Source organism: Pseudomonas sp. GM33 (assembly GCF_000282295.1).
Classification (GTDB): domain Bacteria; phylum Pseudomonadota; class Gammaproteobacteria; order Pseudomonadales; family Pseudomonadaceae; genus Aquipseudomonas; species Aquipseudomonas laurylsulfatiphila.
Window position 1 is genome coordinate 1 of record NZ_AKJO01000152.1, and the last position, 55,834, is coordinate 55,834.

54 protein-coding genes and 1 other RNA gene (1 of these 55 cut by a window edge) are annotated in these 55,834 nt (G+C 61.0%); 36 read left to right on the forward strand and 19 right to left on the reverse strand.

The annotated features are described in order from the left end of the window. Positions 1–122 precede the first annotated feature (122 nt). On the reverse strand, positions 123–407 hold the full coding sequence (locus PMI26_RS04775) for a hypothetical protein (RefSeq protein ID WP_007978820.1): 285 nt from the start codon (positions 405–407) through the stop codon (positions 123–125). A 124-nt stretch (positions 408–531) separates the two neighbouring features. Here PMI26_RS04775 and PMI26_RS04770 point away from each other — a divergent pair, with 124 nt between their 5' ends. Then, positions 532–1,191, forward strand: a complete 660-nt coding sequence (locus PMI26_RS04770; RefSeq protein WP_007978823.1) for a glutathione S-transferase family protein — start codon at positions 532–534, stop codon at positions 1,189–1,191. 122 nt (positions 1,192–1,313) lie between these two features. Here the strand turns inward: PMI26_RS04770 and argH are convergent, their stop codons facing one another. Beyond that, a complete protein-coding gene (gene argH, locus PMI26_RS04765) occupies positions 1,314–2,708 on the reverse strand; it encodes an argininosuccinate lyase (protein ID WP_007978825.1) in 1,395 nt (464 codons plus the stop codon). A 524-nt stretch (positions 2,709–3,232) separates the two neighbouring features. Here argH and PMI26_RS04760 point away from each other — a divergent pair. The 7 genes from PMI26_RS04760 to PMI26_RS04730 all read left to right on the forward strand — a co-directional run bounded on the left by PMI26_RS04760 (position 3,233) and on the right by PMI26_RS04730 (position 9,689). Continuing rightward, entirely contained in the window at positions 3,233–3,979 is a 747-nt protein-coding gene (locus PMI26_RS04760) for a LytR/AlgR family response regulator transcription factor (RefSeq protein WP_007978827.1), read from the forward strand. 138 nt (positions 3,980–4,117) lie between these two features. Next, positions 4,118–5,059 (forward strand): hydroxymethylbilane synthase, encoded by a 942-nt coding sequence (gene hemC / locus PMI26_RS04755; protein WP_007978829.1) that lies wholly within the window; start codon positions 4,118–4,120, stop codon positions 5,057–5,059. Beyond that, positions 5,056–5,823, forward strand: coding sequence for a uroporphyrinogen-III synthase (locus PMI26_RS04750; protein WP_007978830.1), 768 nt, complete (start codon positions 5,056–5,058; stop codon positions 5,821–5,823). Before hemC ends, PMI26_RS04750 begins: the two co-directional genes overlap by 4 nt. 16 nt (positions 5,824–5,839) lie before the next feature. Continuing rightward, on the forward strand, positions 5,840–7,003 hold the full coding sequence (locus PMI26_RS04745; RefSeq protein WP_007978832.1) for a uroporphyrinogen-III C-methyltransferase: 1,164 nt from the start codon (positions 5,840–5,842) through the stop codon (positions 7,001–7,003). Continuing rightward, entirely contained in the window at positions 7,000–8,238 is a 1,239-nt protein-coding gene (locus tag PMI26_RS04740) for a heme biosynthesis protein HemY (RefSeq protein ID WP_007978834.1), read from the forward strand. Before PMI26_RS04745 ends, PMI26_RS04740 begins: the two co-directional genes overlap by 4 nt. A gap of 262 nt (positions 8,239–8,500) precedes the next feature. Continuing rightward, positions 8,501–9,052 carry a disulfide bond formation protein B gene (locus PMI26_RS04735; protein ID WP_007978836.1) on the forward strand — a complete coding sequence of 184 codons (552 nt, stop codon included), beginning with the start codon at positions 8,501–8,503 and terminating at the stop codon, positions 9,050–9,052. Positions 9,053–9,230: 178 nt separating this feature from the next. Beyond that, positions 9,231–9,689 (forward strand): Rsd/AlgQ family anti-sigma factor, encoded by a 459-nt coding sequence (locus PMI26_RS04730; RefSeq protein WP_007978838.1) that lies wholly within the window; start codon positions 9,231–9,233, stop codon positions 9,687–9,689. Between the two features lie 60 nt (positions 9,690–9,749). On the opposite strand, the gene PMI26_RS04725 is transcribed toward PMI26_RS04730, so the two are convergent. After that, positions 9,750–10,415 carry an FKBP-type peptidyl-prolyl cis-trans isomerase gene (locus PMI26_RS04725; protein WP_007978841.1) on the reverse strand — a complete coding sequence of 222 codons (666 nt, stop codon included), beginning with the start codon at positions 10,413–10,415 and terminating at the stop codon, positions 9,750–9,752. Between the two features lie 192 nt (positions 10,416–10,607). On the opposite strand from PMI26_RS04725, the gene PMI26_RS30940 reads away from it, so the two are divergent. Beyond that, entirely contained in the window at positions 10,608–11,759 is a 1,152-nt protein-coding gene (locus PMI26_RS30940; RefSeq protein WP_007978843.1) for an AlgP family protein, read from the forward strand. Here the strand turns inward: PMI26_RS30940 and PMI26_RS04715 are convergent. Further along, positions 11,756–12,220, reverse strand: a complete 465-nt coding sequence (locus PMI26_RS04715; RefSeq protein ID WP_007978845.1) for a TIGR02444 family protein — start codon at positions 12,218–12,220, stop codon at positions 11,756–11,758. The genes PMI26_RS30940 and PMI26_RS04715 overlap by 4 nt on opposite strands. Before the next feature lie 50 nt (positions 12,221–12,270). Between PMI26_RS04715 and PMI26_RS04710 the strand changes: the two genes are divergently transcribed. From PMI26_RS04710 to PMI26_RS04690, 5 genes are all read left to right on the forward strand, one after another. Continuing rightward, a complete protein-coding gene (locus tag PMI26_RS04710; RefSeq protein WP_007978847.1) occupies positions 12,271–14,181 on the forward strand; it encodes an ATP-binding cassette domain-containing protein in 1,911 nt (636 codons plus the stop codon). Further along, complete coding sequence (locus PMI26_RS04705) at positions 14,181–14,762, forward strand: mechanosensitive ion channel family protein (protein WP_007978849.1); 582 nt, start codon at positions 14,181–14,183, stop codon at positions 14,760–14,762. The genes PMI26_RS04710 and PMI26_RS04705 overlap by 1 nt, the downstream gene beginning before the upstream one ends. Before the next feature lie 226 nt (positions 14,763–14,988). Further along, positions 14,989–15,621 carry a homoserine/homoserine lactone efflux protein gene (rhtB, locus tag PMI26_RS04700; protein WP_007978852.1) on the forward strand — a complete coding sequence of 211 codons (633 nt, stop codon included), beginning with the start codon at positions 14,989–14,991 and terminating at the stop codon, positions 15,619–15,621. A gap of 158 nt (positions 15,622–15,779) precedes the next feature. Beyond that, positions 15,780–17,678, forward strand: coding sequence for an FTR1 family protein (locus tag PMI26_RS04695; RefSeq protein ID WP_007978853.1), 1,899 nt, complete (start codon positions 15,780–15,782; stop codon positions 17,676–17,678). A 110-nt stretch (positions 17,679–17,788) separates the two neighbouring features. Next, positions 17,789–18,244: a YaiI/YqxD family protein gene (locus PMI26_RS04690; protein ID WP_007978855.1), complete on the forward strand. Its 456-nt coding sequence runs from the start codon at positions 17,789–17,791 to the stop codon at positions 18,242–18,244. Positions 18,245–18,363: 119 nt separating this feature from the next. Here the strand turns inward: PMI26_RS04690 and elbB are convergent, their stop codons facing one another. Beyond that, entirely contained in the window at positions 18,364–19,032 is a 669-nt protein-coding gene (gene elbB / locus PMI26_RS04685) for an isoprenoid biosynthesis glyoxalase ElbB (protein ID WP_007978857.1), read from the reverse strand. Positions 19,033–19,147: 115 nt separating this feature from the next. On the opposite strand from elbB, the gene PMI26_RS04680 reads away from it, so the two are divergent. Further along, a complete protein-coding gene (locus PMI26_RS04680; protein ID WP_007978859.1) occupies positions 19,148–20,383 on the forward strand; it encodes a sterol desaturase family protein in 1,236 nt (411 codons plus the stop codon). Here PMI26_RS04680 and PMI26_RS04675 read toward each other — a convergent pair. Further along, positions 20,364–20,996: a DedA family protein gene (locus tag PMI26_RS04675; protein WP_007978862.1), complete on the reverse strand. Its 633-nt coding sequence runs from the start codon at positions 20,994–20,996 to the stop codon at positions 20,364–20,366. The genes PMI26_RS04680 and PMI26_RS04675 overlap by 20 nt on opposite strands. 207 nt (positions 20,997–21,203) lie before the next feature. On the opposite strand from PMI26_RS04675, the gene hemB reads away from it, so the two are divergent. Beyond that, on the forward strand, positions 21,204–22,217 hold the full coding sequence (hemB, locus tag PMI26_RS04670; RefSeq protein ID WP_007978864.1) for a porphobilinogen synthase: 1,014 nt from the start codon (positions 21,204–21,206) through the stop codon (positions 22,215–22,217). A gap of 18 nt (positions 22,218–22,235) precedes the next feature. Further along, a complete protein-coding gene (ppk1, locus tag PMI26_RS04665) occupies positions 22,236–24,458 on the forward strand; it encodes a polyphosphate kinase 1 (RefSeq protein ID WP_007978866.1) in 2,223 nt (740 codons plus the stop codon). Positions 24,459–24,623: 165 nt separating this feature from the next. On the opposite strand, the gene ppx is transcribed toward ppk1, so the two are convergent. The 5 genes from ppx to PMI26_RS04640 form a co-directional block, all read right to left on the reverse strand. Next, entirely contained in the window at positions 24,624–26,126 is a 1,503-nt protein-coding gene (gene ppx / locus PMI26_RS04660) for an exopolyphosphatase (protein ID WP_007978868.1), read from the reverse strand. A gap of 201 nt (positions 26,127–26,327) precedes the next feature. Then, positions 26,328–27,065, reverse strand: coding sequence for an amino acid ABC transporter ATP-binding protein (locus PMI26_RS04655; RefSeq protein ID WP_007978870.1), 738 nt, complete (start codon positions 27,063–27,065; stop codon positions 26,328–26,330). Then, positions 27,052–27,702, reverse strand: coding sequence for an amino acid ABC transporter permease (locus PMI26_RS04650; protein ID WP_007978872.1), 651 nt, complete (start codon positions 27,700–27,702; stop codon positions 27,052–27,054). The genes PMI26_RS04655 and PMI26_RS04650 overlap by 14 nt, the downstream gene beginning before the upstream one ends. Further along, positions 27,699–28,367 carry an amino acid ABC transporter permease gene (locus tag PMI26_RS04645; RefSeq protein WP_007978873.1) on the reverse strand — a complete coding sequence of 223 codons (669 nt, stop codon included), beginning with the start codon at positions 28,365–28,367 and terminating at the stop codon, positions 27,699–27,701. Before PMI26_RS04645 ends, PMI26_RS04650 begins: the two co-directional genes overlap by 4 nt. Before the next feature lie 22 nt (positions 28,368–28,389). After that, complete coding sequence (locus PMI26_RS04640) at positions 28,390–29,175, reverse strand: transporter substrate-binding domain-containing protein (RefSeq protein WP_007978876.1); 786 nt, start codon at positions 29,173–29,175, stop codon at positions 28,390–28,392. Positions 29,176–29,431: 256 nt separating this feature from the next. On the opposite strand from PMI26_RS04640, the gene PMI26_RS04635 reads away from it, so the two are divergent. The 7 genes from PMI26_RS04635 to PMI26_RS04605 all read left to right on the forward strand — a co-directional run bounded on the left by PMI26_RS04635 (position 29,432) and on the right by PMI26_RS04605 (position 37,794). After that, a complete protein-coding gene (locus PMI26_RS04635) occupies positions 29,432–30,139 on the forward strand; it encodes a FadR/GntR family transcriptional regulator (RefSeq protein ID WP_007978878.1) in 708 nt (235 codons plus the stop codon). A gap of 122 nt (positions 30,140–30,261) precedes the next feature. After that, positions 30,262–30,591 (forward strand): thioredoxin TrxA, encoded by a 330-nt coding sequence (gene trxA, locus PMI26_RS04630; RefSeq protein ID WP_003206727.1) that lies wholly within the window; start codon positions 30,262–30,264, stop codon positions 30,589–30,591. Between the two features lie 246 nt (positions 30,592–30,837). Beyond that, positions 30,838–32,097 carry a transcription termination factor Rho gene (gene rho, locus PMI26_RS04625; RefSeq protein WP_003206716.1) on the forward strand — a complete coding sequence of 420 codons (1,260 nt, stop codon included), beginning with the start codon at positions 30,838–30,840 and terminating at the stop codon, positions 32,095–32,097. Positions 32,098–32,293: 196 nt separating this feature from the next. Continuing rightward, positions 32,294–34,291, forward strand: coding sequence for an acyltransferase family protein (locus PMI26_RS04620; RefSeq protein WP_033048278.1), 1,998 nt, complete (start codon positions 32,294–32,296; stop codon positions 34,289–34,291). A 69-nt stretch (positions 34,292–34,360) separates the two neighbouring features. Continuing rightward, positions 34,361–35,827, forward strand: coding sequence for a 4-hydroxy-3-polyprenylbenzoate decarboxylase (gene ubiD / locus PMI26_RS04615; RefSeq protein ID WP_003229330.1), 1,467 nt, complete (start codon positions 34,361–34,363; stop codon positions 35,825–35,827). After that, the gene (locus PMI26_RS04610) at positions 35,827–36,795 is read left to right on the forward strand and encodes a CDP-6-deoxy-delta-3,4-glucoseen reductase (protein WP_007978884.1); all 969 of its coding nucleotides are present in this window, start codon (positions 35,827–35,829) and stop codon (positions 36,793–36,795) included. Before ubiD ends, PMI26_RS04610 begins: the two co-directional genes overlap by 1 nt. 330 nt (positions 36,796–37,125) lie before the next feature. Then, positions 37,126–37,794, forward strand: coding sequence for a gamma-glutamylcyclotransferase (locus PMI26_RS04605; RefSeq protein WP_007978886.1), 669 nt, complete (start codon positions 37,126–37,128; stop codon positions 37,792–37,794). Here PMI26_RS04605 and glpT read toward each other — a convergent pair. Beyond that, positions 37,770–39,119, reverse strand: a complete 1,350-nt coding sequence (gene glpT / locus PMI26_RS04600; RefSeq protein ID WP_007978887.1) for a glycerol-3-phosphate transporter — start codon at positions 39,117–39,119, stop codon at positions 37,770–37,772. The genes PMI26_RS04605 and glpT overlap by 25 nt on opposite strands. 327 nt (positions 39,120–39,446) lie before the next feature. On the opposite strand from glpT, the gene PMI26_RS04595 reads away from it, so the two are divergent. Further along, positions 39,447–40,064 carry an energy transducer TonB gene (locus PMI26_RS04595; RefSeq protein WP_007978890.1) on the forward strand — a complete coding sequence of 206 codons (618 nt, stop codon included), beginning with the start codon at positions 39,447–39,449 and terminating at the stop codon, positions 40,062–40,064. A 47-nt stretch (positions 40,065–40,111) separates the two neighbouring features. On the opposite strand, the gene PMI26_RS04590 is transcribed toward PMI26_RS04595, so the two are convergent. Next, positions 40,112–41,089, reverse strand: a complete 978-nt coding sequence (locus PMI26_RS04590; RefSeq protein ID WP_007978892.1) for an NADPH:quinone oxidoreductase family protein — start codon at positions 41,087–41,089, stop codon at positions 40,112–40,114. Positions 41,090–41,239: 150 nt separating this feature from the next. Between PMI26_RS04590 and PMI26_RS04585 the strand changes: the two genes are divergently transcribed. After that, the gene (locus tag PMI26_RS04585) at positions 41,240–41,647 is read left to right on the forward strand and encodes a flagellar basal body-associated protein FliL (protein ID WP_007978894.1); all 408 of its coding nucleotides are present in this window, start codon (positions 41,240–41,242) and stop codon (positions 41,645–41,647) included. A 141-nt stretch (positions 41,648–41,788) separates the two neighbouring features. Here PMI26_RS04585 and PMI26_RS04580 read toward each other — a convergent pair whose 3' ends face one another. Beyond that, positions 41,789–42,241, reverse strand: coding sequence for an EVE domain-containing protein (locus PMI26_RS04580; RefSeq protein WP_007978896.1), 453 nt, complete (start codon positions 42,239–42,241; stop codon positions 41,789–41,791). A gap of 195 nt (positions 42,242–42,436) precedes the next feature. Between PMI26_RS04580 and PMI26_RS31675 the strand changes: the two genes are divergently transcribed. Then, a complete protein-coding gene (locus PMI26_RS31675; RefSeq protein WP_007978897.1) occupies positions 42,437–42,592 on the forward strand; it encodes a hypothetical protein in 156 nt (51 codons plus the stop codon). A gap of 35 nt (positions 42,593–42,627) precedes the next feature. On the opposite strand, the gene PMI26_RS04575 is transcribed toward PMI26_RS31675, so the two are convergent. The 4 genes from PMI26_RS04575 to PMI26_RS0129845 all read right to left on the reverse strand — a co-directional run bounded on the left by PMI26_RS04575 (position 42,628) and on the right by PMI26_RS0129845 (position 44,052). Then, positions 42,628–43,233, reverse strand: coding sequence for a 5-formyltetrahydrofolate cyclo-ligase (locus tag PMI26_RS04575; RefSeq protein WP_007978899.1), 606 nt, complete (start codon positions 43,231–43,233; stop codon positions 42,628–42,630). Between the two features lie 86 nt (positions 43,234–43,319). After that, positions 43,320–43,498: non-coding RNA, 6S RNA (ssrS, locus tag PMI26_RS30950), on the reverse strand. 30 nt (positions 43,499–43,528) lie between these two features. Continuing rightward, a complete protein-coding gene (locus PMI26_RS04570; RefSeq protein ID WP_007978902.1) occupies positions 43,529–43,846 on the reverse strand; it encodes a cell division protein ZapA in 318 nt (105 codons plus the stop codon). Further along, the gene (locus PMI26_RS0129845) at positions 43,843–44,052 is read right to left on the reverse strand and encodes a TIGR02449 family protein (protein WP_007982902.1); all 210 of its coding nucleotides are present in this window, start codon (positions 44,050–44,052) and stop codon (positions 43,843–43,845) included. The genes PMI26_RS04570 and PMI26_RS0129845 overlap by 4 nt, the downstream gene beginning before the upstream one ends. Before the next feature lie 193 nt (positions 44,053–44,245). Here PMI26_RS0129845 and PMI26_RS04565 point away from each other — a divergent pair, with 193 nt between their 5' ends. The 8 genes from PMI26_RS04565 to gcvH all read left to right on the forward strand — a co-directional run bounded on the left by PMI26_RS04565 (position 44,246) and on the right by gcvH (position 53,377). After that, entirely contained in the window at positions 44,246–44,803 is a 558-nt protein-coding gene (locus tag PMI26_RS04565; protein ID WP_007978907.1) for a YecA/YgfB family protein, read from the forward strand. 27 nt (positions 44,804–44,830) lie between these two features. Beyond that, positions 44,831–46,165: a Xaa-Pro aminopeptidase gene (gene pepP, locus PMI26_RS04560; RefSeq protein ID WP_007978909.1), complete on the forward strand. Its 1,335-nt coding sequence runs from the start codon at positions 44,831–44,833 to the stop codon at positions 46,163–46,165. Beyond that, positions 46,162–47,349: a 2-octaprenyl-6-methoxyphenyl hydroxylase gene (gene ubiH / locus PMI26_RS04555; protein WP_007978911.1), complete on the forward strand. Its 1,188-nt coding sequence runs from the start codon at positions 46,162–46,164 to the stop codon at positions 47,347–47,349. The genes pepP and ubiH overlap by 4 nt, the downstream gene beginning before the upstream one ends. Before the next feature lie 91 nt (positions 47,350–47,440). Further along, positions 47,441–48,658, forward strand: coding sequence for a 2-octaprenyl-3-methyl-6-methoxy-1,4-benzoquinol hydroxylase (locus PMI26_RS04550; protein ID WP_162831824.1), 1,218 nt, complete (start codon positions 47,441–47,443; stop codon positions 48,656–48,658). Between the two features lie 221 nt (positions 48,659–48,879). Further along, positions 48,880–49,884 (forward strand): extracellular solute-binding protein, encoded by a 1,005-nt coding sequence (locus PMI26_RS04545; protein WP_007978915.1) that lies wholly within the window; start codon positions 48,880–48,882, stop codon positions 49,882–49,884. A 204-nt stretch (positions 49,885–50,088) separates the two neighbouring features. Beyond that, a complete protein-coding gene (locus PMI26_RS04540) occupies positions 50,089–51,705 on the forward strand; it encodes an ABC transporter permease (protein ID WP_007978916.1) in 1,617 nt (538 codons plus the stop codon). A 156-nt stretch (positions 51,706–51,861) separates the two neighbouring features. Beyond that, positions 51,862–52,944: a glycine cleavage system aminomethyltransferase GcvT gene (gcvT, locus tag PMI26_RS04535; RefSeq protein ID WP_007978917.1), complete on the forward strand. Its 1,083-nt coding sequence runs from the start codon at positions 51,862–51,864 to the stop codon at positions 52,942–52,944. 49 nt (positions 52,945–52,993) lie between these two features. Continuing rightward, positions 52,994–53,377 (forward strand): glycine cleavage system protein GcvH, encoded by a 384-nt coding sequence (gene gcvH / locus PMI26_RS04530; protein ID WP_007978918.1) that lies wholly within the window; start codon positions 52,994–52,996, stop codon positions 53,375–53,377. A 104-nt stretch (positions 53,378–53,481) separates the two neighbouring features. On the opposite strand, the gene PMI26_RS04525 is transcribed toward gcvH, so the two are convergent. After that, positions 53,482–54,621 (reverse strand): DegT/DnrJ/EryC1/StrS family aminotransferase, encoded by a 1,140-nt coding sequence (locus PMI26_RS04525; protein ID WP_007978919.1) that lies wholly within the window; start codon positions 54,619–54,621, stop codon positions 53,482–53,484. Positions 54,622–54,775: 154 nt separating this feature from the next. Here PMI26_RS04525 and gcvP point away from each other — a divergent pair, with 154 nt between their 5' ends. Further along, positions 54,776–55,834, forward strand: the 5' end (the start) of a protein-coding gene (gene gcvP / locus PMI26_RS04520) for an aminomethyl-transferring glycine dehydrogenase (protein ID WP_007978920.1). Its footprint extends 1,815 nt past the window's final position; 1,059 of the gene's 2,874 nt are visible here — the first part of the coding sequence; it begins with the start codon at positions 54,776–54,778; the stop codon falls past the right edge of the window.

A 55,834-nucleotide genomic window follows, 5' to 3' on the forward strand; every position in this document is an offset into this window, starting at 1 on the left:
CCGCAGGCTGCGATCTTTTGACTTTGTTGTTTAAGAGCAAGATCAAAAGATCGCAGCCTGCGGCAGCTCCCACATGGATCGCATTCCAGGTAGGAGCTGCCGCAGGCTGCGATCTTTTGATCTTACTGCTTTTGCGGCGGCAACTCGGGCAATGCGCGCAGCGCGGCTTCGTACCATTCGGTATTGAACGCGCGGTCTTCTTCGAGGATCGCGTCGATTTCTACCGCCAAAACGTGGGCCATCAGGTTGAGAATCTCTTCCCGCTCGTAGCCCACCAGTGTCAGCTTGTTGAAGGTCGCCTTGGCCGCTGGCGGGTTGTCACTTTCGATCTGATTTTCGATAGCTTCGATCAAGGTGTTTTCGGCGAACTCTTCTTCGTCGTCTTCGATATCGATTGGCTCGCTCATGGCAGGCTCCTCAGGGAAAGGCGGCCAGTTTACCCGTATTCATTGGCGTGATGCTGCTGGCAAGAAACTCTCGAGCGTTCTATAAACAGGCACTGCCCACCCCGCACGGCCTGGAGGCTTTGTGATGATCAAGCTTTATGGATTCTCCGTCAGTAACTACTACAACATGGTCAAACTGGCGCTGCTGGAAAAAGGACTGCCTTTCGAAGAAGTGCCGTTTTACGGTGGAACCACCCCCGAAGCACTGGCCATCAGCCCGCGAGGAAAGGTCCCGGTGCTGCACGTAGAACAGGGCTTCATCAATGAAACCAGCATAATCCTCGAGTACCTCGAGCAAAATCACAACGGCACGCCGCTGCTGCCGAGCGACCCATTTGAGCGCGCGCAGGTGCTGGCACTGGCCAGGGAAATCGAGCTGTATATCGAACTGCCTGCGCGAGCCTGCTACGCCGAAGCGTTTTTCGGCATGACCCTTCCGGATGCGATCAAGGAAAAAACCAAGGCCGAACTGTTGCTGGGGGTGGCTGCGCTGGGCCGGCACGGCAAATTCAGCCCTTACGTGGCTGGCGACAGCTTGAGCGTGGCGGATCTGTACTTCCTGTACAGCGTGCCGCTGGCGTGTGGCGTGGCGCACAAGTTGTTCGGCATTGATTTGTTGGCTGAAATGCCGAAGGCCAAGGCGTTGCTGGAGCGGTTGGGGGACAACCCGAACGTGCAGCGCGTGGCGGCGGATCGGGAAGCGGCGATGCCGGCGTTTATGGCGATGATTGCTGCCAAAAAGTAGTTCTGTGGCGTTCTGAAGTCAGTCATCGCGGGCAAGCCCGCTCCCACAGGATTCGTGTCGTGCCGCAGACTCGCGAACGACACACAACCCAGTGGGAGCGGGCTTGCCCGCGAAGCTTTTATCTAGCGGCTGGCCAGAAGTGCCTGACCGCGAGCGACAGCAGCCTTCACCTGCGCCGGCGCGGTGCCCCCGATGTGGTTACGGGCATTGACCGAGCCTTCGAGGGTCAGCACGGCGAACACGTCCTGATCGATCTGGTCGCTGAACTTGCGCAGTTCTTCCAGGCTCATTTCCGCCAGGTCCTTGCCGCTGTCCACGCCGTACTTGACGGCATGACCGACGATTTCGTGGCAATCACGGAATGGCAGGCCGCGACGCACCAGGTAGTCGGCCAGGTCGGTGGCGGTGGAGAAGCCGCGCAGGGCCGCTTCGCGCATCATCGCGTGCTTGGGCTTGATCGCCGGCACCATGTCGGCAAAGGCTCGCAACGAGTCGCGCAGGGTGTCGGCGGCGTCGAACAGCGGTTCCTTGTCTTCCTGGTTGTCCTTGTTGTAGGCCAGGGGCTGGCCTTTCATCAGGGTCAGCAGGCCCATCAGCGCGCCGAATACGCGACCGGTCTTGCCGCGCACCAGCTCCGGCACGTCAGGGTTTTTCTTTTGCGGCATGATCGAGCTGCCGGTGCAGAAGCGGTCGGGCAGGTCGATGAACTGGAATTGTGCGCTGGTCCACAGCACCAGCTCCTCGGAGAAGCGCGACAGGTGCATCATCGCGATGCTGGCGGCCGAGCAGAATTCGATGGCGAAATCGCGATCGGAGACGTTATCCAGCGAATTGCCGCCAACCGCGTCGAAACCCAGCAGTTGGGCGGTGTACTCACGATCGATCGGGTAGGTGGTGCCGGCCAGTGCCGCGCTGCCCAGCGGCATGCGGTTGGTACGCTTGCGGCAGTCGACCAGGCGCTCGTAGTCGCGGCTGAGCATCTCGAACCAGGCCAGCATGTGGTGCCCGAAGGTCACTGGCTGGGCGGTCTGCAGGTGGGTGAACCCCGGCATGATGCTGGCGGCTTCGCGCTCGGCCTGCTCCAGCAAGCCTTTTTGCAGGCGAGTGATTTCGGCCAGGATCAGGTCGATTTCGTCACGCAACCACAGGCGGATATCGGTGGCGACCTGATCGTTACGGCTGCGGCCGGTGTGCAGTTTTTTACCGGTCACGCCGATGCGGTCGGTCAGGCGCGCCTCGATGTTCATGTGAACGTCTTCAAGGTCGATGCGCCAGTCGAACTGGCCGGCCTCGATTTCACCCTGGATGGTCTTCAGGCCATCGATGATGCTGTCGCGCTCGGCATCGGTCAGCACGCCGACCTTGGCCAGCATGGTGGCGTGGGCGATCGAACCCATGATGTCGTGGCGATACAGGCGCTGGTCGAAGGTGACGGAGGCGGTGAAGCGGGCGACGAAGGCGTCGACGGGTTCACTGAAGCGGCCGCCCCAGGACTGATTGGTCTTGTCAGTGCTCATGAATTCGCTCGTATCGGCTTGAAGAAAGAAGGCGTGGAACGCTGGCGCGGATAATAACAGGGTTGCCAACCCTGTCGCTGACACTGGTCGCTACGTTTTTTGGTGTAGGAGCGAGCTTGCTCGCGATGGGCGTTAACGATGGCGCGTACTTCCTGGATAAACGCGTCGACGCCAGGTTCATTGCGAGCAAGCTCGCTCCTGCATTAGCGCAACGATATTTTTCAATTGAGCAATAACGTCCCGGCAACCGTCTACAGTTGGACAGTAGGATCAGCGCACTTCTCGGTGCAGCCGCTGACCTATAAGAAGAGGGGGGTGTTCATATTGCATATCAGCAAACCCTGTGGCGATGTGTCGCCAATGCGGGCCTGGGCCGCCAATCGCCCGGCAGATGAAAATTTAGCCGCCGGACCAGCGGCACTTTTTGACGCTCGGGCTAGTCTTAGCGTGGATCGCGGTGACGGACGTCACTTCACCTGTCTACGCTATCCTTGTGCGAGACTCACGCAGGAATCCAGCGCAATATGAATGTCCTGATCGTTGATGACGAACCCTTGGCCCGCGAGCGCCTGTGCCGAATGGTTGGCGAACTCGAGGGATACAGTGTCCTGGAGCCTAGTGCCACGAATGGCGAAGAGGCGTTGGCACTGATCGACAGCCACAAGCCGGATATCGTGCTGCTTGATATCCGCATGCCCGGCCTCGATGGCCTGCAAGTGGCTGCACGGTTATGCGAACGCGAAACTCCGCCCGCCGTGGTGTTCTGCGCCGGGCCCGATGAATTTGCCGTGGAAGCCTTACAGGCCAGCGCCGTAGGCTATCTGGTGAAACCTGTGAGAACTGAACAGTTACATGACGCATTAAAGAGAGCCGAGCGCCCAAATCGTGCCCAGCTCGCCGCCCTGACCCGTCCTGCTGCCGAAAGCGGCAGCGGACCGCGCAGCCATATCAGCGCCCGAACCCGTAAAGGAATCGAGCTGATTCCGCTGGATCAGGTGGTGTACTTCATTGCCGACCACAAATACGTAACCTTGCGTCACGAAAACGGTGAAGTACTGCTCGATGAGCCACTCAAGGCCCTCGAGGACGAATTCGGTGACCGTTTCGTGCGTATCCATCGCAACGCACTGGTCGCCCGTGAGCGTATCGAGCGACTGCAACGCACACCCCTGGGGCATTTCCAGCTGTTCCTCAAAGGCCTCAATGGTGATGCGCTGATCGTCAGCCGGCGCCATGTGGCTGGCGTGCGCAAGATGATGCAACAGCTCTAAACAGCTGTGCGCAGGCGAATTTCACACCCGATTGCCGGACATCCGGGGCCAGGGAGGCCGAGTAGTATCTGATACAAGTCAAAGTGGATTTGGCTGAGCTGTTATTATCCGCCGTATCTATTCAGTACGGATTGATCCATGTCCTCTCGCGAAATCCGCATCGCCACCCGCAAAAGCGCACTCGCCCTGTGGCAGGCCGAATACGTCAAAGCCCGCCTTGAAGCAGCTCACCCGGGTCTGCTGGTGACTCTCGTCCCCATGGTCAGCCGTGGTGACAAGCTGCTTGACTCACCGCTGTCGAAAATCGGCGGCAAAGGCCTGTTCGTCAAGGAACTCGAAACCGCGCTGTTGGACAATGAAGCCGACATTGCCGTGCACTCCATGAAGGACGTGCCGATGGACTTCCCCGAAGGTCTCGGCCTGTACTGCATTTGCGAACGGGAAGACCCGCGCGACGCCTTCGTTTCCAACACCTTCACCAGCCTGGACGAGTTGCCTCAGGGCAGCATCGTCGGCACCTCCAGCCTGCGCCGGCAGGCGCAATTGCTGACCTGTCGCCCTGATCTGGAGATCCGTTTCCTGCGCGGCAACGTCAACACGCGCCTGGCCAAGCTCGATGCCGGTGAATACGACGCCATCATCCTTGCCGCTGCCGGCTTGATCCGGCTGGGCTTTGAAGACCGCATCACTTCGGCCATCAGTGTCGACGACAGCCTTCCGGCCGGTGGCCAGGGCGCAGTGGGTATCGAATGCCGCAGCGCCGACAGTGAAATCCATGCGCTGCTGGCGCCCCTGCATCACCAGGACACCGCCACCCGCGTGACCGCTGAACGTGCCCTCAACAAGCACCTCAATGGCGGTTGCCAGGTACCGATTGCCTGCTACGCCGTGCTGGAGGGTGAGCAGCTCTGGTTGCGCGGACTGGTGGGCGATCCAGCGGGTGGCCTGCTGCTCAGCGCACAAGCCCGTGCCCCTCGCGGCGATGCCGAGGCACTGGGTGTGCGTGTCGCAGAAGACCTACTGAGCCAGGGTGCCGACGCCATTCTCAAAGCGGTCTATGGCGAGGCAGGTCACGAGTGATCGGCTGGCGCTTGCTGCTGACGCGTCCCGCCGATGAGGCGGCAGCGCTGGGCAGTTTTTTGGCCGAACAGGGGATTTTCAGCAGCAGTCTGCCGCTTTTGGACATCGTGCCGATTGCGGCGACTGACACAATGCGCCAAGTGATTCAAGCGCTGGAAAAGTTCTGCGCAATCATCGTGGTCAGCAAGCCTGCCGCCCGGATCGGCGTCGAACTGCTCGAGCGGTTTCGGCCGGCGCCGCCCGCTGTGAAGTGGTTCAGCGTCGGCGCGGCGACAGCGCAGATTCTCGAGTCTCACGGATTGGATGTGAGCTTTCCGGCAGAAGGCGATGACAGTGAAGCCTTGCTCGAACTTTCCCGCCTGCGCGAGGCTATCGCACCCCCCGATGCGCGAGTGCTGATTCTGCGCGGGGAGGGCGGGCGCGAGTTGCTGGCTGAGCGTTTGCGTGAGCTTGGTGCTAGTGTCGAGTATCTGGAGCTGTACCGCCGGGCAATGCCGATTTACCCGCCGCAAGTGCTGCGGCAACGGATCCAGGCGGAACGCCTGAACGGGCTGGTGGTCAGCAGTGGACAAGGTTTTGAGCACCTGCATCAATTGGCCGGCGATGCCTGGCCGCAGTTGGCGCGGTTGCCGTTGTTTGTACCAAGCCCCAGGGTTGCCGAGCTGGCACGTGCCGCCGGGGCCAAAACAGTTGTGGATTGTCGTGGCGCGAGTGCCGCGGCCTTGCTGACGGCGTTACGGGAGCAACCCGTACCCGTTTTCTGATGCAAAGGATGGATACGTGAGCGAAACAGCCTTGCCTAAAGATGACTCGCGACCGGTGCTTGATGTACCTGTTGATGCTCCTGTTAATGAAATGCCGCCGCCGCCACCAGCTGTCGAGCAGCGTCGAGGCAATGGTCTGGCCATCCTCGCGCTGCTGTTGGGCGCGGCCGGTGTCGCGGTGGGCGGTTGGGGTGTCTGGCAGGTGCGTCACCTGCAGGCCAACAATCAGCAGCAACTGAGCCAGGTACAGGCGTTGAATGACCAGGCGCAGAACCTCAAGCTCAATGAGGAGCGACTGAGTGCACGCCTGGCGCAATTGCCTCCTGCCGATGAGCTGGAAGCACGCAGTCGCCTGGTGATCCAGCTGCAGGGTGATCAGCAGCGTTTGAATCAGCGTCTGGAAACCGTACTCGGCGCCAGTCGCAAGGACTGGCGCCTGGCCGAGGCCGAGCACTTGCTGCGTCTGGCCAGTCTGCGACTGTCGGCCTTGCAAGACATCAGCAGTGCCCAGGCACTGGTCCAGGGTGCCGACGAGATACTGCGTGAGCAGAACGATCCGGGCTCCTTTGCCGCGCGCGAGCAGGTGGCCAAGACCCTGATTGCCTTGCGCAGTACCGAACAACCGGACCGCACCGGGCTGTTTCTGCGTCTGGGCGCGCTGCGCGATCAAGTGGCCAGCCTCACCGAGTTGGCACCGGAGTACAAGGACCGTGGCGATTCGCTGCTGGGCCTGACCGCCGATGGCGATGGTGCCAGTCGCTGGGCGCAATGGTGGGATCAGATTTCGCGCTACATCCGTATCGATTTCAATGCCGATAAAAACGTTCGTCCATTGCTGGCCGGCCAGAGCCTGAGTCAGGTACGCCTGGCCCTGAGCCTCGCGCTGGAGCAGGCACAGTGGGCCGCACTCAATGGTCAGGCCGCGGTGTACTCCCAAGTGCTGGACGAAGCGCGGGACATCCTCAAGGGCAACTTCAACCCGGACAACTCGCAAAGCAAAGTCATGCTTGAGCAGGTCGCCGAGTTGAGCAGGCAACCTGTCACCGTAGTTACCCCAGACATGACTGGCACTCTGAGTGCAGTGCAGGGGTACCTGGAGCGGCGCAACGTCAACGCCGAAGATTCGGTCAAGCCAATGGCCAGGCCTGCCGCGAACACCGCGCCGGAGGCCACGCCATGAAGCGCCTCTATGTGATCGTGTTCCTCGTGATCGCCGCTGCCGCAGCGCTGGGGCTGGCGATTGCCGAACATTCCGGTTACGTGCTGATTGCCTACAAGACCTTCCGCTATGAGTCGAGCCTGTGGGCTACTTTGGCACTGGTGGCTGTGCTGTGGCTGGTGATCTGGGGTATCAAGGCGCTGGTCGAACTGGTGATGGCTTCCAGCGGGGTGGTCAACCCGTGGTCCCGGCGTAACCGCAGCCGTCGGGTGCAGGTGGCGATCGAGCATGGTCAACTGGACCTGGCCGAGGGGCGCTGGGCCAGCGCGCAACGTCACTTGCATCGGGCTGCCGAGGCCGAGCGCCAACCGTTGCTTTACTATCTCGGTGCGGCCCGTGCCGCAAACGAACAAGGCAATTACGAAGAAAGCGACAACTTGCTGGAGCGCGCCCTGGAGCGTCAGCCTCAGGCCGAGTTGGCGATCGCCTTGAACCACGCCCAACTGCAGACCGATCGCGGTGACACCGACGGCGCCCTCGCCACCTTGCAAGCCATGCGCGAGCGCCATCCTCATAACGCACAGACCCTGCGTCAGTTGCAGCGTCTGCTTCAACAACGTGGTGACTGGTCGGCAGTGATTCGCCTGCTGCCGGAACTGCGCAAGGACAAGGTTCTGCCGGCGGCCGAACTCACCGAACTGGAGCGTCGGGCCTGGGGGGCGAACCTGTCTCTGGCGGCGCAACGGGAAGAAGGCGGAGCGGTGGGGCAGCAAGCGCTCGAACGTGCCTGGCAGCAACTGACCTCGGCGCAACGCCAGGAGCCGCAACTGGTGCTCGCCTATGCCGAGCAACTGCGGCAATTGGGGGCTCAGGTTGAAGCAGAGGAAGTCCTGCGCACCGCGCTCAAGCGCAGCTACGACAGTCATCTGGCTCGTCTCTACGGGCTGGTGCGCGGCAATGATCCGGCCCGCCAGTTACAGGCCGCTGAAGGCTGGCTCAAGGACCATCCGACCGATCCTGGCCTGCTGCTGACACTGGGTCGTCTGTGCCTGCAAAACAGTTTGTGGGGCAAGGCTCGGGACTATCTGGAAAGCAGCCTGCGTGTACAACGCAATCCGGAAGCCTGTGCGGAGCTGGCGCGGCTGTTGGCGCAAATGGGCGATACCGAGCGCAGCAACCAGCTGTTTCAGGAAGGCCTGGGATTGCTGGATGAACGCTTGCTCGCGGCCCCTCTGCCAGTGGCAGTCCGCGCTTGACCCATTCGCTGGCGCCAGGCTCCGGCGCCTGTGTGATGAGCTGCGACGAGGAAGCAATCGTCCTCGTCGCAGTGAGATGATTCGCTGAAACACGGTTCCCATTCTCGTCGCAGGCAAAGTCCTACAGAGGACTACTTTTTATCCTCTCGTCTGCGTCGGGATTTCCCTACACTTCTGCTGAAGTCTCCGTGGGCGCCTGCCTTGAAAGGCCGCCGCGCTTTCCTCTACCGTAACGGCCTGTCACTACTTTTACGGATAAGCCATGTCTTTGGCCTGCTCACGCTCCTTGTTTTTCATGGCTTTCATTGCGGGTGCCCTGGCGTTGGGCGTTTCCTACTACCTGGAATATGCAGTTGGCCTGCGGCCTTGCGGCTTGTGTCTGGTGCAGCGGTTTTGTCTGGCGCTCCTGACCGGTGTCTGCCTGATGGCTTCGGTCCATGGTCCAGGTCGCATTGGAACCGTTCTGTATTGGCTGCTCAGTCTTGGTTGCAGCCTGGCCGGCACTGTCACGGCGTGGCGACAGGTTCTGCTGCAAAGCCTTCCGATGGAACACGCAGCGGCGTGCTCGACCCATCTGGCGGATCTGTTCGCCGGTTCTGCGCTGCTCTCCGTCCTGCAGCAAGTGTTCAAGGGCGCTGTCGATTGTGTGGAAATTTCCTGGACGCTGTTCGACCTGAGTCTCACGGAGTGGAGCCTGCTGTTCTTCGTCGCGATGATGATTCTGGCTGTTTACCAGTCGTTGCGACTGGTCTGGATCAGCTATCAGCGACCGCTCAGCGACGAGTCGTCGCACCGGGCCTTTGCCGGCGATTAAACACTTGTATGAACTTTATCGCCTGCGTACCTTGAAGCCAGTGTCGTGCGGGCATAATCTGGCCCGCACGTGTCATTGGAATTATGTTGCTCGATGACGCTCTGCCTGACCGCCCACCGATGTTTACAAGAGGCGAGCGGGCATAGAGCAGCTGACCCACAAGGGAAGAGAGATCACCATGCTCGAAAGTTGTCAGAATGCTCAGGAACGCTGGGGTGGAGTGCACCTGCTGATCGATCGCTGGTTGCAGGAACGACACGAACTGGTCAAGGCCTATGACACGCTGGGCGCAAAGCCTGAGGCGCTGGGTGAGAACCGCAAGCCTTTGCAGGAATTCTGCGGCGTGCTGGTCGATTATGTATCGGCCGGGCACTTCGAGATCTACGAGCAACTGACGGGGGAGGCCAAGGCCTTCAACGACAAGCGTGGCCTGGAGCTCGCCGAGACGATCTACCCGCGCATCGACGTCATCACCGAAAAGCTGCTCGCGTTCAATGACCTGTGTGATGCAGGAAAGTGTGTCGCCGAAGAGTTCAAAACACTCGGCGGACTGTTGCATGAACGCTTCGAGCTGGAAGACTGCCTGATCGAAGTGCTGCACACGGCGCACAAGGAAGCCGATTCGGTTCAGGCCTGAAGCGCTTTCTGCAAGATCCCGAAACGGCGTGCCAAGGCACGCCGTTTTTCGTTTGTGTCGTCAGCCATTGGCACCGCGCAATTCGATTTCAAACACCAGTGGTGTGAACGGTGCGATCACGTCACCGGCACCCTCGGCGCCATAGGCCTGGGCCGAGGGAATCACCAGTCGCCATTTCGCCCCGACCGGCATGTTTTGCAAGGCGCTGCGCCATCCGGCGATCACGCTGTCGAGACTGAACCATTGAGGCTGACTGTTCTGATCGAACACCGTGCCGTCGGGCAAGCGACCTATGTACAGCACCTGCACCTTGCCGTTGGGTCCTGCCTTGGCGCCAGCGCCCGGCGTCAACTCGGTCAGCAGCACGCCGTCAGCCAGTTCGCGCACGCCGGGCCTGGCTTTCTCGGCGGCGAGAAAACGCTGTTCCTTTTCCAGTGCCAATTCACTTTGCGGCTCGGCTGACTGCATGGCAATCCGCGCTTCATGTTCGGTCAATATCTGCTGGATCTGCTCGTCTTTCAGCGCCAGCGGCTTGCCCTGATAGGCTTGTTGCAATCCCTCGACCAGTGCCTGGAGTTGCAGATCGGGAGCCTCCTGGCGCAAGCGTTCGCCAAGGCTCGCACCCAGGCTGTAAGCGAGATCGTGGGCTTCATTTTCCGGTGTTGTTTCGGCGGCCTGGGCCACCGAAAAGAACACACACAGTGATAAAAAAAGGCAGCGCGACATGGGCACTCTCCGACCTGAATTGCGGGCGATTATGCCAGTGAGAATGCGCGCAACGGTGAACTGCTTTCGCGTCGACGCAGAAGTTTTTCAGTCCTTTGCAACACAACGCTTTCGATAGTGTCAACATGCCCTAGCGGCGGTTGCTGCAGAGGTCTAGTATGAGCCGCACTCACTTCAGCCAGGAGGTAAACCATGTCGGCCACCAAGAAGCCAGTAAGCACTCCATTGCACCTGCTCCAACAACTCTCGGGCAGCCTGCTCGAGCATCTGGAAACCGCTTGTTCCGAAGCCTTGGCTGATGCTGAAAAACTGCTCGCCAAACTGGAAAAGCAGCGCGGAAAAGCGCAAGAAAAACTGCACAAATCCCGCACCAAATTGCAGGACGCTGCGGCGGCCGGAAAAGCCAAGGCGCAAGCCAAGGCCAAGGGCGCAGTAACCGATCTTGAGGAGTTGCTCGATGCTCTCAAGGATCGTCAATCGGAAACCCGCGGCTACATTCTGCAACTCAAGCGCGATGCCCAGGAAAGCCTGAAACTGGCCCAGGGTGTCGGTCGTGTACAAGAGGCTGTCGGCAAGGTGTTGTCCCTGCGCGCGGCCAAGCCTGCTGCGGCACCTGCGAAGAAAGCCGCTGCCAAACCGGCTGCTGCAAAAGCACCGGCCAAGCCTGCTGCTGCAAAGCCGGCCGCTGCCAAACCAGTAGCTAAAACCGCCGCAGCCAAACCTGCTGCCAAACCTGCAGCGAGAAAACCGGCCGCTGCCAGCGCCGCAAAACCGGCTGCTAAAACCACGGCTGCCAAACCTGCCGTGGCTAAAACCGCCGCTGCAAAACCAGCTGCAAAACCGGCCGCTAAACCAGCTGCCCGCACCGCTGCTGCGAAACCAGCTGCGAAACCTGCTGCCAAGCCGGCTGCAAAACCTGTCGCTGCAAAACCGGCCGCTAAACCAGCAGCCAAGCCAGCGGCAAAACCTGCTGTAAAAGCGGCTGCCAAACCTGCTGCAAAACCAGCCGCAAAACCAGCCGCAAAACCAGCTGCAAAACCAGCTGCAGCTAAACCAGCAGCCAAGCCGGCCGCTGCCAAGCCAGTTGCCGCCAAACCGGCTGCTGCAAAACCTGCTGCAAAACCTGCTGCAAAACCCGCAGCCAAACCTGCAGTGAAGAAGCCGGTTGCCGCCAAGCCAGCCACCGCACCGGTTGCCAAACCAGCCACCGCACCAGTTGCCAAGCCAGCCAACCCGGCTCCGGCGGCAACGTCTGCTTTGGCAGCAGCCACCTCGACAGCCACGCCAGCGCCAACGCCGGCCGCCGCATCGATCGCAGCAACCACCCCAACCAGCGCTTCCTAAGTGCCGGTTGCCGCGACGCGCAGCTGATGCAGCGCGTCGCGGTGCAGGTGGGCGGCCTCGGCCGTCGCACCTTCCAGCCAGGCCGCCAGATCGGTCTCGGCACTTTGCGGCCAACTCTGCGCCGCACTCTCCAGTCGCAAAAACAGATGTCGTTCGGCTTCCAGCTCGAGTGCCTTCACTTGTTCACGCAGAGCATGCAGATCTGCGTCTTGCGCAGCCCCGACCTTCCATTGTGTGCGCAAGGTACGTAACGGCCGTACGACATCGGTGTCCCACGCCAGGGCCACGCTGCGTAGTTGCTGCAAGCGCTGTTCATTGCAGGCCACGCCTCGTTGTCCCAGCCACGCACCACACAGCAACAGACACACATTGACCCCCGCCGACTGCAATTGCAGGCATGCCTGCTCAACACCGGGACGGGCGTAGGTGGTCAGGGAAAAGCTCCACAGGTCAGAGGACATAGTGCTACTCGCGCCAGTTGCGAGCGAAGCTGGTAGACTCCGCCGCCATTATGATTCGACTTCAGAACCTGACTTTACAGCGTGGCCCGCAACGTCTGCTAGAAGACGCCGAGCTGACCCTGCACGCCGGCCAGAAAGCCGGCCTCATCGGTGCCAATGGCGCCGGCAAATCGAGCCTGTTCGCCTTGCTTCGGGGCGAACTGCACCCGGACTCGGGTGATTGCTTCCTGCCGGCCGACTGGCGTATCGCCCACATGCGCCAGGAGGTCGACACCCTCGAACGCCTGGCGGTCGACTACGTGCTCGATGGCGACCTGCGCCTGCGTCAGGTGCAACGCGACCTGGCGGCAGCCGAAGCGGCCCATGACGGTGCCGCACAGGCCCGCCTGCATTCGGAACTCGACAGCGCCGACGGTTACACCGCCGACGCCCGGGCACGCAAGTTGCTGGCCGGTCTTGGGTTCACCAACGAGCAGATGGATCGTCAGGTCGGGGATTTCTCCGGTGGCTGGCGGATGCGTCTGAACCTGGCGCAGGCTTTGATGTGCCCGTCGGACCTGCTGCTGCTCGACGAACCGACCAACCACCTGGACCTCGACGCCATTATCTGGCTTGAGGAATGGCTCAAGAGCTATCCGGGCACCCTGATGCTGATCTCCCACGATCGGGACTTCCTCGATGCCGTGGTTGACCACGTGGCCCACGTCGATCAGCGCAAGATCACCCTGTACCGCGGTGGCTACAGCGCCTTCGAGCGTGCCCGTGCCGAACGCCTGGCCCAGCAACAGCAAGCCTACGAGAAGCAGCAGGCGCAACGTGCGCACATGGAAAGCTACATCGCCCGCTTCAAGGCCCAGGCCACCAAGGCCCGTCAGGCCCAGAGCCGGATCAAGGCCCTGGAGCGGATGGAAGAGCTGACCGCTGCCCACGTCGATTCGCCGTTCGACTTTGTCTTCCGCGAATCGCAGAAAATTTCCAGCCCGCTGATCGACCTGTCCGATGCCCGCCTGGGTTACGGTGACAAAGCCGTGCTGGAGAAGGTCAAGCTGCAACTGACCCCGGGTGCGCGAATCGGTCTGCTCGGCCCTAACGGTGCCGGTAAATCGACCCTGATCAAGAACCTCGCCGGTGAACTCTCGCCATTGGCCGGTCGCCTGACCCGTGGCGAGAACACCGTGGTCGGTTACTTCGCCCAGCATCAGCTCGACTCTCTGGACTCTAAAGCCAGCCCGTTGCTGCACTTGCAGCGCCTGGCACCGACCGAGCGCGAACAGACCCTGCGCGACTTCCTCGGCGGTTTCGACTTCCGTGGCGCGCGGATCGACGAGCCGGTGCTGAATTTCTCCGGTGGCGAGAAAGCGCGCCTGGCCCTGGCCTTGATTGCCTGGGATCGGCCGAACCTGTTGCTGCTCGACGAACCGACCAACCACCTGGACCTGGAAATGCGCCTGGCGCTGACCATGGCCCTGCAGGAGTTCAGTGGTGCGGTACTGGTGGTCTCTCACGATCGTCATTTGCTCAAAAGCACCACCGACAATTTCTATCTGGTGGCGGATGGCAAGGTCGAAGAGTTCGACGGCGACCTGGAGGACTACACCCGCTGGCTGGTGGAGTATCGCCAGCGCAATGCCCCGGTCAGCAGCACCCCGGTCAATCCGGACAAGACCGACAAGAAAGCCCAGCGTCAGGCCGCAGCGGCGTTGCGTCAGCAACTGGCCCCACACAAGCGTGAGGCGGACAAGCTCGAAGCCGAACTGGGCAAGCTCCACGAAAAACTGGCGAAGGTCGATACCAGCCTCGGCGACAGCGACATCTACGAGCCGGCGCGCAAGAACGAATTGCGTGACCTGCTGGCCGAACAGGCCAAGCTGAAAGTGCGTGAAGCGGAGCTGGAAGAAGCGTGGATGGAAGCCCTGGAATTGCTGGAAAGCATGCAGGCGGAGTTGGAGGCACTGTCCTGATGGACGCCTTCAAGCTGCCGTTGCCGGCGGTGTGGGTCGAGCCGATCTGGCTCGGCGTGCAAATCCTGCTGATCCTGCTCGCCGGCTACTTCACCCAGCGCTTCGTCGCCAAAGGCCTGACCCGTCTAGGTGAGCGTTACCCGTTTCCGCCGCAATTGATGATGCCGCTGCGGGGCGGCTTGCGCTGGCTGATCATGGGCAGCGCGCTGATTTTCGTCCTTGAGCGACTCGGTGTATCGGCCACGGTACTCTGGACCGCGTTGTCCGGGTTCGTCGCGGTCGCGGCGGTGGCGTTTTTTGCCATGTGGAGCGTGCTCTCGAACCTGTTGTGCGCGATCCTGATCTTTACCGTCGGCCCGTTCCGCATAGGTGACGTGGTCGAGTTGGTGGACACCACCGACAAGCCCGGCGTCAAAGGTCGGGTGGTGGCGATCAATCTTCTTTACACCACGTTGCTCGAGGCCGAAGAAGTCGGAACCGGCAGCGCCATGGTGCAGGTGCCCAACAGTTTGTTCTTCCAGCGTTCGGTGCGGCGCTGGCGCGGGACGGATGTGTTTCCTTCCAGCGGGTTTGAAAAGTAAACCTTCTGCTGCCTGATACACCGCTTTCGCGAGCAAGCCCGCTCCCACAGGTGATCGCGTTCTTATTAGCGACATCGGTCTGATGTGGGAGCGGGCTTGCTCGCGAAAGGGCCCTCAAGCACTGAACGCTGGTCGGCCGTCGCCATGTCCTACAAAAATTCGGTAGTCATCCAACCAAAGCCGCATTAGCTTAGACGTCTGTCACGAGTCCAAGTCGAGGTGTGCAATGGAGCTTCAAACATGGCTGGCGTTTTTTGCCGCCTGCTGGGTGATCAGCCTGTCCCCCGGTGCCGGCGCCATTGCGTCGATGTCCAGCGGTCTGCAATACGGCTTCTGGCGCGGCTACTGGAACGCCCTGGGCCTGCAACTGGGCCTGGCTTTGCAGATCGCCATCGTCGGTGCCGGTGTCGGCGCCATTCTCACCGCGTCGGCCACGGCCTTCTACGCCATCAAATGGTTTGGCGTGGCGTACCTGGTTTACCTCGCGATCAAGCAATGGCGTGCGCTGCCCAGCGATATGAGCGATGACGCGGCGGTGCGCCAGATCGGCAAGCCGATGGCCCTGGTGTTCCGTGGTTTTCTGGTGAACATCAGCAACCCCAAGGCGTTGGTGTTCATGCTGGCGGTGCTGCCGCAGTTCATCGACCCCCATGCTCCGCTGCTGATCCAGTACCTGGTGATCGGCGTGACCATGGTCTTCGTCGACCTGATCGTCATGGCCGGCTACACGGGTCTGGCGTCCAAAGTGCTGCGTCTGCTACGCACACCAAAACAGCAAAAACGCATGAACCGGACATTTGCCGGGCTGTTCATCGGGGCGGCGGCGTTTATGGCGACGTTGCGCAGAGCCGCCGTGTAAAACGGCGACTGACAAAAAAAGGCGACCTTGGTCGCCTTTTTCGTTTGGGGAGCCGTTCCCGAAACCAATGCAATTACGAAGAAGTATCAACAAAGCTTGAGCGAAACCCGTTGGGCGATAACAATATGTAACTTCGTTTTTCAAATTGAGATTCATTCATGATTGCCCCCTCCCGTTTCCTGGCCTGGCTGTTGCTGCCGCTGTTGGCTGCGTGCAGCTTTCAACTGCTGGCTGCCTCCGCCGAAGGTACGCCGCAGGCGCTGCACTTGCTCGACTACATCGGCGCGGATTACCCGGGCACGGTACAGTCGGGCAGCATCACGGACCCGTCCGGATTTCGCGCGCAGCAAGAGTCGGTCAGGACCCTGGGCGGTCTGATTGCAGCCATGCCGGCCAAGCCGGAAAAAGCCGCGCTGGAGCAAAGCCTGGCCGCGCTGGGAAATTCCATCGACGCCCATCAGGACGGTGCCGACGTCGCACGCCAGGCCCGGCAACTGGGTGCGAAGCTGGCCGTGGCCTATGAAGTCAGCCAGGCCCCGGTCATTACTCCGGACCCGGTACGGGGCGCGCCGCTGTACGCTCAGCATTGCTCGGTCTGCCATGGCGATACAGGGGCCGGCGACGGCCCGGCGGGCGTCGGCATGACCCCAGCGCCGACCGATCTGCGTAATGCCTCACGGCTGGACCGCCTGAGCCTCTACGCGATCTACAGCACCCTAGGCCAAGGCATTGAAGGCACTGACATGCCGGCTTTCGCCGACCAGCTGGATGATCGTCAGCGTTGGGACCTGGCCACCTATATCGCCAGCTTCAGTGTTGACCCGGCGACGGCCAAGGCTGAAAAGACCTACAACATCGCCGACCTCGCTCGTCAGACCCCGGCCGAAGTACAGGCCGTCGAAGGTCCGCAAGCCGCCGCGACCTTCCGTGCCCAGCGGGCGCAACCGCCCCAGGTCAAGCGTGGTCCGGCACAACTGCTCGACTATACGGCAGCTACCTTGGACAAGAGCATCGCGGCGTATCGTGCCGGTGAGCATGATCAGGCTTATGATTTATCGGTAGCGGCGTATCTGGAAGGCTTCGAGCTGGTCGAGAGCTCGCTGGACAACATTGACGCCAACGTGCGTAAAGACACGGAAAAATCCCTGATGGCCTACCGTCAGTCGTTGCAGGACGGCTTGCCGGTGAGCGAGGTCGAGCAACGCCTGGACGTGGCCAAGGACAAGTTGAAGGCATCGGCCGGCTTGTTGGGCAGCGACGGTTTGAGCTGGTCGCTGAGTTACATTTCCGGCTTGCTGATTCTGCTGCGCGAAGGTCTGGAAGCGATCCTGGTGCTGGCGGCGATCCTGGCCTTCCTGCGTAACACGGGCCAACAGGCGGCGGTGCGCAGCGTCAACGTCGGTTGGGGCCTGGCATTTCTGGCCGGGTTGGGCACCTGGGCGCTGGCAGCCTATGTGATTGATGTCAGTGGTTCGCAGCGCGAGTTGCTAGAAGGCGCGACGGCGTTGTTTGCCAGTGTCATGGTGCTGTGGCTGGGCGTGTGGATGCATGACCGTCGTCACGCGGCGGCCTGGCAGGATTACATCAAGTCCAGCCTGGTGGGTGGCGGTGGGCGTTTCGGCTTCGCGACCCTGGCGTTTTTCTCGGTGTATCGCGAACTGTTCGAAGTGATTTTGTTCTACGAAACTCTGTGGCTGCAGGCAGGTCCCGCAGGGCACAACGCCGTGTTGGCCGGTGGGGCCACGGCGGTGGTGCTGCTGGTCGGCCTGGCCTGGGTGATTTTGCGCGGTTCGGCGAAGTTGCCGCTGGCGCTGTTCTTCAGCATCAATGCGGGTCTGCTGTGCGCCTTGTCGGTGGTGTTTGCCGGGCATGGCGTGAAAGCGCTGCAGGAAGCCGGGATTTTCGGCACGCGGCCGGTGCCGTTCTTTGACTTTGACTGGCTGGGGATCCACGCCGATGCCTACTCGCTGAGTGCTCAGGCCGTGGCGATCATTGCGATTGTCGTGTTGTATGGTCGTAGCCGGGTGGTTGAGAAGCAGCGGGTGCAGGCTTCTTAAACAACAGCATTCGCTGCGCTCACATTCGCGGGCAAGCCCGCTCCCACAGGTTTAGCGCTAACCTGTGGGAGCGGGCTTGCCCGCGATGCTTTTCAACAGAGGAATATACAATGCGTGTGTGGATCGACGCCGATGCCTGCCCACGGGCAGCCAAGGATCTGGTGGTGAAGTTCGCCCTCAAGCGCCAGTTCGAAGTGGTGCTGGTGGCCGGGCAGCCGCAGACCAAACCGGGGCTGGCGCTGGTCAAGCTGATCGTGGTGCCGAGCGGCCCGGATGCGGCGGACGATTACCTGGTGGAGCACGCGGTGCCTGGTGAACTGGTGATCTGTAGCGATGTGCCGCTGGCCGATCGTCTGGTGAAGAAGGGCGTGGCAGCGCTCGACCCACGGGGCAAGGAATTTGATGCGCAGAATATGGGCGAGCGGCTGGCGGTGCGCAACCTGTTCACCGATTTGCGCGAACAGGGGCAGATGGGGGGTGGGCCAGCGCCGTTTGGCGAGCGTGAGAAGCAGGCGTTTGCCAATGCGCTGGACCGGATCCTCACACGGCTGGCCCGCAATTCTTGAGACCTGCGGCGAACCTTGTGGGAGCGAGCTTGCTCGCGATAGCGGACTTACAGACAACATCAAAGTTGAATGTGTTGGCCCCATCGCGAGCAAGCTCGCTCCCACATTTTTGAAGGGTGTCAGGCGTCGTTTTCGTGGGTCAGTTCCAGTACGCGGTCTACAAGCTTGTTGATCCCCGAGGCCACTTCACTGATCGATTGCGCCAGCATGTAGGCCGGGGTGCTCACCAGTTTGCGTGCCTTGTCTTCGACGATGTCACTGACCGCGCAATCGGTATGGGTCGCGCCCATCTTGTTCATCGCGGCAGCGGTGTCGGTGTCATTGCCAATGGTGCAGGTGACGCCGGGACCGTAGATTTTGGCCGCCAGGGCAGGGGAAATGCACATCAACCCCACCGGCTTGCCGGCTTCGGCAAAGGCTTCGGTCAGGGCCAGGACATCCGGTTGAACGGTGCAGCCGGCGCCTTCAATGGCGAAGTTGGACAGGTTCTTGGCTGAGCCGAAGCCGCCGGGCACGATCAACGCGTCGAAGTCATCGACGTTCGCGTCACGGATGTCCTGGATGTTGCCCCGGGCAATCCGCGCCGACTCGACCAGCACGTTGCGCGATTCGGGCATTTCTTCGCCGGTCAGGTGATTGATGACATGCAATTGCGCGATGTTCGGTGCGAAGCACTGCACCTGCGCCCCGCGTTGATCCAGGCGCAGCAGGGTGATGACGCTCTCGTGGAGCTCGGCGCCGTCGTACACGCCACAACCGGAAAGGATCACTGCAACTTTTTTGCTCATGGGCTTTTCTCCAGATTCATGGCGTTAAATGTCCACTAATTTGTCACTCGTTGCCATAGGGTTAATTCGCGGTTACACATAGCATTTGTCCTCAGGATTCCGATCAGGGCGCGTCATGGACTTCATTCTGTACGCGGTGCCGTTCTTCTTTGTGCTGATCGCCCTCGAGCTGCTGGCCGACCGCAGGCGCGGGGTGAGCAACTATCGGGTGGCTGACGCGATCAACAGCATCAGCACCGGCGTGCTGTCGACCACCACGGGACTGCTGACCAAAGGCATTGGAGTGGTGACCTACGCGTTCGCCTTCCAGCATCTGGCGCTGTTCGAATTGTCGGCCGATAGCGTCTGGACCTGGGTGTTTGCCTTCGTCTTCTACGATTTCTGCTACTACTGGCTGCATCGCCTGGGCCACGAGCGCAACATTCTCTGGGCCGCGCATTCTGTGCATCACCAGAGCGAGGACTACAACCTGTCCACGGCGTTGCGCCAGACCAGTACCGGATTCCTCCTGGGCTGGATCTTCTATCTGCCGATGGCAGTGTTTGGCGTGCCGCTGCTGGTGTTCGTCAGTGTCGCGGCGCTAAACCTGCTGTATCAGTTCTGGGTGCATACGCGGCACATTCCCAAGCTTGGCTGGTTCGAATGGTTTTTTGTCACGCCATCCAATCATCGGGCCCACCATGCACAGAACGCTCTCTACATGGATCGCAACTACGGCGGCGTGTTCATTATTTGGGACCGTCTGTTTGGCTCGTTCCAGGAAGAAGACGATAACGAGCCAGTGGTCTTCGGCGTGACCACCCCGCTGGCGAGCTGGAATCCCCTGTGGGCGAACGTGCAGTTCTACGCGCAGTTGTGGGCCGATGCGCGGCGTGCCGAAAGCACCTGGGACAAGCTGCGGATCTGGTTCATGCGCACGGGCTGGCGCCCGGCGGACGTGGCGGCCAGATACCCGATGAACAAGCCGGACCTGAACCAGTTCCGCAAATTCGAGGTGCCGCTGGACGGGCGTCAGCAGCGCTACGTCCTGTTGCAGTTCTGCGTCTATATCGCACTGGGCAGCTACTTGATGAATCTCGAACCGAAGCTGTCAGTCGCCGCCCTGGTACTGGGCTGGGGAGCGGTGGCGTTCGGTCTGTTTGTGCTGGGCGTGGCCCTGGAGAATCGCCCGTGGGCGTTGAAGCTGGAGCTGGTGCGGCTGGCGTCGAATCTGCCATTGGCATGGCTGGCCCCGATGGTGGGGCTGTGGCCGACCAGCGCCGTGGGCTGGGTCGGCCTGCTCAGTTACAGCCTGTTGAGCGGCATCGGTCTCTACTGTTGCAGAAGCCGCATCACTCGGTTGGCGTCGTAGGGCCTTCGGTATTGGTCCGCGCAGCTTTCAGGGCCTGCTCGTCGGCATAGACCTGCTTGGCCAGGCGGGCATTCTTGAAGCGCCGGCGCAGCCACAGCACGAGGCCCAGGACCAGCAGGGCGCCGAGCACCCAAAGTTCGTACTTCTTCACACTGCCGAGCATGCCTTCGAGCACTGCGCCGAAATGGTACGCGGCCGCCGCCAGGGCGGCGGCCCAGATCGCCGCGCCAATGCCGTTGAGCAGCAGGTAACGCCCCGGCGGATAGCCCGACAGCCCGATGGCCACCGGCATGACCGTACGCAAGCCGTAAACGAAGCGGAAGCTCAGTACCCAGATGTCCGGATGCTTGCGAATGTGTTCCAGCGCCCGGTCACCCATCATCTGCCAGCGCGGCTTGCGCGCCAGCAGTTTTCGACCGTGCTTGCGTCCCAGGAAATACCACAGTTGGTCGCCGGCATAGCTACCGAAGAAGGCCACGACCACCACCAGGTTGATGTCCATGTATCCACGGAACGCGAGGAAGCCCGCGAGTACCAGGATGGTTTCGCCTTCGAAGAACGTGCCTAGAAAAAGGGCAAAGTAGCCGAAGTCATGCAGAAATTGTTGGAGCATTGTCTGGGTGCTGGCGAAATGAACGCGCAGCCTAACCCTTCGGACACATTCAGGAAAGTGTCCAAATGTGTCTCGACGTGAACATTTCCTACAACGACAATGGAATGCGGCTACACGTCGCAGGGTGCACATAACTGTCATACGTTCGTCATAATGGGCACTTATAACTGTCACGCTCGCCCGTCTGCGCGGGCTCAGGAGTCTGCCGTGAGCTTTACCCCCGCCAACCGTCTGTTCCCCGCAACCCGTCTGCGCCGCAACCGTCGTGACGACTTCTCGCGTCGACTGGTCCGCGAAAACGTCCTGACCGTCGATGACCTGATCCTGCCGGTGTTCGTTCTGGACGGTGAAAACCGTCGCGAAGCGGTGGCTTCGATGCCGGGCGTCGAACGCCTGACCATCGACCTGTTGCTGGAAGAGGCGGCCAAGTGGGTCGAACTGGGGATTCCGGCGCTGGCGCTGTTCCCGGTGACACCTTCGGAACTCAAGTCTCTGGATGCTGAAGAGGCCTGGAACCCGGAGGGCATCGCCCAGCGCGCCACCCGCGCCCTGCGTGCGCAATTCCCTGAGCTGGGCGTGATCACCGACGTGGCCCTGGATCCGTTCACCACCCACGGTCAGGACGGCATTCTTGATGAAGAAGGCTACGTGCAGAACGACATCACCGTCGACGCACTGGTCAGGCAAGCCCTGTCCCACGCCGAAGCCGGCGCTCAGGTCGTGGCCCCATCGGACATGATGGACGGTCGCATCCAGGCGATTCGCGAAGCCCTTGAAGTGGCCGGTCACGTCAACGTGCGGATCATGGCCTACTCGGCCAAGTACGCCAGTGCCTATTACGGCCCGTTCCGTGATGCGGTCGGTTCGGCGTTGAACCTGGGCAAGGCCAACAAGGCCTCCTATCAGATGGACCCGGCCAACAGCAACGAAGCCCTGCACGAAGTCGCGGCGGACTTGTCAGAAGGTGCGGACATGGTCATGGTCAAGCCGGGCATGCCGTACCTCGACATCCTGTGCCGGGTCAAAGAAGAATTCAAAGTGCCGACGTTTGTCTATCAAGTCAGCGGCGAATACGCCATGCACATGGCGGCGATCCAGAATGGCTGGTTGAGCGAAGGGGTTATCCTTGAGTCGCTGACCGCTTTCAAACGTGCAGGCGCCGATGGCATCCTGACGTACTTTGCCGTTCGTGCCGCTCAATTGTTACGAGAGCAGAAATAGCCCTCCCAGGAACATTCGATGAATACCGAAGTACTCACTGAAGTTGCCGTAAAAGACGCTCAACCGGTGGTGGAGCAAGTCGACGAGACCCCGCCGGAGCTGGAGCCAGCTCCGCCCGCGGCGGTCGTCGAACCCGCTGCGGCAGCACCGGCGGTGGCCATTCCCGGTCTGGATGACAGCAGCCTGTACATCCACCGCGAACTGTCACAACTGCAGTTCAACATCCGCGTGCTGGAGCAGGCGCTGGACGAGTCCTACCCATTGCTGGAGCGGCTGAAGTTTCTGCTGATCTTCTCCAGCAACCTGGACGAGTTCTTCGAAATTCGCGTCGCCGGCCTGAAGAAGCAGATCACCTTCGCCCGTGAACAGGCGGGCGCCGATGGTCTGCAACCGCATCAGGCGCTGGCGCGCATCAGCGAACTGGTACACGGTCACGTCGACCGTCAGTACGCGATCCTCAACGACATTCTGTTGCCGGAACTGGAGAAGCATCAGGTCCGCTTCATCCGTCGCCGCAATTGGACGACCAAGCTCAAGACCTGGGTGCGCCGCTATTTCCGCGACGAGATCGCACCGATCATCACCCCCATCGGCCTTGACCCTACGCACCCGTTCCCCTTGCTGGTGAACAAGAGCCTGAACTTCATCGTCGAGCTCGAAGGTATCGACGCCTTCGGTCGCGACTCCGGTTTGGCGATCATCCCGGCGCCACGTCTGCTGCCGCGCATCATCAAGGTGCCGGAAGAGGTCGGCGGCGCCGGCGACAACTATGTATTCCTGTCGTCGATGATCCACGCTCACGCCGATGACCTGTTCCAGGGCATGAAGGTCAAGGGTTGCTACCAGTTCCGCCTGACCCGCAACGCCGACCTCGCGCTGGACTCCGAAGACGTCGAAGACCTGGCCCGCGCCTTGCGCGGCGAGCTGTTCTCCCGCCGCTACGGTGACGCAGTGCGCCTGGAAGTGGCCGACACTTGCCCGAAACACCTGTCCGACTACCTGCTCAAGCAGTTCAACCTGAGCGAGACCGAGTTGTACCAGGTCAACGGTCCGGTGAACCTGACGCGGCTGTTCAGCATCACCGGCCTGGACAGCCAGCGCGAGCTGCAATACCTGCCGTTCACCCCGCAGATCCCGAAACTGCTGCAGAACAGCGAGAACATTTTCAGTGTGATCAGCAAGCAGGACATCCTGCTGCTGCACCCCTTCGAGTCGTTCACCCCGGTGGTCGACCTGCTGCGCCAGGCCGCCAAGGACCCACACGTGCTGGCGGTGCGCCAGACCCTGTACCGCTCCGGCGCGAACTCGGAAATCGTCGATGCGCTGGTGGATGCGGCGCGTAACGGCAAGGAAGTCACGGCGGTGATCGAATTGCGTGCGCGGTTCGACGAAGAATCCAACCTGCAACTGGCCAGCCGACTGCAAGCGGCCGGTGCGGTGGTGATCTACGGCGTGGTCGGCTTCAAGACCCACGCCAAGATGATGCTGATCCTGCGTCGCGAAGCGGGCGAGATCGTGCGTTACGCGCACCTCGGTACGGGTAACTACCACGCCGGCAACGCCCGCCTGTACACCGACTACAGCCTGCTGACCTCCGACGACGCCTTGTGCGAAGACGTCGGCAAACTGTTCAGCCAGTTGATCGGCATGGGTAAGACGCTGCGCATGAAGAAGTTGTTGCACGCGCCGTTCACCCTGAAAAAGGGCATGCTCGACATGATTGCCCGGGAAACCCAGTTCGCCCTCGACGGCAAACCGGCGCACATCATCGCCAAGTTCAACTCGCTGACCGATCCGAAGATCATCCGCGCGCTGTACAAGGCCAGCCAGTCAGGCGTGCGCATCGATCTGGTGGTGCGTGGCATGTGCTGCCTGCGGCCGGGCATCGCCGGGGTTTCCCACAACATCCATGTGCGTTCGATCATCGGTCGTTTCCTGGAGCACACCCGGGTCTTCTACTTCCTCAACGGCGGCGACGAGCAGATGTTCCTGTCCAGTGCCGACTGGATGGAACGCAACCTCGACAAGCGCGTCGAGACTTGCTTCCCGGTGGAAGGCAAGAAGCTGATCATGCGGGTCAAGAAAGAGCTGGAGCTGTATCTGACCGATAACACCCACAGCTGGAGCCTGCAGCCGGACGGTCGTTACATCCGTAACACACCGACCGGCAACCAGAACCCGCGCAGCGCCCAGGCGACATTGCTGGAGCGTTTGGGCAGTCCGATTCTGGCGGTTCGGTAACGCCAGCAACCTGTGGGAGCGAGCTTGCTCGCGATAGCGGACCGTCAATCGACACTTCGTTGCCTGACATGCCGTCATCGCGAGCAAGCTCGCTCCCACAGGGGTGAACATCGACTGCTGTATCGTGGATAAAAAAAGGCCTTCCGAAGAAGGCCTTTTTCAATTTCAGCGGGCGGTCAACACGATGTCGACCCGGGTCAGCCATTGCGCTTCAATTTCAAAGTCGGCCTGGGTCAGCTGGTTTTCGTCCAGCCAGTTCTCCGGGAACACCACTTCCAGGTGGTTGCCGTGGGCGTTCAGTTCCACCTGGGGCATTTGCTGGGTGCCTCGGATGTGGTGGAACAGGATCGCAAAGCGCAGTAGCACGCACAGGCGGATCAGCTTGATACCGTCGTCGCCGAACTCGGCGAATTTGTCCTTGGGAATGTTGCGCCGGTGGCCGCGTACCAGCAGCGCGAGCATCAACTGGTCTTCGCGGGAGAACCCGGCGAGGTCCGAGTGCTCGATCAGGTAGGCGCCGTGCTTGTGGTACTGGTAGTGAGCAATGTCCAGGCCCACTTCATGGACCTTGGCCGCCCAGCCGAGCAGTTCGCGCCAGACGCCGTCTTCCAGGTCCCAGTCTTCGGCCACCTGGTCAAACGCGTGCAGCGCCTTGCGCTCGACACGTGCCGCCTGTTCCTGATCGACGTGGTAGCGCTCCATCAGCGAGGTGAGGGTGCGTTCGCGCACGTCCTCGTGATGATGGCGGCCCAACAGGTCATAGAGCACGCCTTCGCGCAGGGCGCCTTCGCAGTGATCCATGCGTTGCAGTTCGAGGGAGTCGAAGATCGCCTCGAGAATCGCCAGGCCCGCCGGGAAGATCGCCCGGCGATCCGGCTTGATACCTTCGAAGTCGATTTTTTCGACGTCGCCCAGCTTCATCAGTTTGCGCTTGAGCCAGGCCAGGCCTTCGGCGTTGACCTCGCCGGTGCCGTGGCCGCCAGCCTTCAGCGCCAGACCGATGGCTCGGATGGTGCCCGAGGAGCCGATGGCTTCATCCCAGGTCAGGCGGTGCAGGGCGTGCTCGATGCTCATGATCTCCAGCCGCGCCGCCGTGTACGCCTGGGCGTAGCGGGCCGGGGTGATCTTGCCGTCCTTGAAATAGCGCTGGGTGTAGCTGACGCAACCCATCTGCAGGCTTTCGCGCAGCAGGGGTTCGAAGCGCTGGCCAATGATGAATTCGGTGCTGCCGCCGCCGATGTCGGCCACCAGGCGCTTGCCCGGGGTGTCGGCGAGGGTGTGGGACACGCCGAGATAGATCAGGCGCGCCTCTTCTCGACCGGAAATGACTTCCACCGGGTGGCCGAGAATTTCTTCGGCGCGACGGATGAATTCGGCGCGGTTGCGGGCTTCACGCAAGGCGTTGGTGCCAACGATGCGCACGGCACCCGTGGGCATACCGTTGATCAGTTGGGCAAAGCGCTTGAGGCAATCGAGCCCGCGCTGCATGGATTCTTCGTTGAGATGGCGCTCTTCGTCGATGCCGGCGGCCAGCTGAACCTTCTCCCCGAGACGCTCGAGAATACGGATTTCGCCGTTCTGGGCCTTGGCCACGACCATGTGAAAGCTGTTGGAGCCCAGGTCGATTGCGGCGATCAGGGACAGATTCTTGGCTTGGGATTGCGGCATGGTCGGGGGTCTCGGTCGATAACCTCGACATCGTGCCACGATCAAAGGCTGCCGCCAACGCGTAGGTGACCGCTTTGCGGTCAATCGCGAGCAAGCTCGCTCCCACAGGGTTCCAGGTTGCCTCTAATCCCGCGACCGGCGCAGGCCCCATGTGGGAGCGAGCTTGCTCGCGATGACGGTATCGCTGGCGCTGAAGGTTTGTCAGACCGCCGCTTCAACCATCCCAATGAAGTTCGCCAGCTCCGCCGTCTGCGGATTGGCGAACAAAACTTTCGGATCCCCCACCTCATGCACCTTGCCCTGGTGCATGAACACCAACTTGTCCCCAACCTCCCGGGCGAAGCGCATTTCGTGGGTGACCATGATCAGTGTCATGCCTTCCCTGGCCAGTTGCCGGACCACGCTCAGCACTTCGTTGACCAGCTCCGGGTCCAGGGCCGAGGTGATTTCATCGCACAGCAACACTTTCGGAGACATCGCCAGGGCACGGGCAATCGCCACCCGCTGTTGCTGACCGCCGGACAGTCGATCCGGAAAGGCATCGAACTTTTCCCCCAGCCCGACCCGTTCCAGCATCTGTCGCGCCAGTTCGGCGGCCTTGGCCTTTGGCACCTTCTGCACCACTTGCGGCGCCAGCATGACGTTCTCACCCACGGTCAGGTGCGGGAACAGGTTGAACTGCTGGAACACCATACCGACTTTCTGTCGCAGGCTGCGCAGGTCGGCGCGGGCGGCGTCGAGGTATTCGCCGTCGACTTCGATCACACCATCGTTGATCGACTCCAGGCCGTTGAGGGTGCGCAGCAAGGTGGATTTGCCCGAGCCACTGCGGCCGATGATCGCCACCACTTGGCCTTCCTCGATGCTCAGGTCGATGCCTTTGAGCACATGATGGTCGCCGTAGTATTTATGCAGGGCGGAAATTCTAAGCAGAGGCATGCAGTCTCCTTTCCAGGTAGCGCGCACTGAGCGACAGGGGGTAGCAGAGCAGGAAGTAGCCGAGGGCGACGAGGCCGTAGACCATGAAGGGTTCGAAGGTCGCGTTGGCGAGCATGCCGCCGGTCTTGGTCAGTTCGGTGAAGCCGATGATCGAAGTGACGGCGGTGCCTTTGACCACTTGCACCGAGAAACCCACGGTCGGCGCCACGGCGATGCGCAACGCCTGGGGCAGGATCACATGGTGCAATTGTTCCAGCGGGTTCAGCGCCAGGCTCGCCGAGGCTTCCCACTGGCCGTTGGGGATCGATTCGACGCAACCACGCCAGATCTCCGCCAGGTAGGCGCTGGTGAACAGCGTCAGGGCAATCGCCGCCGCCATCCACGGCGAAATTTCCAGTCCGGCAAGGGCCACGCCGAAAAACACCAGGAACAGCTGCATCAGCAGCGGCGTACCCTGGAACAGTTCGATGTAGGTGCGGGCAAAGCTGCGCGGCAGGGATTTACTCGAGATGCGCATGACCATGATCAGCGAGCCGATCAGCCCGCCGCCAACGAACGCCACCAGCGACAGTGCCAGCGTCCATTGCAGGCCGGTGAGCAGGTTGCGCACGATGTCCCAGAAGGTGAAATCACTCATCGGCTGCTCCTTGCGATGAACCGTTGGCCGATCCAGTTCAGCAACTGGCGGATCAGCAGCGCCATGCACAGATAGAGCAAGGTCGTCAGGGCGTAGGTTTCAAAGGCGCGGAAGTTGCGCGACTGAATGAAGTTGGCAGCGAAGCTCAACTCTTCGGTAGCGATCTGCGAACACACCGCCGAGCCGAGCATGACGATGATGATCTGGCTGCTCAGGGCCGGCCAGACTTTACCCAGTGCCGGCAGCAGCACCACATGGCGGAACGCTTCGAAGCGCGTCATCGCCAACGCCGCCGCGGCCTCCAGTTGACCCCGGGGGATCGCCTGGATGCCGGCGCGGATGATCTCGGTCGAATAGGCGCCGAGGTTGATCACCATCGCCAGCACCGCCGCCTGCCATTCGGAAATCTGCACGCCCAAGGATGGCAAGCCGAAGAAGATGAAAAACAGCTGCACCAGGAAGGGCGTGTTGCGGATCAACTCGACGTAGACCGCGAAAATCCCCGCGAAAGGCCGGATGTTCCACGCCCGCACCAACGCCCCGACGATGCCCAGCCCTACGCCGAGTACCGCGCCGATGGCGGTCAGCTCAAGGGTGAACAACGCACCGCGCAGCAACAGATCGGTGTTGTTCACCACCGGCAAGAAGTCGAACTGATAAGCCATAACGTCTCTCCTGCGCGCGAGATCAGAGGTCGGCCGGCAGTGGTTCTTTCAGCCAGGTGAGGGCGTTTTTCTCCAGCGCTCCGTCGCTCTTGGCGGTCACGAGGATCTGGTTGACCTTGTCCAGCAGCGCCGGCTCGTTCTTGTTCACACCGACGTAGACCGGCGAATCCTTGAGCTTCACTTTCAGCGCCGGCACGCGTTTCGGGCTTTTCTCGCTGATCGCGACCATCACCACGTTGCCGCTGGCGATCAGGTCGACCTGGCCCGCCAGGTACGCGGCAATGGTCGAGTTGTTGTCTTCGAAGCGCTTGATGGTCACGCCTTCGGGGGCGACCTTGGTCAGCTCGATGTCTTCGATGGCGCCGCGGGTGACGCTGATGGTCTTGCCCTTGAGGTCGTCCAGGGTCTTGATGTCGGCGTCTGGCGGACCGAACACGGCGAGGTAGAACGGCGCATAGGCGCGGGAGAAGTCGATGACTTTTTCCCGCTCGGGGTTTTTGCCGAGGCTGGAGATCACCAGGTCGACCTTGCCGGTGGTCAGGAACGGGATGCGGTTGGTGCTGTTGACCGGAGTCAGTTCGAGTTTGACCTTGAGCTGGTCGGCCAGCAGTTTCGCGGTGTCGATGTCGAGGCCGCGGGGTTTCATGTCTGGCCCGACCGAGCCGAAGGGCGGGAAGTCCTGGGGCACGGCCACCTTGAGGACGCCGCGCTTGACCACCTCCTCCAGGCCGTCGGCGTGGGCGGGTGCCTGGGTCAGCATCAGGCTGGCAAACAGGGCGGCGAGGAGGGCGCTGAAACGCTGGGTCATGGCAAATCTCCAAATCGGCAAGAAGTGATTTCTGCCGATCGACAGAGCATGGGCCATGCCAACATAGGGTTTTGGGGGCGCCAGAGCGCGGTTTTGCTGGTGTCGGACGGTCTTACTGGTCTGAACAGTCAGGTTGTGTTTCGCACCCCGATGGCGCAGCCGGGAAAATCACCGAACCCCCATGGGGCACGACTTGCCGGGCGTCGCGAATAGCTTTACAACTGAGCGCACATTGGCCTGGCTCGTCTGGAAAACCATGAACTCGATCTCCCGCGCCGTACCCGAAGTGGCGTTGCAAGCCATCCGCAAACTGATTACCGAACAGGGCTTCGGGCCGGGGGATGCCTTGCCCTCGCAACGGGACCTGGCGGTACAGCTGGGCGTAAGCCGGGCTTCTTTGCGCGAGGCGCTGTCGTCCCTGAGTGCGCTGGGCGTCATCAGCATCCAGCCGGGCAAAGGCGTGTTCGTGCAGGCGCCGGTGGAGCTGCCGCGAGGCGAGGCCGCAGCGGGATGGCCGTTTGCGGCGCAGGCTTCGCCGCTGGATATCTTCCAGTTGCGCTACGCGCTGGAGGGGTTTGCCGCGGGGTTGGCGGCCGTGACCTTGAGCACCGAGGAGCTCGATGCGCTGGAGGACAATGTCGCCGCCATGCGCAACGAGCTCAAGGCCGCTGATTTCGAAGCGGCGGCGCGCCTGGACTTCGAATTCCACCGGCGCATCCTGCTGGCCAGCGGCAATCAGGCAATGTTGAGTATCCTCACCGCCAGCGCCGATATCTTCCTGGAAAGCCAGAAACTACCGTTCATCCGGGCCGAGCGGGCCATGGAAACCTGGCAGGAGCACCGCAAGATCCTTCGCGCGCTGGCTCGCCGAGCCTCTGGCGCCGCGCAAAAAGCCATGCACGAGCACGTGCGCAACGCGGCGTTGCGCACCGGAATCGCCTTCGTCGCTCCCGCCACGGCGTGACCCGGGCTATACCCAAACTCATGGAACACCATAGTGAGACTCAATCAACTGCACCTTCCTGAACGAGGGAAGGGCAGCTATGATGGGCCACGTTTTTTTTGCTTACAACCCTGGAGAATTCCATGAGCAGCGATCTTATCAAACACGTTAGCGACGCTAGCTTCGAGGCCGACGTACTCAAGGCTGAAGGCGCTGTACTGGTCGATTACTGGGCTGAGTGGTGCGGCCCTTGCAAAATGATCGCTCCTGTTCTGGACGAAATTGCCGAGACCTACAAAGGCAAGCTGACCGTCGCCAAACTGAACATCGACGAGAACCAGGAAACCCCGGCCAAGCATGGCGTGCGTGGTATCCCGACCCTGATGCTGTTCAAGAACGGCAACGTTGAAGCGACCAAGGTCGGCGCACTGTCGAAGTCGCAACTGGCTGCTTTCCTCGACGCCAACATCTAAGCGTCGCTGCAAAGTGTCCTGAAAAGCCCCGCAAATAGCGGGGCTTTTTGCGTATTCAGGGCTAGACGCTCCTAAACTCAGGTGGTACATTCGGCCCCGCACTGGTTTCTCCATTGCCCCCTGCTAGCCGTCGCCGACGCACTCCTTTTCGAATAAGTACGCGATCCTGTCGCCTTCTCTGCGGCGCGGCCTCATTAAGCCAAAAGCTTAATTTCCCCCCTCCATAAATGATTACGTCATTCCTATATGAATCTGACTGAACTCAAGCAAAAGCCGATTACCGAACTGCTCGAATTGGCCGAACAGATGGGCATAGAAAATATGGCCCGTTCGCGCAAGCAGGACGTGATTTTCTCCCTGCTCAAGAAGCACGCGAAAAGCGGTGAGGAAATCTCCGGTGATGGCGTGCTGGAGATTCTCCAGGACGGCTTCGGCTTCCTGCGCTCCGCTGACGCTTCCTATCTCGCCGGTCCAGACGATATCTACGTCTCGCCGAGCCAGATCCGTCGTTTCAACTTGCGCACCGGTGACACCATCGTTGGCAAGATCCGCCCTCCAAAGGAAGGCGAGCGTTATTTCGCGCTGCTCAAGGTCGACACGATCAACTTCGACCGTCCGGAAAACGCGAAAAACAAGATTCTCTTCGAGAACCTGACCCCGCTGTTCCCGACCGTGCGCATGAAGATGGAAGCCGGTAACGGTTCCACTGAAGACCTGACCGGTCGTGTCATCGACCTGTGCGCCCCGATCGGCAAAGGCCAGCGCGGTCTGATCGTTGCTCCGCCGAAAGCGGGCAAGACGATCATGCTGCAGAACATTGCCGCGAACATCGCGCGTAACAACCCTGAAGTTCACCTGATCGTGCTGCTGATCGACGAACGTCCGGAAGAAGTAACCGAAATGCAGCGCACTGTGCGTGGCGAAGTGGTTGCCTCGACGTTCGACGAGCCGCCAACCCGCCACGTGCAGGTTGCCGAAATGGTGATCGAGAAGGCCAAGCGCCTGGTCGAACACAAGAAAGACGTGGTGATCCTGCTCGACTCCATCACCCGTCTGGCCCGTGCCTACAACACCGTGATCCCGAGCTCCGGCAAGGTACTGACCGGTGGTGTCGATGCCCATGCCCTGGAGAAACCGAAACGTTTCTTCGGCGCCGCGCGGAACATCGAAGAAGGCGGCTCGTTGACCATCATCGCCACCGCGCTGGTTGAAACCGGCTCGAAGATGGACGAAGTGATTTACGAGGAATTCAAAGGCACCGGCAACATGGAGCTGCCTCTGGATCGCCGCATCGCTGAAAAGCGCGTGTTCCCGGCCATCAACATCAACCGTTCCGGCACCCGCCGCGAAGAGTTGCTGACCGCCGACGACGAGCTGCAGCGCATGTGGATCCTGCGCAAGCTGCTGCATCCGATGGATGAAGTGGCTGCCATCGAGTTCCTGGTCGACAAGCTGAAAACGACCAAGACCAACGACGAATTCTTCCTGTCGATGAAGCGCAAGTAACATCGCCCGTTGAGTTCAAGAAAATGGCGCCCCGTGGGGCGCCATTTTTTTTGCTGGCACTTTTTTGTCCTGGTCATGGGAGGTTTTGGATCGGCCAGGGTCAGTTGGTTAGCAGTTCAACCAGCCGCGTTTGCAGTCGTCTTCGGAATTGATGTTCAAGCGCGCTGAATTCGAAGATCCGACTGGTTTAATGTTTATGAGCACATTGGCTTATCGAAGGGATATCGACGGCTTGCGCGCAGTAGCGGTGATCGCTGTCGTGCTGTTTCATTTTGGCGTTCCGGGGTTTACCGGCGGCTTTGTCGGCGTGGACGTGTTTTTCGTGATTTCCGGTTACCTGATCACCTCGATCATCTGGAGTCAGCGCCAGGCCGGGCAATTCAGCTTCGTCGATTTCTGGGCCCGGCGTGCGCGGCGGATTTTGCCGGCGTTGTTCGCGATGATCATCGCGGTGTTGGCGATCGGCTGGTTTTTGCTGGCACCGAAGGATTACGAGGAACTGGGGCGATCGGTGCGTTACCAGGTGATCTTCGTGTCAAACATCCTGTTCATGCGCCAGGATGGCTATTTCGATGTCGCCTCTGATCTCAAGCCCCTGCTGCACACCTGGTCGCTGGCGGTGGAGGAACAGTTTTACATCGTCTTCCCGCTGTTGCTGACGTTGCTGTCGAGTCGCCTGAAACATTGGCGACTGACGCTGTTCGGTCTGTTACTGCTGTCCTTTGGCTTGAGTGTCTGGGCCGTTCATCACCATCCGGAAAAAGCCTTCTTCCTGCTGCCAATGCGTGCCTGGGAGCTGTTGGCAGGGGCGATGCTTGCGGTAGTGCCCAGGCATGGGTGGCGTCTGAAGCCGATGGTGGCGCAGTTTCTGAGTCTGCTCGGCATGGCCCTGATCCTGCTGGCCGTGTTCGGCTACGACAAAACCACCGCCTTTCCTGGAGCGGCGGCGTTGCTGCCAACCCTCGGCGTGGTCGCGCTGATTTTTGCCAACGGTCATCGCCAGACGTGGGTTGGTCAGTTTTTGAGCAGTCGGCTGATGGTCGCTCTCGGGCTGATCTCTTATTCCTGGTACCTGTGGCATTGGCCGGTGTTTGTGTTTTCCAGCTACGCCAGTATCGGTGAGTCGGGGGCGTTCGACATTGCCGGGCTGATCCTGCTCAGCCTGGTGTTGGGCTACCTCTCGTGGCGGTTCGTCGAGACGCCTTTGCGTGACCGTCGCTTGCTGGCCGGGCGTCGGCAGATTTTGCTCGCCGGGGCCTGCGGCATCCTGGTGCTCGGGCTGGTCGGACAGGCTCTGCGCTGGACCGACGGATTGCCGTGGCGCCTGTCCCATCAGGCTCTGCAATACGCCAAGGGTCGCGAATGGCGGCCGGAGCTGATGGCCTGCCTGGCGGACGACAAGACGCCGGATGACAAATTGTTCTGCCATTACGGTGCACAAAACCGTCCAGCCCGGGCGCTGGTTTGGGGTGACAGCCACGCCACGGCGTTGATTCCGGTGTTCGAGGACGGTGCCAAGGCGCATGGCGTCAGCGTGGTCCTGGCGAGTTCTCCGGGATGTGTGCCAGTCGAGGGCCTGGAGCACGACGCGCGTTGTGCCCGATTCAATCACAGGATTGAACAGGCCTTGATACCCCAGGCCGTTAGCGATGTGGTGTTGGTCGCGCACTGGAGCCTGTACCTCTATGGCGACGGCAGAGGTGATCTGGGTCACGCTCTGAAAAGCGCTGACGGGCATTACGATCGTACCGGCGCCGAACAACGTCTGGCCGATGGCTTGCGTGCGCGAGTCGGGCAATTGCGTGCCGGCGGGCATCGGGTCTGGCTGGTAAAAGAGGTGCCGTTGCAGGCCTTCAGTCCACCGTATCGACTCACCCGTCTGGCAATGCTGGACCGTCCGGTCGACGATGTCGGGCTGGCGCTCGCAGAGCACCACAAGCGCCAGGCATTCATCAGTCAATTGTTCGCACAACTGGCGCAGGACCCGGCGGTACAGGTGGTGGATCCGGCGCCAAGGCTATGTGATGCGAGCGGCCTGTGCCGCGCCGAACGTGGCGGCTACTCGTTGTACACCGATGACAATCACCTCTCGGAAGTCGGTGCGCGTTGGGTGGCGCCGATCCTCGAACCGCTGTTTGTCAGTCTGCAAGCCAAGGCAAACCCGGGGAAGCGGCAGGTGAATGCATCCAGATGAGCAGCGATAAGCTGCCAGCGGCCGGCAGAGCAGGTAGGATGTACGCCTATTTTTCGGGTGCCATCATCAATGAAATTCAAGGATCTTCGGGATTTCGTGCAGCAGCTTGAGCAGCGCGGAGAGTTGAAACGCATCCAGATCCCCGTCTCTCCAGTGTTGGAGATGACGGAGGTGTGTGATCGCACGCTACGGGCCAAAGGCCCGGCGTTGTTGTTCGAAAAACCGACAGGCTATGACATCCCGGTGCTCGGCAACCTGTTCGGCACTCCCGAGCGGGTCGCCATGGGCATGGGCGCCGAATCGGTCAGCGAGCTGCGCGAGATCGGCAAGCTGCTGGCGTTCCTCAAGGAGCCCGAGCCGCCCAAAGGCCTGAAGGATGCCTGGTCCAAGCTGCCGATTTTCCGCAAGATCATTTCGATGGCGCCGAAAGTCGTCAAGGACGCGGTGTGTCAGGAAGTGGTCATCGAAGGCGACGACGTCGACCTGGCCATGTTGCCGGTGCAGACCTGTTGGCCGGGCGATGTCGGTCCGCTGATCACCTGGGGCCTGACCGTCACCAAAGGCCCGAACAAGGATCGCCAGAACCTCGGCATCTATCGTCAGCAAGTGATCGGTCGCAACAAGGTCATCATGCGCTGGCTGAGCCACCGTGGCGGCGCGCTGGACTTCCGCGAGTGGTGCGAGAAGCATCCCGGCCAGCCGTTCCCGGTATCGGTCGCATTGGGCGCAGACCCGGCGACCATCCTCGGCGCCGTGACCCCGGTGCCCGACAGCCTTTCCGAATACGCTTTCGCCGGCCTGCTGCGCGGTAACCGCACCGAGCTGGTGAAATGCCGCGGCAACGACCTGCAAGTGCCGGCCACCGCCGAAATCATCCTTGAAGGCGTGATCCATCCGGGCGAGATGGCCGATGAAGGCCCGTACGGCGACCACACCGGTTACTACAACGAAGTCGACAGCTTCCCGGTGTTCACCGTCGAGCGCATCACCCACCGGATCAAGCCGATCTACCACAGTACCTACACCGGCCGTCCGCCGGATGAGCCGGCGATCCTCGGCGTCGCGCTGAACGAAGTGTTCGTGCCGATCCTGCAGAAGCAGTTCCCGGAGATCACCGATTTCTACCTGCCACCCGAAGGTTGCTCGTACCGCATGGCCGTCGTGACCATGAAAAAGTCGTACCCGGGCCATGCCAAGCGGGTAATGCTGGGTGTCTGGTCGTTTTTGCGACAGTTCATGTACACCAAGTTCGTTATCGTCACCGACGACGATATCAACGCCCGGGACTGGAACGACGTGATCTGGGCCATCACCACGCGCATGGACCCCAAGCGCGACACGGTGATGATCGACAACACGCCGATCGACTACCTGGACTTCGCTTCGCCAGTGTCCGGCCTGGGGTCGAAAATGGGCCTTGATGCCACGCATAAATGGCCGGGCGAAACCACCCGTGAGTGGGGCCGTGTCATCGTCAAGGACGATGCGGTGACCCAGCGGATCGATGCCATCTGGAATCAGTTAGGAATAGATTGATGCGTGTAACCTTGCAGCCCTCCGGAGCAGTGCTTGAGATATTGCCCGGCGAGCGGATTCTCGATGGCGCGCGACGACTGGGCTACGAATGCCCGCAAAGTTGCCGCAACGGCAATTGCCACGTGTGCGCGGCGCTGCTGGTGGAAGGTCGGGTCGAGCAGGCCGGCAATGTGCGTGATCATGGCGAGTTCTACACTTGCATAGCGGAGCCGCTGGAAGACTGCATCGTGCTGTGGGATGGCGTGCTCGCCTTGGGAGAACTGCCAGTGCGCAGCGTGTCGTGTCAGGTCATTGAGTGCAAGGACGTGGGCGGCGACACCTGGCGCGTGCGTCTGCGGGCTCCGGCCGGCAAACCGCCGCGTTATCACGCCGGGCAGTACCTGATGATCGAACGCGAGAACGGCGAAAAGTCCGCCTTCTCCCTCGCCTCGGCACCGCATGCGGGACGCGACCTGGAAATCCACGTACTGGCGCGCGAATCCAGTGCGCTGAGCCTGATCGACCAGCTCCAGCGCAACAGCATGGTGCGGGTCGAGTTGCCGTTTGGCGATACCCACCTCGAGGAGTTGCCGGACGGCCCTCTCGTGCTGATCGCCGCCGGCACCGGCATGGGCCAGATCCACGGCCTGATCGAACATTGCCGGGCCACGGGTTTCAAGCATCCGGTGCATTTGTATTGGGGCGTGCGTCGTCCAGAGGACTTTTATCAAGTCGAGCATTGGAACGAATGGCTGAAATTGCCCAACCTGTTCCTGCACAAGGTCGTCAGCGACCAATGCGGTTGGGAAGGGCGTTGCGGCATGTTGCATGAAGCAGTCTGTGAAGATTTCCCGGACCTCAAGCCGCTGCATGTGTACGCCAGTGGCTCGCCGGCCATGGTCTACGGCACGCTGGATGCACTGGTAGAGGCGGGAATGGACGCCCATCAGATGCGCGCCGACGTGTTTGCCTACGCACCTAGATCCTGATGCTACACCCTCCCGTAGGAGCGAGCCTGCTCGCGATGGTCGTTAACGATTACGCGGGAAGTCAGGCTGCCCGCAGCGTTCTTGAGTCCATCGTCGGAACGCCGCCCGGAGCAAGCTCGCTCCTACAGGGTTATAGGTTTATAACCTGCTATATAGCCTATCGGTATTTATAAACTTATATAAATTCCGGTAGGTTATATTTCATCCAGGCAATTAATTAAGAACTGTGCCATGGCATTCAAATTGCCTTAAAACTTATGTGCCTTATTGTTACAGCCGTGCGTTCTATTAAGTAATTCTTCACCCGCGGGGAGCTGAACGCTATTCGCCATGAGCGCCATCGAATCTGCTTTTTTGAATCTGGCTTACCCTCCGCGGCTCGATCTGGGGCCGCAACTCACCCACGAACAATTACTCAGCTCGATGCAGTCGACCATGGCCCGTCACAAGGGTGGGCCGGTGTGGCTGTTTGCCTACGGCTCGTTGATCTGGCGGCCTGAATGCACGGCGGTTGAACGGGTTCGCGGCCGGGTGCATGGCTACCATCGCGGGTTGTACCTGTGGTCCCACGAACATCGCGGCACTCCGGAAATGCCCGGCCTGGTGTTTGGCCTGGATCGCGGTGGCTCTTGCAGCGGTTTCGCCTATCGCTTGCCCGAAGAGCAACTCGAAGCGTCGCTGTACGCACTTTGGCAGCGCGAGATGCCATTTCCTTCCTACCGCCCGCACTGGCTCAACTGCCGACTCGAAGATGGCAGCCAGGTTCAGGCCTTGGGGTTTGTGCTGGAGCGACATCTGCCCAGCTATGCCGGTAACCTGCCGGACCATGTGCTGAGCCATGTGTTCGAAAACGCTTGCGGGCGTTACGGCACCACTCGCGATTATGTCGAGCAGACCGCGCACGCCCTGCGTAGCCACGCCATGCCAGACCGGAATCTGGAGGCGCGGCTCAAGCGCTGTAAATCAAAGGCCGATCAAGCGAGTGCTTCGCGGCCCTGACTGGCGACTTGTTTGTGACGTAGCGTCGGGGCCAGGAAGGCCATCGCCAGCAGGCAGGCGCCCACCAGTAGCACGAAACCGCCGTCCCAACCGAAATGGTCCACGGTGTAGCCCATCGCTGCACTGGCCGCGACCGATCCACCCAGGTAACCGAACAGGCCGGTGAAGCCCGCCGCCGTACCGGCCGCTTTCTTCGGGGCCAGCTCCAGCGCCTGCAGGCCGATCAGCATGACCGGGCCGTAGATCAGGAAGCCGATGGAAAGCAGCGCGATCATGTCGATCATCGGGTTGCCGGCCGGGTTGAGCCAGTAAACCAGCGTCGCGACCGTCACCAGCGCCATGAACACCATGCCGGTCAGGCCGCGGTTGCCACGGAAGATCTTGTCCGACATCCAGCCGCACAGCAGCGTGCCCGGGATACCTGCCCACTCGTAGAAGAAATACGCCCACGAGGTTTTATCCACGGTGAAGCCCTTGGCTTCCTTGAGGTAGGTCGGTGCCCAGTCCAGCACGCCGTAGCGCAGTAGATAGACAAAGACGTTGGCCATGGCGATGTACCAGAGCATTTTGTTGCGCAGCACGTATTTGACGAAGATTTCCTTGGCGCTGAATTCCTCTTCGTGACTGGCATCGTAGCCTTCCGGATAGTCGTTCTTGTACTGCTCGATGGGCGGCAGGCCAACCGATTGCGGGGTGTCGCGCATGGTCACAAAGGCAAACACCGCTACCGCCAGTGCCACTGCTGCCGGCACGTAGAACGCCGCATGCCAGTCATTGAACAGGCCCATGCCGATCAGGAACAGCGGGCCGATCAGGCCGCCGCCGACGTTGTGCGCCACGTTCCACACCGACACCACGCCGCCACGTTCCTTCTGCGACCACCAGTGCACCATGGTCCGGCCACTCGGCGGCCAACCCATGCCCTGCGCCCAGCCGTTGATGAACAGCAGAATGAACATCATGGTCACGCTGGACGTTGCCCAGGGCGCGAAACCGAAAATGAACATCACTCCGGCCGACACCAACAGGCCGAACGGCAGGAAGAAACGCGGGTTGGAACGGTCGGACACCAGGCCCATGAGGAACTTCGACAGGCCGTACGCAATCGCGATGGCGGACATCGCCAGACCCAGCTGACCGCGGGAGTAACCCTCGTCGATCAGGTAGGGCATGGCCAGGGAGAAGTTCTTGCGCAGCAGGTAGTAACCGGCATAGCCAATGAAGATGCCGGCGAAGATCTGCCAGCGCAGGCGTCGATAGGTGCTGTCTATTTTTTCTTCAGGCAATGGAGCCTGATGTGCGGCAGGACGAAAGAAAGCAAACATTCAAGAGCTCCAAATTTCTTGTTTTGACTGCGGATGCGAATGTTACAGTTTCGTTACCGAAAATAGCACCGGTTCTCATCGGCAAAAAAGCGGAAATGTTGGATATCGCGTGTTCCTTTATGAACATGTCGCTCAGGTGTAAGTGAAGGGCGTTGTAGGAAGCGTTACCCACCCATGCTTTACGCGACTGATCTGTCCCGGGTAGGGCAATTCTTTGGGAAATGTCCTGCTCTGTTACCGGAAGCCGTGACCTTCAGTGCCGCACCCTTGAGCTTTAACCTTGGCCGTAAAGCCGACTGTGGCGTTTAAGGTGCGGGGGAGAGGAGGATGCGGTGGTTTGTGTTCGTGGTGCTGCTGTTTGTCTGGTCTGTTGAAAGCCGCGCAGGTGAGGTGTTCCTGATACCGGAAAACAACCCCAAGCCGATTTACCCACCGGCGCTGCACCGGGCTGGAATCACCGGTAATGTCCGGGTCAGGTTCGTGGCACATGCCAACGGCTCGGTCAGCAAGGTGAGCATTTTGCAAAGCGATCACCCTGATTTCGCCGAGGCGGCCCGGGTCGCCATAGCGAAGTGGCGGTTCAAGCCATGGACCGTTGAGGGTGACAAACCTGAAGAGCAGGAAGTCATTGCGCCGATGATATTCGGGTTTGATGTGTATCTACCGCTGCATCTCAACCAGCGGCTCAAGGCATTGAGGTGCCGCGATCTCAATGAGGCGCTGGCGCGTACCCCGGAGCACGAGTGGATCGATTCCACCGCGTTCCATTACGTCCGGGCTTATCTGTCGAACGCGTTTTCCACGGCAACACTGCCAACCGAACGGCGTCTGTCATTGATCGCCGAAATGAACAGAAAGGTGCCGATCATTATCAGGCAATGCTCGAACAACCCCGTTTCCAGGTATGTAAGGTTTTTGCCGGAAGATATCCGCCAGTTACTGTAGGAAAAGAGCCTGGACCCATTAGCAGAGGTCCGGGCCCTTTGCCGGATTCAGCGAACCTGCACCACCACTTTCCCGACTGCTTTACGCTGGCCAAGATCATTGATCGCCTGCGCCGCATTACCCAGTGGATACACCTGCGACACCAGCGGCTTCAGCTTGCCTTCGGCAAACCAGCCAAACAGTTGCTGGAAGTTCGCCGCGTTATCCTGCGGTTGGCGTTGGGCGAAGGAGCCCCAGAATACGCCGAGCACCGCCGCGCCTTTGAGCAGCGCCAGGTTGACCGGCAGTTCGGGGATGCGCCCGCTGGCGAAGCCGACCACCAGCAGGCGGCCGTTCCAGGCGATGGCGCGGATGGCCTGGTCGAACAGATCGCCGCCCACCGGGTCGTAGATCACGTCGGCGCCCTGGCCGTCGGTCAGGCGCTTGATTTCGTCCTTGAGGCTGGTTTCGCTGTAGTTGATCAGTTCATCGGCACCGGCGGCCTTGGCTACGGCGAGCTTTTCCGCGCTGCTGGCTGCGGCAATCACCCGGGCACCCATGGCTTTGCCGATTTCCACTGCCGCCAGGCCGACACCACCGGAAGCCCCCAGCACCAGCAGGGTTTCGCCCGGTTGCAGGTTGCCACGCTGCTTGAGGGCGTGCATCGAGGTGCCGTAGGTCATGCTGAAGGCGGCGGCGGTGTTGAAGTCCATGGAGGGCGGAATCGGCAACACGTTGTAGCCCGGTACGGCGACCTGTTCGGCAAAGCTGCCCCAGCCGGTCAGGGCCATGACCCGGTCACCGACTTTCAGATGGCTGACCTTCTCGCCGACTTCGCGGACCACGCCGGCCGCTTCCCCACCCGGGGAAAACGGGAAGGGCGGCTTGAACTGGTACTTGCCCTCGATGATCAGCGTGTCGGGGAAATTGACCCCGGCGGCGTGCACGTCCAGCAGGATTTCATTCTTCTTCGCGACAGGACTGGCGACGTCTTCCAGCACCAGCGATTCGGCAGGGCCGAAGGCTTTGCACAGCACGGCTTTCATCAGGGCTATTCCTTTGGGAGTGATGGCCGATAAGTGTAGGTGTGTGGGTCGAAGGGTCAACGAGCATGCCCGGCCCTGATAGTCAGCCATAAGCTTGTGCTTGCATGGCGGGTCGTTATGCTAGGCCGCAAACCGGATAAGGAGTGAATTGTGAAAGCGTGGATCATGTTGTTGCTGGCCCTGTCCCTGCCTGTGGCAGTGGTGGCCGAAGAAGCCAAAGAAGATACAGCTCCGAAGGTCAGTTACATCACCCTGAACCCGCCGTTCGTGGGTAACTACGGGCTGGACGGCACACCGAAACTGAAAGTCTACAAGGCCGATGTGGCGTTGCGGGTGACCGGTGACGAGGCTGCCAAGGCGGTGAAGGCCAATGAACCCTTGATCCGCAACCAATTGGTCGCGCTGTTCGCCCAGCAGACCACCGAAACCATGAACAATGTCGAGGCCAAGGAAAAGCTGCGTCAGGAAGCCCTGAAACAGACCCAGCAAGTGATGAACGACGAAACCGGCAAGCCGGTGGTTGAGGATCTTTTGTTCAACAACCTGATCATTCAATAAGGCTTCTGGCGCCTGTACCGGCCTCTTCGCGAGCAAGCCCGCTCCCACAAGGATTAGCGGTGAACACAAATTTTGTGAGCACCAGAAGCCACTGTGGGAGCGGGCTTGCCCGCGATGGCATTTGGATGGGCACCGAGAACCTTACGGCTTGAGCGATATCACCGCCGCCCACTGCTCCGGCGTCACCGGCATCACCGACAGCCGCGAACCTTTCTGCACCAGCGGCAATTCGGCCAGCGCCGTCTGCCGCTTCAGGTAATCCAGCTTCAGCACCCGGGCAAACGTTTCGACATGGGCGACATCGATCGCGCTCCAGGCGTTTTTCTCCGCCGTTGCCTTTGGGTCGTAGTAATGACTTTCAGGTTCCAGTGCCGTCGGGTCCGGATAAGCGGCTTCGACAATCTTGCCGATGCCGGCGATGCCTGGCTCCGGGCAACTGGAATGATAGAAAAAGAACTCATCCCCCACGGCCATGGCCCGCAGGAAGTTGCGTGCCTGGTAGTTGCGAACCCCGTCCCAGCGCGCTTTGCCGAGCTTTTCCAGCCCTTTGATCGAGAGTTCGTCGGGCTCGGATTTCATCAGCCAATAGGCCATGTCTTTTGCTCCTTGCGGGGTGATTGAGCCGCTTTTCGGCAATTTTATGACAAACCGACAGTCGGTTGACGTCAGCATTTGCGCAGCGGTTCACGTTGTCGCAAAATGCCGGCCTTTAAAGCTTGACGCTGCTGCACGGCCTACAAACGGAAACCGCTGCTGTCATCGTGTAGATCTGCCTTTGGGGGGCAATCGATGAAACGCAAACCGGATTTACTATGGATTTTGGTCATTTTGTTTGGCCTTGGCGTCGTGACCACCGGCTATGCCCAAAGCCTGTGGGCCAGCAAGACCGATGCGCCGGTCGAACTCGCCCAATTGCAGCAACAGTCGACAGCCTTCAAGCGCTGATCCTGTTGTCCCGGCGTCGCTGATCGAAGTGGCGCCTAGCCTGCGTAATACCAGGCCTTGTCTGTCACCGTTCCCTGCAGCGGCACATCCCAGCTCGCCTGAGCCAGTCGCTCCACCTTTTGACATTCATGGGCCAGCCCCAACAGCGTCGGCTTGCGCCAGTCATTGCGGCGCGCCAGGTAAGCCAGGCTTCGATCATAGAAGCCGCCGCCCATCCCCAGGCGTCCGCCAACATCGTCAAACCCCACCAATGGCAACAGCACCAGGTCCAGTGCCCAGATCCTGCGCTGTCGGGCGAGGTTGGCCCGTGGTTCGAGAATGCGGAAGCGGTTGGGTTTGAGTTTCTCCCCTGGCCGGATGCGCTGGAACACCATTTTGGTTCGCGGCCAGGCACTCAGCACCGGCAGATAGGTGGCCTTGCCCCGGCGCTGTGCGGCACGCAGCAACAGGCGCGGATCAATTTCACCGTCGGTCGGCAGATAGAGCGAGATATGTCGGGCGCGGCGGAACAGCGGTTGCTGGGCCAATTGCTTGTACAGCCCGCGAGCGGCCTGGCGCTGCTGACTGGGTGTCAGTGCGCGACGGGCCTTGCGCAGCATGCGTCGAAGTTGCGGGCGGGGAAGCAGCGCAGGTTCGGTCATGGATTCGGACTTCGGCAGGACGGATACACAAAGCGTACCCGCAAAAACGCCAATGCCGGTATTTAAACCGGCATTGGACTGGAATCAGGCTCCCCGAATGTGTCGCTGTCGACTTAGCCCTTGAACCCGAAAGTTCAAGGTGGAAGATGCAGTAGGCTTTAAGGCTTTCCGTCTAGCGGACATGCACACCAGCCCAACGTGCAACCTCCAGGGTATAGCAAATCGGCTCAGGGACATCGCCAACTGGCAAACACCCCAGGGAGTGATGGCAGTATACCGCAAGCGGCGACGCGAATCAGCCTTTGGTGACGTCCGGATCGGTCGCGAGGACCAGATCGACGCGATCGAGCAGGTCGCGAACCTGCTCGCGGGTCGAGCCGCTGACCTGAACATCCGGGCGATCTTCCTTGTGCAGCAGGTCGTGGGTGATGTTCAGCGCAGCCATCACGGCGATACGGTCGGCGCCGATGACTTTGCCGCTGCTGCGGATCTCGCGCATCTTGCCGTCCAGATAACGGGCGGCGCTGACCAGGTTGCTGCGCTCTTCCTGAGGGCAGATGATCGAATACTCTTTGTCGAGAATCTGCACGGTGACGCTATTGCTTGAACTCATGAGTCTTGCTCCAGGGCCTTGAGGCGCGAAATCATCGACTCGACCTTACGCCGGGCGATTTCGTTTTTTTCAATGAGATGCGCGCGTTCCTCGCGCCAGGTCTTTTCCTGAGCTAGTAAGAGTCCGTTTTGACTCTTAAGTTGCTCGACTCGGGTAATCAGCAGTTCGAGTCTGGCCATCAGCGCTTGCAGGTCGGTGTCTTCCATTGTCTTCACTGTCTGATGGGTGGTGGCTGTAGGAGCAAGCTTGCTCGCGATGGTCGCCAACGATAACGCTGGGTCCCTGACAATCCGCGGCGTTCTCGGGTTCATCGCGAGCAAGCTCGCTCCTACAGGGGTAGTCGATGTAGGATACAAGGCCTTCATTCTAGACATAGCGCCGTCTGGCGCCTAGCTGCCCATGACCATTCAGAATTCCCCGTACCAAGGCTTCGCCACCCTGCTGACTTCCAGCGGCCACAACGTCTCGCCTGCCGAACTGCACGGCCTGTTGCTCGGCCGCAGCTGCGCCGGTGCCGGTTTCGACGCCGAAGGCTGGCTGATCGACGCCGCCGAACTGCTCGAAAGCGAGCCGCAGGACAACGTTCGCAACGCCCTGATCGGCCTGCAAGAGATGGTAAAAGGCGAGCTCACCGGCGATGACGTGACCGTCGTTCTGCTGTTGCCAACCGACGACGCTCCGCTCACCGAGCGTGCCGCCGCCCTGGGCCAATGGTGCCAGGGTTTCCTCAGCGGTTTCGGTCTGAACTGCCGTGACAGCAGCGCCCTGAGCACCGAGGCCACCGAGGTGCTGCAGGATCTGGCAGCCATCTCCCAGGTGCAAGACGCGCTGGAAGAGTCCGACGACGGCGAAAACGACTATATGGAAGTCATGGAGTACCTGCGCGTCGCGCCGCTGTTGCTGTTCTCCGAGACCAAGAAAGACGTGCCGACCGCCGCCAAACCGTCGCTGCACTAATCGTTTGCCAGGGAACGCCATCTGCCCATGATCCACATCCCGAAATCGGAATACAGCCGTCGCCGCAAGGCCCTGATGGCGCAGATGGAACCCAACAGCATCGCCATCCTGCCCGCCGCCGCGGTGGCCATTCGTAACCGCGACGTCGAGCACGTCTACCGCCAGGACAGCGACTTCCAGTACCTCAGCGGTTTTCCCGAGCCCCAGGCCGTACTGGTACTGATGCCGGGGCGCGTGCATGGCGAATACATCCTGTTCTGCCGCGAGCGCAACGCCGAGCGCGAATTGTGGGATGGCCTGCGCGCCGGGCAGGAAGGGGCGATTCGCGACTTCGGCGCCGATGACGCCTTCCCCATCACCGATATCGACGACATCCTGCCGGGCCTGATCGAAGGCCGTGACCGGGTGTACTCGGCCATGGGCAGCAACCCCGAATTCGACCGCCACCTGATGGAATGGATCAACGTGATCCGCTCCAAGGCCAACCTCGGTGCCCAGCCGCCGAACGAATTCGTTGCCCTGGATCATCTGCTGCACGACATGCGCCTGTATAAATCGGCGGCAGAAGTGAAAGTGATGCGCGAGGCAGCGCGGATTTCCGCCCAGGCGCATGTACGGGCTATGCAGGCCTGTCGCGCCGGGTTGCACGAATTCAGCCTGGAAGCCGAACTCGATTACGAATTCCGCAAGGGCGGGGCGAAGATGCCGGCCTACGGGTCGATCGTCGCGGCCGGGCGCAACAGCTGCATCCTGCATTACCAGCAGAATGACGCGCTGCTCAAGGACGGTGACCTGGTGCTGATCGACGCCGGGTGCGAGATCGACTGCTACGCCAGCGACATCACCCGGACCTTTCCTGTCAGCGGAAAGTATTCAGCGGAACAGAAAGCGATTTACGAATTGGTGCTGGCCTCCCAAGAAGCCGCCTTTGCCGAAATCGCCCCGAACAAACACTGGAACCAGGCGCACGAGGCCACGGTCCGGGTCATCACCGCCGGGCTGGTCAAGCTGGGGCTGTTGCGGGGCGACGTCGACGAGTTGATCGCCAGCGAAGCCTACAAGGCGTTTTACATGCACCGCGCCGGCCATTGGCTGGGCATGGATGTGCACGATGTCGGCGAGTACAAGGTCGGCGGCGAGTGGCGCGTACTGGAAGTCGGCATGGCGTTGACCGTGGAGCCGGGGATCTATATCGCCCCGGACAACCAGAATGTTGCGAAGAAATGGCGCGGCATTGGCGTGCGCATCGAGGACGACGTAGTGGTCACCAGAACCGGCTGTGAAATATTGACGGGTGGCGTCCCTAAAACTGTCAGCGAAATCGAGGCCCTGATGGCGCAAGCACGGACACAAGCGGCATGAGTCGAGTCAACCTGGCAATTATCGGTGGCGGGCTGGTCGGTGCGAGTCTGGCGCTGGCCTTGCAGGCCGGGGCCAAGGCCCGAGGCTGGAAGATCGTGCTGATCGAGCCGTTCGCCCCGGGGGATACGTATCAACCGAGTTACGACGCTCGTTCTTCGGCGCTGTCCTTTGGCTCGCGGCAGATTTACCAACGCCTGGGCGTCTGGCAGGAAGTCTCGCGCCGCGCCGAGCCGATCAAGCAGATTCATGTTTCCGACCGTGGCCGATTCTCGACAGCGCGGTTGTCGGCGATGGAAGAGGGTGTTCCAGCGCTGGGTTATGTCGTTGAAAACGCCTGGCTCGGCCAATGCCTGTGGCAAGGCTTGGATAAGGACGTGATCAGCTGGCGCTGCCCGGCGGAAGTCACCCGCATGGAGCCGCTGACCGATGGCTATCGCCTGACCCTCAATGATGAAACCACCCTTGAGTGCGACCTCGCGGTGCTCGCCGATGGCGGCCGTTCCGGCCTGCGCGAGCAACTGGGGATCGGCATCCGTAAGCGTCCGTATAACCAGAGCGCGCTGATCGCCAACATCACCCCGAGCGAGGCCCACAACGGCATGGCCTTCGAGCGTTTCACCGACGAAGGCCCGATGGCGTTGCTGCCGCTGCCGGAAAACCGTTGTGCACTGGTCTGGACTCGCCTGGGCATGGACGCACAGCGCCTGGCGGTCCTTGACGAGCGCAGTTTCCTCAGTGAATTGCAGGGCGTCTTCGGTTATCGCCTTGGTACATTGAAACAAGTCGGTGCACGACACCTGTATCCGCTGACACTGGTCGAGGCTGAGGAACAGGTGCGCCCGCATCTGGCGATTCTCGGTAACGCGGCGCACAGCCTGCATCCGATTGCCGGCCAGGGGTTCAACCTGTCCCTGCGCGATGCCCAGGCCCTGGCCGATGCCTTGCTCGCCAGCGAAAAACCCTTGGGCGACTTTGCCACCTTGCAGGCCTATCGCGAACGTCAGCGTCTCGACCAGGACCTCACCGTGGGCTTCTCCGATCAGGTCACACGCCTGTTCGGCAGTACCCAGCCGCTGGTGTCCCTGGGTCGCAACATCGGCTTGCTCGGCCTCGACCTGCTGCCACCGGCCAAACGCTGGTTTGCCCGACAGGCGATGGGGCTGGGGACGCGACCGGATGCATAGCTGGCTGATGCGCCGGTTTGGCAAGGCACGATTGATAAAAAACCTTTACATGCGGCTCAAGCCGCAAGAGAGACAGGCTTAAAGCATGGAAATGCGCGCAGATCTGCTGATTGTCGGGGCCGGAATGGTCGGCAGCGCCCTGGCGCTGGCGTTGCAGAACAGCGGGCTGGAAGTCCTGCTGCTGGACGGCAGCCCCATGAGTGTCAAACCCTTCAACGCCCAGGCCGCGTTTGAGCCACGCGTGAGCGCCTTGTCGGCTGCCAGCCAGCGGATCCTCGAACGCCTTGGCGTCTGGGACGGCATTGCCGGGCGGCGCAGCAGCCCCTACACCGACATGCAGGTCTGGGATGGCAGCGGCACCGGGCAAATCCACTTCTCGGCGGCCAGCGTGCATGCCGAGGTGCTGGGGCATATCGTCGAAAACCGAGTGGTCCAGGATGCCTTGCTCGAGCGTCTGCACGACTGTGACCTGGGCTTGCTGGCCAATGCACGGCTGGAACAGATGCGTCGCTCCGGCGATGACTGGTTGCTGACCCTGGCCGATGGCCGCACCCTGCGCGCGCCGTTGGTGATCGCAGCGGATGGCGCCAACTCGGCCGTGCGGCGCCTGGCCGGGGTCGCGACCCGCGAATGGGATTATCTGCACCACGCCATCGTCACCAGCGTGCGTTGCGCCAAGCCGCACCAGATGACGGCCTGGCAGCGCTTCACCGACAACGGTCCGTTGGCGTTTCTGCCGCTGGAGCGCGACGGCGAACAGGATTGGTGCTCGATCGTCTGGTCGACCACGCCCGGCGAAGCTGAACGCTTGATGGCGATGGATGACCAGGGTTTCTGCAAGGCACTGGAGCGAGCCTTCGAGGGGCGACTCGGTGAAGTGCTCAGCGCCGACCCGCGGCTGTGTGTGCCCCTGCGCCAGCGGCATGCCAAGCGTTATGTGGCTGAAGGCCTGGCGTTGATCGGCGACGCGGCCCACACCATTCACCCGTTGGCCGGGCAGGGTGTGAACCTCGGATTCCTCGATGCCGCCGTGCTGGCCGAAGTGTTGCTGCAAGCGGCAACCCGTGGCGAACGCCTGGCGGATGTGAAAGTCCTCAGCCGTTACGAGCGTCGGCGCATGCCCCACAACCTGGCGCTGATGGCGGCGATGGAAGGCTTCGAGCGCTTGTTCCAGGCGGATCCGTTGCCGGTGCGCTGGTTGCGTAACACCGGGTTGAAAATGGTTGAGAAGATGCCCGAGGCCAAGGCCTTGTTCGTGCGTGAAGCGCTGGGGTTGACCGGGGATTTGCCGGCGCTGGCCAAGCCCTGAGTTCTCTATTGAGGCTGATGGCCTCTTCGCGAGCAGGCTCGCTCCCACCTTGGAATGCATTTCAAATGTGGGAGCGAGCCTGCTCGCGAAGACGGCGGCACATTCGCCCTCAATTTCTGCTTGTGCAACATCCGGTAACTCCTCCGCAGCCAGCTTCGATTGAGAAGCTAAATGTGAGTCCTTATCATTTGGCCTCATTTTTCAATCGAGAGACCGCTCCCATGTTGGCACCGAAGCGTCTACTGACTGCACTGGCCCTGACCCTGATTGGCAGCACCGCCGCCCAGGCCGCTGACGAGGTGGTGGTCTACTCCTCGCGTATCGACGAGTTGATCAAGCCAGTATTCGATGCCTACACCGCCAAGACTGGCGTGAAGGTGAAGTTCATCACCGACAAGGAAGCGCCGCTGATGCAGCGGCTCAAGGCCGAGGGCGCGAATACGCCGGCGGACCTGCTGCTGACCGTCGATGCCGGCAACCTCTGGCAAGCCGAGCAGATGGGCATCCTCCAGCCGTTCACCTCGAGAACCATCGACGCCAACATTCCGCTGCAGTACCGGGCCGCCTCCCACGCCTGGACCGGCCTGAGCCTGCGGGCGCGGACCATTGCCTACTCCGCTGACCGTGTGAAGCCGGGCGAACTGACCACCTACGAAGCACTGGCCGACAAGCAATGGGAAGGCCGCCTGTGCCTGCGTACGGCGAAGAAGGTCTACAACCAGTCACTGACCGCGACCATGATCGAAGTGCACGGCGCCGACAAGACCGAGGAAATCCTCAAGGGCTGGGTCAAGAACCTGTCCACTGACGTGTTCTCCGACGACACCGCCGTGCTCGAAGCGATCAATGCCGGCCAGTGCGATGTCGGCATCGTCAACACCTACTACTACGGCCGCCTGCACAAGCAGAAGCCGGAACTGCCGGTGAAACTGTTCTGGCCGAACCAGGCCGACCGTGGCGTACACATCAACCTGTCGGGTATCGGCCTGACCCAACACGCGCCACACCCGGAAGCGGCCAAGGCCCTGGTGGAGTGGATGACCACGCCTGAAGCGCAGAAGATCTTTGCCGACGTGAACCAGGAGTTCCCGGCCAACCCGGCCGTGCAACCATCGGCTGAAGTCGCCGCATGGGGCAAGTTCATCGCTGATACCTTGCCTGTGGAAATTGCCGGCAAGCGCCAGGCTGAGGCGATTCGTCTGATGGACAAGGCTGGCTGGAACTAAGTCGACCGTTATACTGCGCCCCGCCCATGCGGGGCGTTTTATTTGAGTACCCCGTGCTTTTGCCTCTGTAGGAGCGAGTTTGCTCGCGATGAACGTCAGGGCACCGCGGGCCGTCTGATTCCCCGCGTTATCGTTGACGTTTTTCGCGAGCATGCTCGCTCCTACAGTGTCGATTTCACCCATTAATAGTAGAGAATCAAGCCTGTGGCCCACCCCGCCCAACGCCGCTGGTATCCCGTCGTCTTCGCCATCGCTGCGCTGGTCCTGTTGCCCCTGAGCGTCCTGCTGCTTTCCTGGCAAACCATCGACGTTCAAATCTGGTCCCACCTGTGGGACACGCAGATGCCGCGCTTGCTTGGCAATACCCTGACCCTGGTGCTCGGCGTTGGTGTGGGTGTCTCCCTGCTGGGTGTCAGCCTTGCCTGGCTGACCAGCCTTTGCGAATTCCCCGGCCGGCGCTGGCTGGACTGGGCGCTGATGCTGCCCTTCGCGATTCCGGCCTATGTGCTGGCCTTCGTCTTCGTCGGCCTGCTGGATTTTGCCGGGCCCGTGCAAACCCTGCTGCGCGAATGGTTCGGCAGCGGTCTGCGGCTGCCGCGCGTGCGCTCCACGGGCGGGGTGATTGTGGTGCTCGTGCTGGTGTTCTATCCCTATGTGTATCTGCTGGCCCGCACGGCCTTCCTCGCCCAGGGCAAAGGCCTGATGGAAGCGGCGCGGGTCCTGGGTCAATCGCCCTGGCAAGCGTTCTGGCGCGTGGCATTGCCCATGGCGCGGCCGGCCATCGGTGCGGGCGTGGCATTGGCGCTGATGGAAACCCTGGCGGATTTCGGCGCCGTGTCGGTGTTCAACTTCGATACCTTCACCACGGCCATCTACAAGACCTGGTACGGTTTTTTCAGCCTGTCTTCCGCCGCGCAACTGGCCAGCTTGTTGCTGCTGGTGGTGATGCTGGTGCTGTACGGCGAGCGACGTGCTCGCGGGGCCAACCGGGCGGCCAACGAGCGGCCACGGGCCAAGGCGCTGTATCACCTGCGAGGCTTCAAGGCACTGGCGGCCTCGACCTGGTGCGGCCTGGTGTTTGCCTGCGCTTTCGTTATCCCGATGCTGCAATTGGCGGTGTGGTTCTGGCAGCGCGGGCGCTTCGATCTCGACGAGCGCTACACCGGGTTGATCGTCCATACCTTGTACCTGGGGGCGATGGCGGCATTGATCACCGTCGGCGTCGCCTTGTTGCTGGCATTTGCCCGACGCCTGGCGCCCACCCGGATCATTCGTTCCGGGGTCAGTCTGGCCAACCTGGGTTACGCCTTGCCGGGTTCGGTGCTGGCGGTGTCGATCATGCTGGCGTTCAGTTACCTGGATCGCGAGCTGGTGATCCCGCTCTCGAGCTGGCTCGGTGGCGCGGGCAAACCGCTGCTGCTGGGCAGTCTGTCAGCGTTATTGCTGGCCTATCTGGTGCGCTTCATTGCGGTGGCCTACGGACCGCTGGAAAGCAGCCTGGCGCGTATACGGCCATCTTTGCCCGAAGCGGCACGTAGCCTTGGCGTCAGTGGGCCACGACTGTTTTTCAAAGTGTATCTACCGTTGTTGTTGCCCGGCACCTTGAGCGCGGCGCTGCTGGTGTTCGTCGACGTGCTCAAGGAAATGCCCGCGACCCTGCTGATGCGCCCGTTTGGCTGGGATACGCTGGCGGTGCGGATCTTTGAAATGACCAGCGAAGGAGAGTGGGCGAGGGCATCTTTGCCAGCGTTGACGCTGGTGCTGGTCGGGCTGCTGCCGGTCATCGGATTGATCCGACGCTCAGCGCATCGAAACAGCTAGGTGTCAGTCCTACACCTTGCGGCTACAATGCGCGGCATTCGGTGCGGTCCGTCTGACAGACCAGGTAGCTGAAATCGGCTAAAGGCCCTTTGTTTCAAGGCATTCAGTCCGTGCAGCACTTGCCCGCACCTTCGCCACGCCCGGAAGGAGAAACCCATGGGACAGCGTACGCCTCTGTATGACCTTCATCTCGCGCTCGGCGCAAAGATGGTCGATTTTGGCGGTTGGGACATGCCTCTGCATTATGGATCGCAGGTCGAGGAACACCATCAGGTGCGCCGCGATTGCGGTGTCTTCGATGTATCCCACATGACCGTTATCGACGTCGGCGGCCCCCAGGCCAAAGCCTGGCTTCAGCATTTGCTGGCCAATGATGTCGAACGCCTGCACAGCCCCGGCCGTGCGTTGTACAGCACCATGCTCAACGAGCAGGGCGGCATCGTCGACGACATGATCGTCTACCGTCTCGACGAGGGCTATCGCCTGGTGGTCAACGCCTCCACCCGTGATCAGGACATGGCCTGGATGCAAGCGCATCTCGACGGTTTCGACGTGCAGCTTCGCGAGCGTTCCGAGTTGGCGATGCTGGCCATCCAGGGCCCTCATGCCCGGCAAAAGATTGCCGAGCTGGTCAACCAGTCCCGCGGCAACCTGATCCAGCTCCTCAAGCCCTTCGAAGGCCTGCCCGATGGTGACTGGTTCATCGCGCGCACCGGTTATACCGGCGAAGACGGCCTGGAAATCATTCTGCCGGCGAATCAGGCGCCCGGATTCTTCAACGATCTGGTCGGTGCCGGGATTTCTCCCATCGGACTTGGCGCGCGGGATACCTTGCGGGTCGAAGCCGGCATGAACCTTTACGGTCAGGACATCCAGCAGGATGTTTCACCCCTGGCCTCCAATATGGCCTGGACCATCGCCTGGGAGCCTGCCACCCGGCAGTTCATCGGGCGCAAGGCCCTGGAAGCCGAGCAAGTCGCTGGTGTACAGCACAAACTGGTCGGTCTGGTCCTTGAAGAGCGCGGTGTTTTACGCGCCCATCAGGTGGTCCGCATCGCCGATGTTGGCGAAGGGGAGATCACCAGTGGTAGTTTCTCTCCTACGCTTAGCAAGTCGATAGCACTGGCGCGCGTGCCGATGGCAACTGCCGACCGCGCTGAAGTGGAAATTCGTGGCAAGTGGTACCCGGTCCGGGTGGTCAAACCGACCTTCGTACGCCACGGCAAAACCTTGATCTAATCTTTTCCAGCGGTTAACGACCGCTGACAATTTCCTGAGGACACAGAACATGAGCAATATCCCTGCCGACCTGCGTTTTGCCGAAAGTCACGAATGGGCACGTCTGGAAGCCGATGGCACCGTCACCGTGGGCATCAGCGATCACGCGCAGGAAGCGCTGGGTGATGTGGTTTTCGTCGAGTTGACCGAAGTCGGCAACGTGTTTGCCGCTGAAGATCAGGCGGGTGTCGTTGAATCGGTTAAAGCCGCTTCTGATATCTACTCCCCGATTGCCGGTGAAGTGATCGCGGTCAACGAAGACCTGAGCGCTTCGCCGGAACTGCTCAACAGCGATCCGTACGGAGCGTGGATCTTCAAGCTCAAGCCAAGCAACACCGCCGATCTGGAAAAACTGCTGGATGCCGCCGGCTACAAGGCTGCCATCGGCGAGTAATGCTCGCCCTGCAGGAGCTGCCGCAGGCTGCGATCTTTTGCTTTTGTTTGTAAAAAATCAAAGTCAAAAGATCGCAGCCTGCGGCAGCTCCTACAAAGGCCGAGTCAAGACCGCAAGACTGCTTTCACCGCCGCCACCGAACGCTCGACATCGGCTTTGCTCATCGCGGTGAACATCGGCAGCGAGACAATCAGCCGACCGACCCGCTCGGCGACCGGGAACATGCCCTCCTTGAAGCCGCGCTCGCGGTAAAGGCTCAACAGGTGAATCGGCGGGTAGTGATAGCCGATCCCGACACCCAAAGCCTGCATCTGCTCCATGAAAGTCGCCCGCGCCGGTTTGCCATCTGTGCGTTCCGGCAATACCAGCTGGAACAAATGCCAGTTGCTGTGGGTGAAATCTGCCGGAGGCAGTTGCGCACCGTATTGCGCTTCGAAATCCTCGCCAAAGCAGGCGAAATAATGCCGGGCCAGCTCACGGCGATGAGCGGTGATGGCTTCGATATGAGCAAATTGCCCCAGGCCAATGGCCGCGGCGACGTCGGTCATGTTGAATTTGCCACCCAGCACGTCGACGTCCAGGCCATCGAAGCCGTTGCGGGTAACGCCCTGCAGCCGGTATTTCTCTGCCAGTCGTACTTCTTCGGGCGTATTCAGCACCAGGCAACCGCCTTCGGAGGAGGTGACATTCTTGTTCGCCTGGAAACTGAAGGACACGAAATCACCGGTCGAGCCAATGCGCTGGCCGTTCCAGCTGGAGCCCAATGCCTGGGCCGCATCCTCGACGATCCGCAGGCTGTGCTTCTTCGCCAGTGCGTACAGACGCGTCATGTCCACGGGCAATCCGGCGAGGTACACCGGGATGATGGCCTTGGTACGTGGAGTGATCGCCGCTTCCAGTTGATCCAGATCGATATTGCGCGTCACCGGGTCGATGTCGGCAAACACCGGGGTGGCGCCGACCTCCAGGATGACGTTGGCGGTGGCCACCCAGGAAATCGGCGTGGTGATCACTTCATCGCCCGGCCCTATCCCGGCAATACGCAAGGCGATTTCCATGGTGCAGGTGCCGGAATTGAAGGTGCGCACCGGGCGCCCGCCCAAATACTCCGAAAGTTGCGCTTCGAAGGCCTGGACCTTGGGGCCGCTGGTAATCCAGCCCGAGCGTAATACGTCACCGACAGCGGCGATCGTGGCTTCATCGATGGTGGGTTTGGAAAACGGCAGGAACGGCAGTTGGCTCATGGATACGGTCACCCGATCAGCGGACATTAAAGAGGCGCCGGACATGATGAGCCGGATTGGCCGACGACGCCACGCCATCCACGTGGAGATCGACTGCTATGCTGGTTTGACCGTGTTGCATCGACGCTGAGCGCCAGTCAAGAGAGAGCCCGTCATGTCCCAGTTGCCGTCCCTGAGCCAATTACACGACCCCAATGCCTTTCTGCGCCGCCACCTGGGACCCGATGCCGCCGAGCAACAGGCGATGCTCGACAGCCTCGGTCTGGGTAGCCGGGTCGAATTGATCGAGCAAACGGTGCCGCCGGGCATCCGCCTCAACCGGGCGCTGGACCTGCCCCCGGCGCTCGATGAAGAGGCTGCGCTGGCCAAGCTACGCGGTTATGCCGAGCAGAACCAGGTGTGGACCAGCCTGATCGGCATGGGCTACCACGGTACCCTCACGCCAGCGGTCATTCTGCGTAACGTGCTGGAAAATCCCGGCTGGTACACCGCGTACACACCCTATCAACCGGAGATCGCCCAAGGGCGGCTCGAAGCGCTGCTGAACTTCCAGCAATTGACCATCGACCTGACCGGCCTGGAATTGGCCAACGCCTCGCTGCTCGATGAGGCCACCGCCGCGGCGGAAGCGATGGCCCTGGCCAAGCGAGTCGCCAAGTCGAAAAGCAATCTGTTCTTTGTTGACGAAAACTGCCACCCGCAAACCATTTCCGTGGTGCAGACCCGCGCCGAAGGTTTCGGCTTCGAGCTGATCGTCGATGCTGTGGATAACTTGAAGCAGCACCAGGTGTTCGGTGCGCTGCTGCAATACCCTGACACCCACGGCGAGATCCACGACCTGCGGCCACTGATCGATCACTTGCATGCCCAACAGGCCCTGGCCTGTGTCGCCACGGATTTGCTGAGCCTGTTGTTGCTGACCCCGCCGGGTGAGCTGGGCGCCGATGTGGTGTTCGGCTCGTCCCAGCGATTTGGCGTGCCCATGGGCTACGGCGGGCCGCATGCGGCATTTTTTGCCAGCCGCGATGAATACAAACGGGCGATTCCCGGGCGGATCATCGGTGTTTCCAAAGATGCACGGGGCAACACCGCCCTGCGCATGGCCCTGCAAACCCGCGAGCAACACATCCGCCGGGAGAAGGCCAACTCCAACATCTGCACGGCACAGGTGCTGCTGGCCAATATCGCCAGCTTCTATGCGGTCTACCACGGC

Bases quoted from the DNA above. Each gene is read 5' to 3' on its own strand.
- PMI26_RS04680 (WP_007978859.1), top strand. From the start codon at position 19,148: ATGGACTTCATTCTGTACGCGGTGCCGTTCTTCTTTGTGCTGATCGCC.
- pepP (WP_007978909.1), top strand. From the start codon at position 44,831: ATGATCCACATCCCGAAATCGGAATACAGCCGTCGCCGCAAGGCCCTG.
- PMI26_RS04710 (WP_007978847.1), top strand. From the start codon at position 12,271: ATGATTCGACTTCAGAACCTGACTTTACAGCGTGGCCCGCAACGTCTG.
- rho (WP_003206716.1), top strand. From the start codon at position 30,838: ATGAATCTGACTGAACTCAAGCAAAAGCCGATTACCGAACTGCTCGAA.
- PMI26_RS04695 (WP_007978853.1), top strand. From the start codon at position 15,780: ATGATTGCCCCCTCCCGTTTCCTGGCCTGGCTGTTGCTGCCGCTGTTG.
- ppx (WP_007978868.1), bottom strand. From the start codon at position 26,126: ATGCCGCAATCCCAAGCCAAGAATCTGTCCCTGATCGCCGCAATCGAC.
- gcvT (WP_007978917.1), top strand. From the start codon at position 51,862: ATGGGACAGCGTACGCCTCTGTATGACCTTCATCTCGCGCTCGGCGCA.
- PMI26_RS04715 (WP_007978845.1), bottom strand. From the start codon at position 12,220: ATGTCCTCTGACCTGTGGAGCTTTTCCCTGACCACCTACGCCCGTCCC.
- PMI26_RS04650 (WP_007978872.1), bottom strand. From the start codon at position 27,702: ATGAGTGATTTCACCTTCTGGGACATCGTGCGCAACCTGCTCACCGGC.
- PMI26_RS04590 (WP_007978892.1), bottom strand. From the start codon at position 41,089: ATGAAAGCCGTGCTGTGCAAAGCCTTCGGCCCTGCCGAATCGCTGGTG.
- PMI26_RS04655 (WP_007978870.1), bottom strand. From the start codon at position 27,065: ATGCCTCTGCTTAGAATTTCCGCCCTGCATAAATACTACGGCGACCAT.
- PMI26_RS30940 (WP_007978843.1), top strand. From the start codon at position 10,608: ATGTCGGCCACCAAGAAGCCAGTAAGCACTCCATTGCACCTGCTCCAA.
- ubiH (WP_007978911.1), top strand. From the start codon at position 46,162: ATGAGTCGAGTCAACCTGGCAATTATCGGTGGCGGGCTGGTCGGTGCG.
- PMI26_RS0129845 (WP_007982902.1), bottom strand. From the start codon at position 44,052: ATGGAAGACACCGACCTGCAAGCGCTGATGGCCAGACTCGAACTGCTG.
- PMI26_RS04740 (WP_007978834.1), top strand. From the start codon at position 7,000: ATGAAGCGCCTCTATGTGATCGTGTTCCTCGTGATCGCCGCTGCCGCA.
- ubiD (WP_003229330.1), top strand. From the start codon at position 34,361: ATGAAATTCAAGGATCTTCGGGATTTCGTGCAGCAGCTTGAGCAGCGC.
- rhtB (WP_007978852.1), top strand. From the start codon at position 14,989: ATGGAGCTTCAAACATGGCTGGCGTTTTTTGCCGCCTGCTGGGTGATC.
- PMI26_RS04735 (WP_007978836.1), top strand. From the start codon at position 8,501: ATGTCTTTGGCCTGCTCACGCTCCTTGTTTTTCATGGCTTTCATTGCG.
- PMI26_RS04575 (WP_007978899.1), bottom strand. From the start codon at position 43,233: ATGACCGAACCTGCGCTGCTTCCCCGCCCGCAACTTCGACGCATGCTG.
- PMI26_RS04705 (WP_007978849.1), top strand. From the start codon at position 14,181: ATGGACGCCTTCAAGCTGCCGTTGCCGGCGGTGTGGGTCGAGCCGATC.
- PMI26_RS04725 (WP_007978841.1), bottom strand. From the start codon at position 10,415: ATGTCGCGCTGCCTTTTTTTATCACTGTGTGTGTTCTTTTCGGTGGCC.
- hemC (WP_007978829.1), top strand. From the start codon at position 4,118: ATGTCCTCTCGCGAAATCCGCATCGCCACCCGCAAAAGCGCACTCGCC.
- PMI26_RS04620 (WP_033048278.1), top strand. From the start codon at position 32,294: ATGAGCACATTGGCTTATCGAAGGGATATCGACGGCTTGCGCGCAGTA.
- PMI26_RS04640 (WP_007978876.1), bottom strand. From the start codon at position 29,175: ATGACCCAGCGTTTCAGCGCCCTCCTCGCCGCCCTGTTTGCCAGCCTG.
- PMI26_RS04525 (WP_007978919.1), bottom strand. From the start codon at position 54,621: ATGAGCCAACTGCCGTTCCTGCCGTTTTCCAAACCCACCATCGATGAA.
- PMI26_RS04770 (WP_007978823.1), top strand. From the start codon at position 532: ATGATCAAGCTTTATGGATTCTCCGTCAGTAACTACTACAACATGGTC.
- elbB (WP_007978857.1), bottom strand. From the start codon at position 19,032: ATGAGCAAAAAAGTTGCAGTGATCCTTTCCGGTTGTGGCGTGTACGAC.
- PMI26_RS04565 (WP_007978907.1), top strand. From the start codon at position 44,246: ATGACCATTCAGAATTCCCCGTACCAAGGCTTCGCCACCCTGCTGACT.
- PMI26_RS04775 (WP_007978820.1), bottom strand. From the start codon at position 407: ATGAGCGAGCCAATCGATATCGAAGACGACGAAGAAGAGTTCGCCGAA.
- PMI26_RS04545 (WP_007978915.1), top strand. From the start codon at position 48,880: ATGTTGGCACCGAAGCGTCTACTGACTGCACTGGCCCTGACCCTGATT.
- PMI26_RS04595 (WP_007978890.1), top strand. From the start codon at position 39,447: ATGCGGTGGTTTGTGTTCGTGGTGCTGCTGTTTGTCTGGTCTGTTGAA.
- PMI26_RS04580 (WP_007978896.1), bottom strand. From the start codon at position 42,241: ATGGCCTATTGGCTGATGAAATCCGAGCCCGACGAACTCTCGATCAAA.
- PMI26_RS04690 (WP_007978855.1), top strand. From the start codon at position 17,789: ATGCGTGTGTGGATCGACGCCGATGCCTGCCCACGGGCAGCCAAGGAT.
- argH (WP_007978825.1), bottom strand. From the start codon at position 2,708: ATGAGCACTGACAAGACCAATCAGTCCTGGGGCGGCCGCTTCAGTGAA.
- trxA (WP_003206727.1), top strand. From the start codon at position 30,262: ATGAGCAGCGATCTTATCAAACACGTTAGCGACGCTAGCTTCGAGGCC.
- PMI26_RS04610 (WP_007978884.1), top strand. From the start codon at position 35,827: ATGCGTGTAACCTTGCAGCCCTCCGGAGCAGTGCTTGAGATATTGCCC.
- PMI26_RS04645 (WP_007978873.1), bottom strand. From the start codon at position 28,367: ATGGCTTATCAGTTCGACTTCTTGCCGGTGGTGAACAACACCGATCTG.
- PMI26_RS04550 (WP_162831824.1), top strand. From the start codon at position 47,441: ATGCGCGCAGATCTGCTGATTGTCGGGGCCGGAATGGTCGGCAGCGCC.
- PMI26_RS04570 (WP_007978902.1), bottom strand. From the start codon at position 43,846: ATGAGTTCAAGCAATAGCGTCACCGTGCAGATTCTCGACAAAGAGTAT.
- ppk1 (WP_007978866.1), top strand. From the start codon at position 22,236: ATGAATACCGAAGTACTCACTGAAGTTGCCGTAAAAGACGCTCAACCG.
- PMI26_RS04760 (WP_007978827.1), top strand. From the start codon at position 3,233: ATGAATGTCCTGATCGTTGATGACGAACCCTTGGCCCGCGAGCGCCTG.
- PMI26_RS31675 (WP_007978897.1), top strand. From the start codon at position 42,437: ATGAAACGCAAACCGGATTTACTATGGATTTTGGTCATTTTGTTTGGC.
- PMI26_RS04605 (WP_007978886.1), top strand. From the start codon at position 37,126: ATGAGCGCCATCGAATCTGCTTTTTTGAATCTGGCTTACCCTCCGCGG.
- PMI26_RS04675 (WP_007978862.1), bottom strand. From the start codon at position 20,996: ATGCTCCAACAATTTCTGCATGACTTCGGCTACTTTGCCCTTTTTCTA.
- glpT (WP_007978887.1), bottom strand. From the start codon at position 39,119: ATGTTTGCTTTCTTTCGTCCTGCCGCACATCAGGCTCCATTGCCTGAA.
- gcvH (WP_007978918.1), top strand. From the start codon at position 52,994: ATGAGCAATATCCCTGCCGACCTGCGTTTTGCCGAAAGTCACGAATGG.
- PMI26_RS04730 (WP_007978838.1), top strand. From the start codon at position 9,231: ATGCTCGAAAGTTGTCAGAATGCTCAGGAACGCTGGGGTGGAGTGCAC.
- PMI26_RS04635 (WP_007978878.1), top strand. From the start codon at position 29,432: ATGAACTCGATCTCCCGCGCCGTACCCGAAGTGGCGTTGCAAGCCATC.